Here is a 57,671-nt window from a genome sequence, read left to right as displayed (position 1 = left end):
TAGCCGTTCTTGCGCGGTAACCTAGATATCAGCTTGCTAACGTCACATTTCTGATATTTCTACATGTCCAGCCGCTGATCCAGAGTGCTTTTCGACCGGACGGAATCGCCTGGCCGATAAGAAATCGCTGCAGATTCAATGCTCTAGCACAGTGGTAAAAGCCTTTATCGCGCGCGGAATTACAAAAATGACGACGACTTATCCAGCCGACGCCAGATCGGCGGCCCAGCCCGGTTTCGTGGCGAAGCTGATCTTTTACGCAATCGTGCCGACGGCGGTCCTTGTCGCGCTTTTGTATATCGCCCATGTGAGCCCTGCTGCATATGACGCCAATTTCGGCGGCGAGACAGGCTACCTCGAGATATCGCACATCGTCCTCCCGCTTATCGCGGCCTTCATGGCTGCGCGGCTGATCTTCGCCTTCCATCGCGACCGCAACCTGCCGATGACCCTGTTCAGCGTGCTGGCTGTCGCCGCAAGCGTTTTCGCGGCCGGCGAGGAGGCAAGCTACGGACAGCACTTCTTCGGCTGGGAGGCGGAGGGCGTATTCCGCGAACTCAACGACCAGCAGGAAACGAACCTGCACAATATCGGCTCCTGGTTCGACCAGAAGCCGCGGGCGATCCTGGAAGCCATCACCATTCTGGCCGGCCTTGTCGTGCCCTTCATGCAGGAACGGGTGAGGAGCTGGCTGCCGACGTTCATGAAGCCCTATGTGACGGGCTTCTGGTTCATGCCGATCGCGATCCTGATCCAGCTTTCCGAACTGCCGAAGCGCCTCGGACTCGGAGGTGTGGGCATCATTCCCGACATTCGCTACAGCGAAGTCCAGGAATTCTTCATTTTCTATTTCCTCGTGCTGGCGGTCTGGCACATTTCCGAATGCCGCAGACGCGATATCGCGGGGCGGGCCCAGGCCTGACGCCCGCCCGCGCGAGTTCGAACGTCATCACTTGCGAGAATTGGTGATGATGTTGTGCTCCGGCCCGAAGGGAAAGCCGGTGATGTTTTCCGCACCGTCTTCCGTCACGATCAGGATGTCGTGCTCCCGGTAGCCGCCCGCACCCGGCATCCTTTCCGGGATCATGATCATCGGCTCCATGGAAACGACCATACCGGGCTCAAGCACCGTCTCGATATCCTCGCGCAGTTCCACCGACGCCTCGCGCCCGTAGTAATGACTGAGCACGCCAAAGGAGTGCCCGTAACCGAAGGAGCGGTATTTCAGGAGGTCGTGCCGGCGATAGATCTCATTGAGTTCGGCGGCGATATCGCAGCAGCGGGCGCCGGGGCGGATGAGCTTGAGCCCCGCCCGGTGAACGTCGCAGTTGATCTGCCAAAGGCGCAGGTGCTCGGCTGAGGCATATTCGCAAAAGAGCGTGCGCTCCAGCGCGGTGTAGTAACCGAAGATCATCGGAAAGCAGTTGAGCGAGAGGATATCGCCCGGCTGGATGACCTTGTTCGTGACAGGGTTGTGCGCACCGTCCGTGTTGATGCCCGACTGAAACCACGTCCAGGTGTCCATCAACTCCACGAAGGGAAAGGAACGCGCGATCTCGCGGATCATGGCGGTGGTGGAGGCTATCGCCACTTCGTGTTCGGGAACGCCTGCCGCGACCGCCTCCACGAGTGCCGCGCCGCCGACGTCGCAAATGCGCGCGCCCTCGCGAATGAGCTTGCGCTCTTCCGTGGACTTGATCGTGCGCTGTTTCATGACGTCGGAGGCAATGTCCACGAATTCGGCGCCAGGAAGGGCCTGCTCGAGCAGGCGGCGCGTGTCGAGAGAGACGTGGTCGAATTCGATGCCTATGCGCCGGGCACCCTTGGCCAGCGTCGCAACGGCATGGAAATAATTGTCCCTGCGCCAGTCCGTGTAGGTGAGGCAGTCGCCATGGGTGCGCCGCCAGGGTTGGCCGCCGTCGATAGCCGCGGCGATCGTCGTTGCGTCGGTCCGGTCGACGAGGAAGCCGTAGCGCCTGCCGAAAGAGCAATAGAGGAAGCCGGAGAAGTAGCAGACATTGTGGTAGGAGGTGAAAAGGCAGGCATCGATATCGCGCTCCGCCATCATCGCCCGAAGCTTCGCCTGCCTTCCATCCATCTCCGCGCCCGAAAAGGGCGTGTAGGCCTTCTCTCCATTGTGCCAGCGTACCAGACGGTCCATCTCGTTCGTCATTCCATCGCTCTCCTTCCTGTTCGTGGCCTAAACAAAAAACGGGCCGGCTCCGTCTGGAGCCGGCCCGCCAGGCCTGGTTGAAGTCGGTGCGTCGCGCGCCCGGATCAGATGTTTGAACCGACCATCGAGCGCGAAGCGCGGTGTTTGTGCATCAGCCCGGCGACAGGCCGCGCAACCTTTCCGACCGACGACGGAGCATTTCCAACGTGGTCAGCAGCAAAATCGACAGGAACACCATAACAGACGCTACGGCAAGAATGGTAGGCGAAATTTGCTCGCGCAAGCCGGTGAACATCTGCCAGGGCAGCGTCTTCTGGCTGGCCGAGCCAAGGAAGAGCACCACCACCACTTCGTCGAAAGAGGTGATGAAGGCGAACAGGGCGCCGGAGACCACGCCAGGGACGATGAGCGGCATCTGCACCCTGAAGAAGGTGGTGATGGGATCCGCCCCGAGGTTGGCCGATGCCCGCGTCAGGCTCCTGTCGAAGCCGACGAGGGTTGCCGTAACCGTCACGATGACGAAGGGCGTGCCGAGGGCCGCATGGGCAAGCACGACGCCCCAGTAGGTGCCCTGAAGCCCGATGCGGGAGTAGAAGAAATACATGCCGGCCGCGGAAATGATCAGCGGCACGATCATCGGCGAAATCAGGATCGCCATGATCGCAGAGCGGTAGGGCACGTGGCTTTGCGAAAGACCGATCGCGGCAAGCGTGCCGAGCGCGGTGGCAAGAAGCGTTGCGACGGGAGCGATCAGGAACGAATTCTTGAGCGCCCCCTGCCAGTCCGGATTGTAGAAGAAATCCTGATAGTGCTTCAGCGAATAGCCTGCGGGATCGAACGCCAGCATCTCCTTCGTGAAGGTGAAGAAGTCCTGAGCGTTGAAGCTGAGCGGGATGATCACCATGATCGGGAAGATGAGGAAGAAGAAGATCAGCGCGCAGATGACCCTGAAGCCGTAATGCCACGCGATCTGGCCCGCCGAGTAGTAAGGAGGAAGATTTCTCATTGCTGGTCCTCCTTAACCGAGCTTCACGTTATCGATGCCGACGATCTTGTCGTAGACGTAGAAGAGCAGCAGCACGAGCGACAGCAGGATGACGCCGAGCGCGGCCGCAAGCCCCCAGTTGAGCGACGACGAGATGTGGTAGGCGATACGGTTGGAGATGAAGATGCCGTCGGTGCCGCCGACAAGTTCCGGCGTGATGTAGTAACCGATCGACAGGATGAAGACCAGGATCGCGCCGGCGCCGATGCCGGGGATCGTCTGCGGGAAATAGACCCGCCAGAAAGCGGTCCAGTCCGTCGCGCCGAGGCTTCTGGCCGCGCGCATGTAGGACGGCGAGATCGTGCGCATGACCGAATAGAGCGGCAGGATCATGAACGGCAGCAGGATGTGCGTCATGGCGATGATCGTGCCGGTCTGATTGTTGATCATGACGATACGGTCGGTATTGGAAACGAGGCCGAGCCATACCAGCGTGTCGTTGATCACGCCTTGCTGCTGCAGCAGCACCTTCCAGGCGGACGTTCGCACGAGAAGCGACGTCCAGAAGGGCAGAAGCACCAGGATCATCAAGAGGTTCGAGTAGCGCAGCGGCAGGTTCGCCAGAAGGAAGGCGATCGGATATCCAAGCAGCAGGCATGAGCCGGTGATGACCATGCTGAGGAACATCGTGCGCCAGAAGAGGTAGAGATAGATGCGCTCATCCTCCGGCTTCATCTTGATGCCTTCGATGCCGTATTCGGCGTCGACCGCGTTCAGGAAGTAGCCGGGCGTATATTTCGGCGAATAGCGCTTGAGGAACAGCCAGGTCTCGACCTTGCCCCAGTCCTTGTCGACCTTGATGAACTGTTCCTTGTAATTGCCCTCGTCCATACGGTCGACACGCCGGCCCGTCTTGCGGAACAGGCTGGACATGCCCGAAAGCTCATAGTTGAGCCGGGAGCCAAGGCGCGTATGGGACTTTTCATCCACCGCAATCAAAAGGTCGTCGTGAAGGGCGGCATAGACATTCTCGTCGGGAAGTTCCCCGCTCGAGGCGTTCCATGCGCTCAACGCGGCCACCGTCTTCGGCAGCGTGTCGGCGACGATGCGGTTTTCAACCGAACGGAACAGCATGTCCGCGATCGGCAAGAGGAACGAGACCAGAATGAAGATGAGCAGCGGCGCGATGAGCACCAGCGAGCGCATCTTCTCGCGCCTGAGCGCTCTTGCGAGGCTGACCTTGAGAGGCGTTCCGTCCTGCGTTGTCAGGACCGGTCCACCGTTGGCCGTTGTATCCGTCATGGCGGTATTCGCGCTTTTTGTCGTTTGTACCGGAAGGATTTCTTGAGCAAAGACGGGGCCGCTGAGGCCCCGTCTTCATGACGTGATCTTACTGCGTCAGCCAAGCCTGGAACTTGGCGTCGAGATCGTCGCGATAGTCCGCCCACCACTCGTAGTTATACAGGAAGGTGTTCGTCGCGTTGGCCGGATCCGTCGGCATATGCGGCGCCATGTCGATGCCGAGCGTGGCGTGCTTGCCGACGAGCGGAGCCGAGGACTTGCGGGCCGGGCCGTAGGAGATGTACTTCGCCTGGTCGGCCAGACGCTGCGTATCGGTCGCGAAATACAGATAGTCCTTGACCATCTGCAGGCGGTCCTCGGGAAGGCCGGTCGGGATGATCCACCCGTCAAGGTCGAACACCTGGGCGTCCCAGAGCATCTTCACCGGCTGCTTCTGCTCTTCGATCAAGGAGAAGAGGCGGCCGTTGTAGGTGGAGCCGATGACGACTTCCTTGTCGGCCAGAAGCTGCGGCGTTTCTGCGCCCGCAGACCACCAGACAACCTGGTCCTTGATGGTGTCGAGCTTGGCAAGCGCGCGGTTCACGCCTTCCTCGGTCTCAAGCACGTCGTAGACTTCGTCCTTTGCCACGCCGTCGCACAGAAGAGCCCATTCCATGTTGTTGATGGGGCGCTTTTCGAGCGAACGCTTGCCGGGGAAGTTCTCCAGGTCGAACACGGCGCAAATGTCTTGCGGTTCCTTGCCGTTCCACTCGGCAACGTCCGACCGGTAACCGAAGGTGGTCGAATAGACGATCTGCGGGATGAAGCAATCGGAGACGATCAGGTCGCCAAAGTCTTCCGAGGCGGGTGTTCCGTCCGGAGCCGGGGCGAGCATCTCGTCAAAATTGATTTCCATCGCAAGGCCTTCGTCACAAAGGCGAATGGCATCGGAAGCGACGACGTCAACAAGATCCCAGGTGATGTTGCCCGCCTCGTTCATGGCGCGCAGCTTGGCGACGGCCTCGTTGGAGGATTCGTCGTTGATGATGTTGATGTCGGGATGCTGCTCCATGTAGGGCTTGTGGTAGGCGTTGTTCTGGCTTGCAGAATACGCACCGCCCCACGACACGATCGTCATGTCCTTGGCGACCGCGGCACCGGCGAACATCGCCGTGGCCGTGGTAGCCAGAATAAGCGTCTTGAGATTCATATTATCTCCCCTTTTCAGGTTGTCCTCTCGTTGGAGGCATTTACCGGATTGGTTCTTCACCCGGTATTTCGACGGGGCGGATAGGAAGCCTGCCGGCGGCAACGGCCTTCGTCGTGCCGGCCTGAAGAGGCGATCCCTGGCGTGCGTGCCGCCAGTTCAGGCCCGCATCAGGCGTTGCCGGAGGCTCCGGCGCCCCAATTCCTACTGCACAAAGTCGAGTGCCTTGCAGTCGTCCGCGGCCCATCCGATATCGACCATCTGGCCCACGGCGAGATCGCGTTTCTGGCCGCGGTTGCGGACCTTGACGACGAACTCCCGATTACCTGCGACATCCATTCGAACACGAATGTGGTCGCCGAGGTAGATCAGTTCCTCGACCTTGCCTTTCACGATATTTTCAAGACCTTGCGGTTCGAACTCGATTCGCTCCGGCCTGAGCGACAGGGTCGTCCGGTCACCGACGGCATTCACATTGACCTTGTCGGCCTTGAGCCTGGTGCCGTCGTCGAGTTCGACATCGCACAGGCTGCCGTTCACGTGCGTGACCTTGCCTTCCAGCTTGTTGTTCTCGCCGATGAACTGGGCGACGAAGGAATTCTGCGGATCTTCATAGAGATCGTCAGGACCCGAAAGCTGCTGGATGATCCCGTCGTTGAAGACGGCGATGCGGTCCGACATGGTCAGCGCTTCCGACTGGTCGTGCGTCACGTAGACGACCGACACGCCGAGATTCTCGTGAATGTGCTTGATCTCGAACTGCATCTGCTCGCGCAGCTGCTTGTCGAGAGCGCCGAGAGGCTCGTCCATCAGCACGAGTTCAGGCTCGAAAACAAGGGCGCGGGCAACCGCCACGCGCTGCTGCTGACCGCCTGAAAGCTGAGCCGGGCGGCGATTGCCGAAGGCGCCAAGCTCCACCATCTCCAGCGCGCGCTTGACCTTCTGTTCCTGCTCGGCCTTGCTCATCTTGCGAACCTGCAGAGGAAACGCGAGATTTTCCGCGACGGTCATATGCGGGAAAAGGGCATAGTTCTGGAAAACCATGCCGATGCCGCGCTTGTGCGGCGGCACATTGTTGATCGGGCGGCCGTTCAGATAAATCTCGCCATGGGTGGCGGATTCGAACCCTGCCAGCATCATGAGGCAGGTCGTCTTTCCGGAACCCGACGGGCCGAGCATCGTCAGGAACTCGCCGCGCTGGATATCAAGGTTGAGGTTTTTCACGACGAGCGATACGCCGTCGTACGATTTCTGCACCTCGCTGAACGAGACGATAATGTCTTTTTCGCTCACAGCCTGAAACTGCCCCCTTTTTCTTTGGTCTCAGCCGTTGGGTTGAACGGCGGGCCTGCTCTGGTTTTTCCGTCACAGTAACGCCAAAGTTTATGAAATCAAGGGCAACTTTCTAAAATCGGTGGAGTAAAGAAAATTGTGCAGTAATCGTATTAACAATGGGCAGTCAGCACGCAATTTATGCACGCTGACTGCCTTATTACCTATTGGTCAGTATTATTTACGGTCTTTCAGACGTTGCTGTCCGGGAATTCAGACTTTCTCCTTGTCATGAACGAGACGAGCTGTTCGTCGATAGCCGGATCGAGCTCGGGCGCCTCGTATTCGGAGAGCATCGCCTTCCAGCGCTGATTTGCGCGCTGTGCCGCGTCCCTGCTGCCGTCGGAGACCCATTGCTCGAACGAGTTGTTGTCCGCGATTTCGGAGCGAAAGAAAGCTGCCTCGAAATTGCGCTGCGTGTGCGAGGCACCCAGGAAGTGACCGCCGGGACCGACTTCGTTCAGCGCATCCATAGCCTGGGCTTCCTCCGAAAGATCGATGCCCTTCGCCAGCACATGCATCATGCCGAGCTGATCGGCATCCATGATGAACTTCTCGTAGGAAGAGCAAAGCCCACCCTCCAGCCAGCCGGCGGAATGCAGGGCGAAATTCACGCCGGAAAGCACGGTGGCATTGATCGTGTGCGCCGATTCCTGCGCGGACTGGGCGTCCGGCGTCTTTGAGGAGGTGAAGGAGCCGCCCGAGCGGAAGGGCAGGCCCAAACGGCGGGCGAGTTTCGCGGCGCCGTTCAAAAGCAGCGTGCCCTCCGGCGAGCCGAACGTGGGCGCGCCCGACTGCATGGAGATCGACGACACGAAGGCGCCGAAAACCACAGGCGCGCCGGGGCGGATGAGCTGCGTCAGGGCGCAGCCGGCAAGTGCTTCGGCGTAAAGCTGGGCAAGCGTGCCGGCGACGGTAACCGGGCTCATGGCGCCTGCGAGGATGAACGGCGAGACGATGCAGGCCTGGTTCGCCGCCGCATAGACCTTGAGGGCGCCGAGCATGGTGGAATCGAAAACGAGCGGCGAGTTCGCGTTGATGAGCTGGATCATCACGCAGTTGTTGTCGACGAACTCCTCGCCGAAGACGATCTTCGCCATCTCGACCGAATCGGCTGCGCGCTCGGCCGCCGTGACGGATCCCATGAATGGTTTGTCCGAATACTTGATATGGCTGTAGACCATATCGAAGTGGCGCTTGTTGACCGGAAGGTCGACCGGCTCGCACACCGTGCCGCCGGAATGGTGCATCCACGGCGAGGAATAGGCGAGCTTCACGAAATTCCGGAAATCCTCGATCGTGCCGTAACGGCGGCCGTTGTCGAGGTCGGTCACGAAGGGGGGGCCGTAGACGGGCGCGAAGACGGTATTGTTTCCGCCGATCTCGGCGTTGCGGGCAGGATTTCGCGCGTGCTGGGTGAACTGTGAAGGTGCGGTCTTTACGATTTCGCGCAGCATGCCCTTGTCAAAACGCACGCGTTCGCCGGAGACGTCGGCGCCGGCATCCTTCCAGATCTTGAGCGTATCCGGATCGTCGCGAAACTCGATGCCGATTTCCTGGAGGATCCTGTCGGCATTGGCCTCGACGATCTCGGCCCCCTCATCGGAAAGAAAATCGATCAGCGGGATGTTGCGGGAAATATAGGGGGTGGCGATGGCGGTCTGTCCGCCGCTCCGGCGATCGCGCCGCGCCGCCCGTCCCCGCCTTGCGCCACGCACGTCCAAATCAGTCATTCTTGTCGACCTTTTTTAAGGCATATGCAGATGGCCTACTGTGCGCCCGCCCGGCTCGCGCCTGCGGCGTCAAACCGTCGCCGCATTGGTCAAATCCGTCATGTCGACCCACAAGTGCGACCGCATGCCAGCATGGCGCGTTGACGACATTTCCTGTCGCGCCGGCACGTCCTGCGCCCACCCATGTTTCTTAGGGTGAATTCAAATCGAAACGATATTTTCCGGCGATCAGGCATCTGGCCGGACGGGCAAGGAAGACGAGGATGAAAAGTCACGCGCGTGTTGTGGTAATCGGCGGCGGCGTCGTCGGCGTGTCGACGCTATACCATCTGGTGAAGAAGGGATGGTCCGATGTTGTGCTGATCGAGCGCAAGGAACTGACCTCCGGCTCCACATGGCACGCCGCCGGCCTCCTGCCGCTGTTCAACATGAGCTACTCGGTCGGCCAGATCCACAAGTATTCGGTCAAGCTTTACGAGAGCCTGGAAGCGGAAACGGGCCAGCACGTCGGCCTGCGCCAGTGCTCCAACATTCGCCTCGCGCGCACCAAGGACCGCTGGGACGAATACATGTATTACGCCGGTGTGGCGGAGACGATCGGCGTCAACGTGAAGATCCTCACGCCCGAGCAGGTGAAGGAGATCTGGCCGCTTTGCGAGACGGACGATCTTCTGGGTGCGATCCAGCACGTCGACGACGGCTATGTGCAGCCGGCGGACCTGACGCAAGCCCTGGCAAAGGGCGCACGCGCGGGCGGGGCCGAGATCTACCGCTATACGACCGTTACCGGCATCGAGCAGAAGCCGGGCGGGGAATGGGTCGTCTCCACCGACAAGGGCGATATCACCTGCGAGCACATCGTTACCGCAACGGGCAATTTCGCGCGCAAGACCGGCGAGATGGTCGGCATCGATGTGCCGGTGATCCCGGTGGAACACCAGTATATCGTCACCGAACCGCACCCTGCGATCGTGGAGCGCCAGAAGGCGGGTCTGCCGGAAATGGGCGTGCTGCGCGAGAGCGATTCATCCTGGTACATGCGCGAGGAAAACGGCGGGTTGCTGCTTGGTCCCTATGAGGTCGGCGCGCCGTGCTGCTATGTCGACGGGCCGTCGGACGACAGCGAGTACGAGCTTTTCCAGGAAGACCTGGAGCGCCTGGAGCCGCATATCGAAACCGCGATCGCGCGCGTTCCGGCCTTCGGCGAAGTGGGCGTTAAGCAGGTCTACAACGGCGCAATCGCCTATACGCCCGACGGCTCGCCGATCATCGGCCCGGCGTGGGACCTCAAGAATTTCTGGCTGAACGAAGGCCATTCCTTCGGCGTGACGGCAGCAGGCGGTGCCGGCTGGCAGCTTGCCGAATGGATCGTGGAAGGGGAGCCCTCCATCGACATGATGGGCGTCGATCCGCGCCGCTTCGGCCCCTATGCCTCGCGCGGCTACCTGAAGCAGAAGAACGAGGAAGCCTACGCCAACGTCTTCACCACGCACTTCCCGGACGAGGAACGCGCGGCGGCCCGCCCGCTGAAACGCGCACCCTGCTACGACCGGATGAAGGCGCTCGGCGCCGTCTTCGGCTCCGTCTACGGCTGGGAACGGCCGAACTGGTTCGCCCCGCAAGGCTACCAACTCACCGAAGAAGACCTGAACCGGCCCGACGTTCTCCTCAACGAGAACCATTCGCCCGCGCTCGACGATGGGCGGATCGTGGAGAAATATTCCTTCCGCCGCTCGAACTACTTCGAGCATGTTGGCAATGAATGCCGGAACGTGCATGAAAACGTTGGCCTTCTCGATATGTCGGCCTTCGCCAAATGCACGATCAAGGGGCCGGGCGCTGAAAGCTGGCTTGAGCGCATTCTGGCCAACAAGATCCCGAAAAAGATCGGTCGCGTGGGCCTCTGTCACCTGCTGACGAAATACGGCGGCGTGAAGTCCGAGTTCACGGTCTACAAGACTGGCCCGCAAAGCTACTATCTCGTCTCGGCCGGCGCTTTCGAGCGCCACGACCACGACGTCCTCCAGAAGCTCCTGCCGACAGATGGTTCGGTTCGCTTCACCCCGGTGACGACGGCCTATGGCGTGCTGGTGCTGGCAGGGCCGAAGGCGCGCGACGTGCTTGCCAAGCTGACGGACGCCGATCTTTCCAACAAGGCGTTCCCGTGGCTGACGGGCAAGCGCATCAGCATCGGCCACGCGATGGCCGACGCGCTTCGCGTCAACTTCGTCGGCGAACTTGGCTGGGAGTTCCACCACCCGATCGAGATGCAGACCACGATATTCGACCTCCTGATGGAGGCAGGTGCGGAATTCGGCATCAAGCCGTTCGGCATCCGGGCGATGGATTCCATGCGGCTCGAAAAGTCCTACCGCCTGATCCCGCGCGAACTTTCGATCGAATATTCCGCGCTTGAAAGCGGTCTCGACCGGTTCGTGCGCCTCGACAAGGAAGATTTCCTCGGCAAGGCGGGGTTGGAGGCCTGGAAGGAACGCGGTTTCAAGTGGCAGTTCGTCACGATGGAAGTTCACGACGTCACGGACGCGGATGCGCGCGGCAACGAGGCGATCTACCGTGGCGGCGAGCTCGTCGGCCGGGCGACGTCTGGCGGATATGGCTGGCGCGTCGGCAAAAGCCTTGCCCTTGCCATGGTGCACCCGGATCTTGCCGAAGTCGGCACGGAGCTTGAGATCAAGATCCTGGGCCGAATGCACCGCGCGACGGTCGTCCCAGAAAGCCCGTTCGACCCGGAGAACGAAGCTCTCCGAGCCTGATAGGGTAGACGAAAAGCTTTCCGCCCCGGCTGTGAAGATCGCAACCGCAATGCTTTGCAGCCGGGGCCTTCCGTATTACGAGTCTCGGTAACCTCGCAGTCGCTCTCGGCTGCGGGGCGCTTTTGCAGGAGAACTCACTTGCCGAGCCTTCAGGACCTGATCCGGGAAAAGGGTGCGCTGCTCGCCGATGGCGCGACGGGCACGAACCTATTCGCCATGGGGCTGACCTCCGGCGATCCGCCTGAAGAGTGGAACGTCACCCAGCCCGACAAGGTGCGCGCGTTGCACGAAGGTTTCGTGAAGGCGGGATCGGACATCATCCTGACCAACACCTTCGGCGCGAACAGGCACCGCCTGAAGCTGCATAACTTTCAGGATCGGGTGGCCGAGTTCAACAAGGCAGGCGTGGCGATTGCCCGGAATGTGGCCGAAGCCGCCGATCACCCGGTGATCGTGGCGGGCTCCGTCGGCCCGACGGGCGAATTGCTGGCACCTCTCGGCGCGCTCACTTATGAAGACGCCGTCGAGGCCTTCGCCGAACAGATCGCGGCGCTCAAGGAAGAGGGTGCCGACGTCGCCTGGATCGAGACCATGTCCTCGCCGGACGAGATGAAGGCGGCGGCGGAAGCGGCTGCGAAATGCGACATGCCTTTCGTCGTGACGGCAAGCTTCGATACGGCGGGCAAGACGATGATGGGCCTTTCGCCCAAGGGCATGGGCGAGCTTGCCGGCCAATTCGCTTGCGAACCGGTCGCCTACGGCTCCAACTGCGGTGTCGGCGCATCTGACCTGCTGGCGGCGATGCTCGAAATCACCGAGGTGAACCCGGATGCCATCGTCATCGCCAAGGCGAACTGCGGCATTCCCGAAATCCGGGGCGACGAGGTGGTCTATACCGGCACGCCGGACCTGATGGCTCGCTATGTCGAGCTGGCGATGGATGCGGGCGTGAAGATCATCGGCGGCTGCTGCGGCACATCAGCCGAGCATATCGCCGCAATGCGCAAGGCCATGGATACGCACAAGGCAGAGACCCGCCCGGATCTTGAGCGTATCACCAGCGATATCGGTCCGCTTGTCGCTCCGCCTTCGGCCGGGAACGGCGGCGAGGGCAGGCGGTCGCGGCGGAGAAGGGGATGACAGGTTGCTGGCGACACAGCGCTTGGAGGGAGATCCCGGCTCTGCGAAGCATCACTTCGTGCTGCACCGCGTCCGGGATGACAAGAGAGATGCGTTGGAGCTAGAGCATATCCCGCGAAATCTGAGCCGAATTTCGCGATCAGGATGTGCTCAAAATATTGATATTGGAGCCGATTTCTTATCACGAAAGCGTTCGCGCTTTCGTGGAAAGCCGCTTTTCGAAGAAAGCCAGGATTTCGTCTCTTGCCTGCAAAGTGGGTTCGCCCGCCACGTCGATGAGATGCTGCGTAAATACGGAGTGCGGGAAAGGGACGTGTTTTTCGAAGAACGGATCGACGCTGGCATTCGCCGCGCTGTCCGGCAGCGTGCGGGGCATGAAATTCGGCCCCAACGCCTTGGAATAGGCCGCGAACCGCTGCGCCTTGCAAATCTGGTCTCCCTCGAAGCGATAGGCGAGAACGGTCAGGTCTTCATTTTCCAGACGCTGGCGTACGGCAGCCAGTTCCTCAGGTGAACTTTCAATGCCTTCCGGATCGTCAAGCGGAAGCGATGGCTGCGCGACGACCGGGGCAAGCACTTTCGGCTCCAGCATCATCGAAAGGGCGAAGTTGCCGGTAAAGCACATGCCGATTGCGCCAACACCTTCCCCGCCGCATTCCTCGTGAGCGTGCCTCGCGAGAGCGCGCAGCCATTCAGTGACAGGGCTTGCGCCTTTCCCTGCTAGCGCATGAAATTCAAAGCTGATGCAGGCGCGCCTGAAAACAGCGGCCCCTTCATCCGCGCTCGGGACCGCGCCATCCGGCCCGAACAATGAGGGCATGAAAACGGTAAAACCAGCGTCACGAACCCAGCGCGCGAAACGGGCGATGCGGGGGCTGATTCCGGGCATTTCCGCCATGACGATCACGGCCGGTCCTTTTCCCGAGACGTAGACACGTTTGGTGGTGCCGTCCAAGGTGATCTGCCGAACTTCGAAATCGGTCAGCGGATCCGCTTCGATCCGGTTGTTTTCCATGATGACGCTATCCCATATAAGTCTGTATTTTGAACTCAGCTCGTTTTCAGCTATCTGGTTCCAAATGTCAAACTCAGATAATCGGACGGACATCAGGCATCGAGCGGCGGTTCCGAAAGAGGCCTGCCCAATGGCACTGGCAACTGAAGTTGTCGGAGACCGTTGGACGCTTCTTGTCCTTCGAGAGGCTTTTTACGGTGTGCGGCGTTTTGACGATATGCGCGCCGATCTCGACGTAACGCGCTCCATGCTGTCGGACCGGCTTCGCAAGCTCGTCGAGAACGGATTGATGACGCGCCAGCCCTATCAGGAGCCGGGCGAACGGGTGCGCTATAGCTACGTGCTTACGGAAGCCGGCAGGGAGCTGGCGCTGACGATGCTTGCCTTGACGCAGTGGGGCGAAAAACACGTCAGCCGGAGTGAAGCGCCGGTGCAGGTTGTCAGCGGCAAGAGCGGCCGGCGACTACATGTGACATTAGTGGATGAGGCGGGGGAGATCGTTCCCCTGGAAGAAGCCAGACTGGCGCTCAGGACGGATACGGCGCCTTAGACAAGCAGTCCTACCCCCGCCGCCGTCTTCGACGACGTCCGCCGTCATCCGGTGCATCCGCTTCGTCCATCACCCTTGGCGCGGGCAGGGTCACGGCGGCGCGAAGCTTCTCGAAGGGATCGACCTTGTTCGGGATCGCCATCGCGTTGACGAAATGCTCCTGGAATTTCGGCTCAAGCGCCGTTTCGATCTTCTCGATGTCGCGTACCACACGCTCGATCTCGCGCCGCTTGGCACGGTTGACGAGAGCGATACGCGCGCCCGTGCCCGCCGCGTTGCCGATGCCTGAGACATTCTCAAGCTCGCAATCGGGAATAAGGCCGAGGATCATCGCGTATTTGGTATCGATGTAGCTGCCGAAGGCGCCGGCAAGGCGGATACGCTCGATCGGCGCGCCGCCGAGCTTATCCTGCAACAGCTTCACGCCGGCATAGAGCGCCGCCTTGGCAAGCTGGATGGCGCGAATATCCGTCTGGCGGATCGAGATCGGCGTCGTGAAATCGGTGATGTGATACTCGAACGTGCGCCCGTTCTGGACAATGCGCGGGCTTTTCGCGGCAAGAGAGCCGTCTATCAAGCCGTCGGTCGTGATAACGCCCGCCATGTAAAGCTCGGCTACGGCCTCGATGATGCCGGAGCCGCAAATGCCGGTTACGCCGACGAATTCGGCAGCTTCCGCGAAATTCTCCTCGTCCGACCAGGGATCTGCGCCGATAACCTTGAAGCGCGGTTCAAGCGTCTCGGGGTCGATGCGGATGCGCTCTATCGCACCGGGAGCCGCACGCTGGCCGCAGGAGATCTCCGCCCCTTCGAAGGCAGGCCCTGTCGGCGAACTGGCCGCAAGGACACGCTCACGGTTGCCGAGGACGATTTCGGCGTTCGTGCCGACATCGACCAGAAGCGTGATCGGGTCGCTGTCATAAGGCGCGGTGGAAAGGGTTGCGGCTGCCGCATCCGCGCCGACGTGTCCGGCGATGCAGGGCAGGGTGTAGACCCTTGCGCCGAGGTTCAGGTCGAGATCGATATCGATTGCGCGGGTATGAACCGCATCGGAAACCGCAAGCGCGAACGGCGCACCGCCCAGTTCCGTCGGGTCGATGCCGAGGAAAAGGTGATGCATGATCGGATTGCCGACGAAGACGGCATCCAGAATGTCGCTGCGTTTCGCCCCGATGTCATCCACCAGCTTCTGAACGAGCGAGTTGATCGCGTCGCGTACGGCTTTAGTGAGGTCCGGCTGACGGTCCGGGTTCATCTGCAGGTAGGAGACCCGAGACATCAGATCTTCGCCGAAGCGTATCTGCGGGTTCGACGTGCCGGCGGAGGCGACGGTGCGCCCATTCGTCAGGTCGCAAAGGTGAGCGGCGATCGTGGTGGAGCCGATGTCGACGGCCATGCCGTAGACCGTGCGCTTTTCACCGGGCCAGAGCGCGATGACAGTGGGCCGCGCCTTGTCGTCCTGCCAGATTGCGGCCGTGACGGTCCAGTGACCAGCGCGAAGCGTGCCCTGAACGGAGCGCAGGAGCGTGAAATCGAGCGAGAGATCCTGAATTCCGGTTTCGCTCTTCAGCGCATCCAAAAGACGGTCGGCATCGCCGCGCGGAACTTCCATATCCGGTTCGGCGATGGTGACGGTGACCAGCGAAACGGTGCTGTCGACCGGCACGCGAACGTTTTCGGCACGCTTGCGCACGATCTGCCGGTTGGTTTGAGCTTCCGAGGGCACATCGATGACCATGTCGCCCTGGACCGTCGCCTGGCAGGAGAGACGGCGATCGGGCGCAAGGCCGCGAATTTCCTTGTAACGGGCTTCGGCGCTTGTCACTTCGCCCAGATTGTCGCGCGAGGAGACTATACCTTCCTTGGCGAAGGTGCCTTCCGAACAGCTTACCTGGCAGCGACCGCAAGTGGCGCGACCGCCACAAACGGACTCAACGTAAACGCCCAGCGAGCGGGCAGCATCGAGCACAGGCGTGCCGACGGGGAATTGACCCCGCCGGCCGCTCGGCTGAAATACGACTTTCGCGAGTTTTTGCGTCACCGTCATAGTGTACAGGCTTACGCTTGCGCGCGGCGCCTAGATTCACGGCCGCCACGGCGGCGTCCGGCACCCGCATCCGCGGATGCTCCCGGCGCACCGGTGGAAGCGGCGGCGCCGGCGCCATGGTCGCGATAGGTCATGATCCAGTTGGTGCAGTTCGCATCCGTGCCGTTCAGCACGTTGGCGGCATGCACCATTTCCATCTCCTGCGGGCGGCAGGGGTTCATGATGGCGCTGGTCATGCCGGAGGCGATCACCATGGGGATGAAGGCCGCGTTGATGCCATGGCGATGCGGCAGGCCGAAGGAAATGTTCGACAGGCCGCAGGTGGTGTTGACCTTCAACTCCTCACGCAGGCGGCGCAGCAGGCGGAAGACCTGCTGACCGGCGGTGCCCATGGCGCCAATTGGCATGACGAGCGGATCGACCACGATGTCATGCGCCGGGATGCCGTAATCCGCCGCGCGCTGGACGATCTTTCTCGCCACCTCGAAACGCACGTCCGGATCTTCGGAGATGCCCGTCTCGTCGTTGGAGATCGCGACGACCGGCACGTTGTACTTCTTGATGAGCGGCAGGATCGCCTCGAGCTTTTCCTCCTCGCCCGTCACCGAATTCACGAGCGGACGGCCCTTGGCGACCTTGAGGCCGGCCTCGATCGCCGCCGTCACCGAACTGTCGATCGACAGCGGAACGTCGACAAGGTCCTGCACGATCTCCAGCGTCTTGACGAGGAGCGGCGGCTCCGTCTCGTTCGGGTTCACCGCCGTCACGCCCGCGTTGACGTCGAGCATGGTCGCGCCCGCGGCAACCTGATCCAGCGCGTCCTTGACCACCGTCTCGAAGTTGCCCTCGGCCATTTCTGCGGCAAGCTTCTTGCGTCCGGTCGGGTTGATGCGTTCGCCGATCACGCAGAACGGCTGGTCGAAGCCGATTGCGATTTCCTTCTTGGCGGACGCGACGATGGTACGGGTCATTGAGCTACCTCGTAGGCCTTGGGTAGAGGGGCATGGGTCTGAAAGGACCAGCTACCACGCGACACCAGCCATTCGGACGTCTTCTGGATGCCGCCGAAGGGATAGACGTGGATCTGTTCGAGCTGGGTGTCGGGACGCGCCTCGATGCGAGCTTCGAGCGGACGGACCATCGTTTCCGGATCGTAGCCCGAGAGCATTGAAACAACGGCGCCGCCACGCTTCTTCAGGAAGTCGATGGAATTGCCGATGCCGGCGAATGCTGCGTATTTCATCAGCGTCGTCAGTTTGGCGGGACCGGCCACGCCCACGTGCACCGGGAACTTGTTGCCCCAGGCCTGCAACTGGTCAAGCCAGACGCTGACGGCATGCGGATCGAAGCCGAACTGGGTGACGATATGGAAATGCGCGTCGCTTTCGGCGGCAAGCTCATGCTTGCGGGCGAGGAACGCGCGGATCGTGTCCTGCGGGATCGCGGGCGCGCCTTCCGGATGACCGGCAACGCCGATGCTCTCGATGCCGAGCTCGTCGAAAAGTCCGGTCTCGATCAGCGCGACGGAAGAGGTGAGAGGGCCGCTCTTTTCCGCTTCACCGGCAATCGTCAGCACTTCGCGCACGCCCGCTTCAGCCACGAGACGGCGGATGCGCCGGTCGAAAGCCTGAACGCTCGGATAGCGGCGCGCAGCCAAATGCGGCACCGGAACGAGACCGGCTTCATGAACCCGCCGGGCGGCCAGCACGATATCATCCTCGCTCGCGTTGCCCAGGTCGGTGATGTAGGCTCGCGTCAGCTTCGGCAGATAGGTCAGGTTTTCAGGCTTTTCCAGAACCTGGCGCGGTGAGACTTCCGTGGAAGCCGCGATAAGCCCCTGGGCGTTGAGGCGGGTGTCAGGCATGTTCGAACCCTCCGTTTTCGACGAGCGTCTTCAAACGCTCGGTCGGGAACGCGGCTTCAAGCTCCGCCAGGGCCGCGTCGGCTTCCATCTCAAGATCGTCGCTTACGGAATGAGGCTCGCCGCGCCGCCACTCGGCCAGATAGGCGTCGGTATCCCGCGCACCCACCTTCATCGCGCAGCGATCGATCGCCTGGATGAAACGCTCCGGCAGTTCGCGGCGCGCGGACTTGCGGCCCGCCTTCACCAGAACCTGTGCCGGGATGTCCCGCCAGAAGACGACGATTCTGTCTGCCATTCCTTCGCTCCGAATTGTCGGGCCATCATGCCTGCGCATGCATTTCGGGTCGGCTTTCACACGACATCCGCAATCGAAAATGCGACGTGGCGATTTCAGGTTTTACTCAAGGTGCCAGTATTTCCGCGCAGATAGTCTGCCTTGGCGTCGAGACGCCAAGTCGTATTCGCGATATTTTCGAGAATTGGGATCAGGACCGACGCAGGAATTCGTCCAGCAGGCCGTATCCCGTGAAGCGTTTTTCAAAACGAAGGCCGAGGCGGGAGGCGGCGTGGCGCGCCCGTTCCTCAAGCTCGTCATCCTCGGTTTGCGCGATATAGAGCAGGCGGGTGTAATGCTCGAAATATAGATCGCGGAGTTCCGGGTTGGAATCGAGGCCGAGCGGGCGGATAACCAGCGTTTCGAAATGACGGGCCAGAAAGTCCGTCAGATAGAAGGTGCCAAGCTCGCGTTCGGCTTCTTCGTCGAAAGCTTCCAGACCGGTAAAGAACGCGTAGCAATGCGCACCCGCAATGCGCTCCACACCTTCTTCCTCGATCAGGCGGTCGATCTCGCCGCCTGTTCCGCAGTCGCCATAGCCGACGAGGATCTTGCCGTAGCTCTGCTTAGCGGTGTGGATCGCGTTGCGCAGGGCGGACGGGATCTTCTGCGGGCGATTGTGCAACTGCGCCGGAAGGCACTGAAGATCGACATGCTTCAGCCCGTGCTGCTCGATCACCGCAAGCACTTCTCGCGCAAGCGCGCCGCATGCAATGATCAGCACGCGCGTGGCCGCATCGCCAACGATCGGGACATTGCCGCCCGGGGTCGATGCGGTCCACGCTTCAGCCGTCATGCGGTCAGGCCCCCTTGGCCAGCTGGTTGTGCTTGCGCATCATCAGGTCCTTGGCGATTTCCACCGTAACGGCGGCATCGCGGCAATAGGCGTCCGCGCCGATCGCCTTGCCGAACTCCTCGTTAAGCGGCGCGCCGCCGACGAGAACGACGTAATCGTCGCGCATGCCCTTCTCGATCAAGGTGTCGATCACGACCTTCATGTAGGGCATGGTCGTTGTCAGTAGGGCCGACATGCCGAGGATGTCGGGCTGGTGCTCCTCGATCGCGGCGAGGTAGTTCTCCACCGGATTGTTGATGCCGATGTCGATCACCTCGAAGCCGGCGCCTTCCATCATCATCGAGACGAGGTTCTTGCCGATGTCGTGAATGTCGCCCTTGACCGTGCCGATGACCATCTTGCCGACCTTCGGCGCACCGGTTTCGGCAAGCAGCGGGCGAAGAAGGCCCATGCCCGCCTTCATGGCATTGGCGGAAAGAAGCACTTCGGGCACGAACAGGATGCCGTCGCGGAAATCGATGCCGACGATGCGCATTCCCTCAACGAGGGCGTCCGTCAGGATCCTGTAGGGCGTCCAGCCCCGCTCGAGCAGTATCTCCACGCCTTCTACGATCTCATCCTTGAGGCCGTCGTAAAGGTCGTCATGCATCTGCTCGACGAGTTCTTCGTCGGAAAGGGACCGGAGGTCGAGTTCTTCGTCGGACATCAATCACTCCATGCACGCCAAAAGGCTTGCTCTCCACCGTACCACGGCGGCGGCAAGTCCGGCCGCTTGACAACATCCCGGCGTTTCCGGCGAGGGCGGAAAAATTGGCCGCTCGGCGAAAGAATCCGGTTTTCTGCTTATTACTTTGAGGTCAGCCGCCCATTCGTAATATCTTCAAAGCGACATACCGGGTCGCTACAGCGACAACCTAGCGAAGCTTAAGTAAAAACATGCAAATTGCGCCGTTACGTCAATACGCGCGGCACTCCTCCCGCCCGGGGCGGGCGGGAGGGAAGTTTCCGGGAGCTGCCCTTAAAACAGACCTTCGATCAACCCGGCCTCGTCCAGGCGGATGTGGTTGGCCGAAGGCACCCTCGGCAGGCCCGGCATGGTCATGATCTCACCGCAGATGACGACGATGAAACCGGCACCCGCCGAAAGCCTGACCTCACGGATCGGCACGATATGGCCGGTCGGCGCGCCGCGCAGGTTCGGGTCGGTCGAGAACGAATACTGCGTTTTCGCCATGCAGATCGGCAGATTGCCGAATCCGTCTTCCGTCCACTTCTTCAACTGGTCGCGCACGGCCTTGTCTGCGGCGGCGTCGTCCGCACGGTAGATGCGGCGGCAGATGGTCTGGATCTTTTCGAACAGCGGCATGTCGTCCGAATAGAGCGGGCCGAACTGGGCGCCGCCGTTTTCGACAAGCTGAACGACCTTCCTTGCCAGTTCTTCAGTCCCGGCGGAGCCATCGGCCCAGTGGCGGCACAAGACCGCCTCCACGCCATGTTCGGTGGCATAGGCTTTCACCGCCGCGATCTCGGCTTCCGTGTCGCCGCTGAAATGGTTGATCGCGACGACGACCGGAACGCCGAACTGCTTCACGTTGTCGATGTGGCGGCCGAGGTTTGCGCAGCCCTGCTTGACGGCCGCCACATTTTCCGCGCCAAGTTCGTCCTTCTTCACACCGCCGTTCATCTTCAGCGCGCGGATCGTGGCGACGATGACCGCCGCCGACGGTTCCAGCCCGGCTTTGCGGCATTTGATGTCGAAGAACTTCTCCGCACCCAGATCCGCGCCGAAGCCGGCTTCCGTCACGACGTAATCCGCAAGCTTCAGCGCCGTTTGGGTCGCGATAACGGAGTTGCAACCGTGGGCAATATTGGCGAACGGCCCGCCGTGGATAAAGGCCGGATTGTTCTCAAGCGTCTGCACGAGGTTCGGCTGCATGGCTTCCTTGAGAAGCACCGTCATCGCGCCATCCGCGTTGAGGTCCCGCGCGGTCACGGCGGTCTTGTCGCGGCGGTAGCCTATGATGATGTCGCCGAGGCGGCGCTGCAGGTCGTCAAGGTCCGTGGCAAGGCAGAGGATCGCCATGATTTCCGAAGCGACTGTGATGTCGAAACCTGCCTCGCGCGGGAAGCCGTTCGCCACTCCGCCAAGCGAGCAGACTATCTGGCGAAGCGCACGATCGTTCATGTCCATGACACGGCGCCAGACCACGCGGCGCGGGTCGATCTCCAGTTCGTTGCCCCAGTAGATGTGATTGTCGATGAGGGCGGACAGAAGATTGTGCGCCGAAGTGATGGCGTGAAAATCGCCCGTGAAATGGAGGTTGATATCCTCCATGGGCACCACCTGGGCATGGCCGCCGCCCGCAGCACCCCCCTTCATGCCGAAGCAGGGGCCGAGCGAAGGTTCGCGCAGGCAGATCGCCGCCTTCTTGCCGATGCGGTTAAGCCCGTCGCCCAGCCCGACGGTGGTCGTCGTCTTGCCTTCACCCGCCGGCGTCGGGTTGATCGCGGTCACCAGGATCAGCTTGCCGTCCGGCCTGTCCTTGAGCGTTTCGATGAAATCGGCCCGGACCTTCGCCTTCGTCTTTCCGTAGTTTTCAAGCGCGGAAGGGGGGATGCCCAGTTTCTCGCCCACTTCGTTGATGGGCTGCATGGATGCCGCCCGTGCGATTTCGATGTCGCTCGCCATAACCAGTCTCTCCCGAAAAACTCTGCCGCTGCGCCCGGCTTTTTGCCGCGATCGCCTGTGACCAGGAATTGTTTGGGAGGCTAGGGGAGGTAATGCAAGTCGACTGTTGAAAATCCGACGTCTGCTGACACGCATTCGACCCATGCTGGGTGCTTTGCGAAAAGGGGACCGGAAAATAAAAAAGGCGCGTGAAATTCACGCGCCTTTTTCCGTCGATTGCGGAACCGCGGCAGTCGGTCAGCGCGACGCGATGCGCGCCGTCGAGTTGGAATTGCGCCGGCTTCCTTGAGCCCAGAAGTAGTTCTGGCGCTCTTCCGTCGGCGTGCAGCCATAACGCTCGCGATAGCATTTCGTGAAATGCGAGGTGGAGGCAAAGCCGCAGGCAATCGCCACGTCGAGCACCGCACGGTTGGTTCGCCGCAGCAGGTCGCGTGCGGTTTCGAGGCGAAGCTTGAGGTAATATTGACCCGGCGTGCAGTCGAAATGACGGCGGAACAGGCGCTCGAGCTGGCGCGGGCTCAGGTTTACCGTCATGGCGAGTTGCTGGCAGGACAGCGGATCCTCGATGTGCAGGTCCATGATGCGGATCGCATCGAGAATCTTGGTGTTGGAAATGCCCGTGCGGGTTTCCAGGTCGTGGCGCTGCGCCGATTCGCCGGAGCGGATGTTGTGGTACAGCGCCATCTCGGCAATTTCATGGGCGAGATAGGCGCCATGCTGGATCGCGATCACGCGCAGCATCATGTCGAGCGCGGCCATGCCGCCGGCGCAGGTAATGCAGTTACGGTCGATCGCGAAGATGTCGGCGGAAACCTCCACATCCGGGAATTCCTCGCGGAAGGAGCGGAGGTTTTCCCAATGGATCGTGCAGCGGCGGCCTTCGAGAAGGTTGTAGCGCGCAAGTACGTATGAGGCGGTGCAGACGGCGCCGTAAGTCCGCCCGCGTGCGTTCAGCCGGCGAAGGCGGATACCAAGCTCACGGCTGAGGGGGATGCGCTCGACATCGACGCCCGCGCAAAGCAGCGTAATGTCGGCGTCATCGAGCTCCGTTATCGAGCCGTCGACGGAAACGCGACAGCCATTGCTGGCCGCTACTTCGCTGCCTTCGAGCGAATAGGTCTTCCATTCATAGAAGTCGTCGCCGATCAGCCGATTGGCAAGGCGAAGAGGTTCTATGATCGACGAAAACGCGATCATCGAGAAATTGTCGAGAAGTACCAGAGCGATACGCTGCCGCTCGGATGTCCGCACGCTACCAGCCATATTCCGCACCCGCATTTCGAAACGCCGGAAGATCTTATTGTTTATTATCCATCAATGCGGGTTATACACCCATTTGTCAAATAAAATTCATGGATTTGTAAGTTGCCATACTTAAAACGCAATTTCAACAACTCGAAAATAAAAGAAAAAAATCGCTATATGCTTGTATTTCGTGTGACTGCGTCAGTTTATCGGTGGCAGCTCAGGGAAATCACGCACGCCAATCGGATCGCGTATCAAATCCGTTTTTACTGCGTTGAAGTTTTGCGGATTACGGAGGCCAACCAGAGCTTTTGAGGCATAAGGCGAAATTTTTCGACCGTTATTCGAAAGCTTCTTAAGATATGCGCCTATATTCAGCAAGAATGAGGAAATTGTTTTGCCGGTTTCCGGCTCCCGGTGCAATCACGAAACGCTGATCAAGAACAATAGGAGAGGGCGCACCAATGGCGGTCCCCATTACATATCCCGCAAGACCCGATTCGGGCTTTGCTGGATATGCCCTCGAAGCGGATGTCAGCCGGACGTTTCAGGCAATAAACGACTTGATATAGCGAAGCTTCAGCACGGCATCAGGATAAAGCCGCGAGCAGATTTGCCCGTAAAGCGGCTGGACAACCCCGTTGAAACGACGCTTGAAGGCGTCGGACGGCGTCTCCTCGCGCGTGCCGCTGACGTTTGCTTTCGGGTAGGCGGCTTGTGTCGGTTCGACGCCTATGAAGCTGCAAAGTGCATCGATATCGAAGTCCGATCCCGTTTTCATGATCATGAAGTTCGCTGGAGACCGCTTTTCGAAAAACTCGGCCACGGCTTCATTGTGGCGCTCATAAAAATCGGTATATGCGCCCTTGAAGCCGTGCGGAAAACGCGTGCCAAAGAAACGCTTCTGCTTGTGTTTGACCGGATGCGCATAAATGTTGTGGCGCAGCATGCTTGCGTACCACGTTTCGGCGTCTTGCCTCGTGCTCAAGATGTATTTCGCATTGGAGCCGTAGCGCTCGAACAAGGCTTCATAGGCAAATGGCGTCGGGACATCGCAGTGATATTCGCCCTGATCGTAAAAGCGAGCCATATCCGCCAGGCGGTGGGCATAATAGTATTTGCTGAGGGTGTGGCTTTTTCCGTAAGCCGCAACGCCATTGTCGAACATGAACGACAAAAGGCTCGACAGCCCTGTTTTTGGCAACCCCAGGCAAAAAATCTTCATGGCACAGAGTGTCCGCTCGCACATCAGTTGAAGCGTGCATATACACCTATGCGCCGGTTGGCAATTTCTTGCCAATCGGATTGCAGAAACGGGTGCCCGGTTGTCGGCCTGAAGCGCGCCGATCATGGTGGACGGACGGGGAAATTGGCACGATGTACCATCCGTGAACGCCATGGCGCTCGTTCGCGAGACCTTGCCAGACGGCAAAAACCTCGCGGCGGGCTGCGCCGTTCACTCGCAATTCAAGGCAGGAAATCGGTGGGCGAATTCGGCATGGCGCGGCTTCTCATAGTCTATCATTCAAGAACCGGCGGCAGCCGGCAGATGGCCGAAGCGGCGGCCGCTGCAGCAAGGCAAGAAGCCCGGACAATTCTAAAATCCGCAGACAAGGCCGGGCCCGACGATCTCCTGCAGGCCGACGGCTACATTTTCTGTGCTCCGGAAAACCTGGCAGCGATTTCGGGTGTGATGAAGGATTTCTTCGACAGATGCTACTACCCGGTTTTGGGGCGACTGGAGGGACGCCCCTACGCCCAAATGATTTGCGCGGGCTCTGACGGTGAGAATGCGGCTCGCCAGATTGCCCGCATTGCAAAGGGATGGCGTCTGAAGGAAGTCCAGCCGCCCCTGATCGTTTGCACCCACGCCCAGACACCCGAGGAGATCCTTGCCGAAAAGACGATTGGCGAGGAGCAACTCGGCCTTTGCCGCGACCTCGGGGCAGCTATGGGGGCAGGGCTCGCAATGGGCATGTTTTGAGCAGGTTATGTGGCGTTGTCGAGGAGAACCTGCTCCACGCTGCATCCTTCCGTTCCCGGGATAAGATGCGCCGTCAAATCCCGGGATCATACAGTTAGCTTCCACTGCGCAATAATGTGAGCCTTGAAGCGATATTAATGAATTCTCCACGGGCTATTGCATAGCGTCGATTTTCGGAAAAGGCAGATACTTCATAATGTTTTTTGCGCATTCGACGGGCGATCCATCGAAATCCGATTGGCAGGGTCTCTCAGATCATCTGACTGGCGTCGCGGAACTCGCCGCTTCGTTCGGGCGGTCCTTAGGGCTCGAAAAGCCCGCTCGGCTGGCGGGGCTCCTGCACGATCTTGGCAAATATACTAATGGCTTCCAGGCAAGGCTTGAAGGGGCCGGAGCGCGGATCGACCACTCCACGGCCGGCGCCATCCTCGCGCGGCAACTCGGCGAAAGTGCGGGCGATCGGGCTGTCGCCGAGTTGGTTTCTTATGCGGTGGCCGGCCATCACGGCGGTCTGCCCGACATGCGCGGTGAGGCGGGAACGCTTGCCGAGCGGTTGAAGAAAGACATGCTGGAGTCGCTCGATCCAGCCTGGGCCAGAGAGATCGAGCCGGACGGCATGAGCCTGATGCCGGCGCTAAAGCTTGCCGGCACGAGGGAAAAAGCCGCGTTTCAGTTCTCCTTTCTCGGGCGGATGATCTTTTCCTGCCTGGTGGATGCGGACTTCCTCGATACCGAGCGGTTTTACGCGTCGATAGAGGGGCAGGAACCGGATCGAGACTGGCCGGAACTACCGGATATCGTCGACGGGCTGATCGCGCGATTCGACGGTTATATGGCAGGCTTGCGCGAGCAAGGCGAGAAAACGCCCCTCAATGGGCTTCGCACGGAAATCCTCGATCACGCACGCCACCGGGCGGGCGAGCCGCCAGGGCTTTTCACGCTGAATGTGCCGACTGGCGGAGGCAAGACGCTGGCTTCGCTCGGCTTCGCGCTCGACCATGCGAAGCGGCACGGGCTCAGGCGTATCATCTACGCCATCCCCTTCACCTCGATCGTCGATCAGACAGCGCGGATCTTCCAGCAGGTGCTGGGCCCGGACATGGTGCTGGTGCATCATTCGACGATTGAGGAAGACGGGACGCTAAAAGAAAGGTGCAGAGAGGGCCGGGGAAAACTCAGGCTCGCCATGGAGGACTGGGCGCCGCCGGTTGTGGTGACGACCAATGTGCAGTTCTTCGAAAGCCTGTTCGCAGCAAAGCCCTCCCGTTGCCGCAAGCTCCATAACATTGCCGGAAGCGTTATCGTGCTTGACGAAGCGCAGGTCCTGCCGCGCGCGCTGCTCGCGCCGACAGTGCGGGCAATCGAGGAATTGGCACGTAATTACGGCTGTTCCGTCGTGCTTTGCACGGCGACGCAGCCCGCTTTCGATGCACGAAACTTTCCCGAAGGCCACCCGCTCGCCCTGCCGCTTGAGGGTCGTGAGCTCGCACCGGATCCGCAGCGCCTGGCGAAAGAACTGAAGCGGGCGACCATCCGCCACACGGGCGAGATGGCCGACACCGCGCTGATCGATGCGCTTGGCGCGCGCGCGCAGGGGCTCGTCATCGTCAACAGCCGCAAGCACGCCTACGAGCTTTTCACGGCGGCCGGATCGGCGGGGCTCGACGGCCTGATTCACCTGACGACGCGCCAGTTCGCGGCCCACAGGCGCGAAATCCTGTCGCGCATCCGCGAAAGGCTGAAGGAGGGGCGGACATGCCGGGTGATCGCGACCTCGCTGGTGGAAGCGGGCGTGGATGTGGATTTCCCGAATGTCTGGCGCGCGGAAGCGGGGCTTGACCAGATCGTCCAGGCGGCGGGGCGCTGCAACCGCGAGGGGATTAATCGGGCGGAAGACAGCATCGTGACGGTCTTCGCCTGCCCGGATTATCCGCCACCGGCGGAAATCCGGCAGTTGGCCGGCGATCTCTCCCACGTGCGGCGCGAGCATGACGACCTGTCTTCTCCCGAGGCGGTCGAGGCGTTTTTCCGTCAGGTCTACTGGCGTCTCGATGACGGGCTGGACAAGCACCGCATCCTCAAGCGCTTCAGGATGGACAGAACGGGCACCGATTTCGCCTACCGCACTGTGGCGGAAAATTACCGGATGATCGAAAGCGGCCTGGCGCCGGTGATCGTGGCGCGCGACGAGGCCGCGCGCAACATTCTCGAAGCCCTGAAATCCGGGCGCATGTCCGCCGGCGCGGCGGCACGGGGGCTTCAGCCCTGGACCGTGCAGGTGCCGCCGGCTGCGCGGAAGAAGCTTCGGGCCAAGGAACACATCGGTTATGTGCGCGCCGATCTTTACGGCGACCAGTTCGCGGTGCTTCGCGGCGAAAAGCTCTATAGGCAGGAGGCGGGGCTTATCTGGGAGGATGCGGACTATCTGGCTCTTGAAGGGCCTGTGATCTAATTGTTGTTTACGGCAAAATGATAGCTATCCACCGATTGAAGTGAAGGCGTTGAATCTGAATTGATTTCATGATACAACCCCAACTTGAATATTGGTGGAGGTATTCAATGCGCATTCCTTCGTGGGGCGAGCATGATTTTTGGAGCTCGATCGTGGCTATCGTGGTGCTCGCTTTCATCAAAATATTGGTATGGACAGTAAGTGAATAGGGCTCACTCCTTGTCGCTCATCAACTTATGGGCGTGGATAGAAACAATCGTTGGATCGCTGCGACTGAAAATTTGAAAAGCAATTAATGGAGTGAGCCCGTATGTCCTATGGGATCAGATTAAGGGTTTCCGGCCCGCGCGCGTTGTTTACTCGCCCGGAGACCAAGGTTGAGAGAGTTTCCTACGATGTGATGACGCCGTCCGCGGCGCGCGGCATTCTCGAGGCGATCCACTGGAAACCGGCGATCCGCTGGGTGGTCGACGCGATCCACGTTCTTGAGCCCATCCGTTTTCAGTCGATCCGCCGCAACGAGGTCGGCCACAAAGCCTCGTCGCAGAAGATCAAGACGGCGATGAAGCGCGAAAGCCTGGAAGGGCTTGGGCTTATTGTCGACGAAGACCGGCAGCAGCGGGCTTCAATGGTGCTCGTGGATGTCGCTTACGTCATCGAAGCGCATTTCGAGATGACGGCGAAGGCCGGGCCGAACGACAGCGAAGGCAAACACCTCGACATGTTCAACCGGCGCGCGGGCAAAGGGCAGTGCTTTCACCAGCCCTGTCTCGGCACGCGCGAGTTCGCGGCCGATTTCGAACTTTTAGCAATCGATGCCCCGCCTCCTGAGCGGAAGGAAAAGCCGCCGTCTCTCGGTTTCGGGATGCCGCGCGACCTCGGCATCATGCTTTGGGACATCGACCACACAGCACCCGGAAGGCCTTCGCTCTTCTTCCGCGCGAAACTGGAAAACGGGGTCATGCGGGTGCCCGCGCCCGGATCGGCGGAGATCCTTCGATGAGCATTCTGACATCGCTTGCCAGTGCCTACGACCGGCTGGAAGATGCGCCGCCGGTTGGCTATTCGCTGGAGAAAATTTCCTTCCTCATCGCCTTGAACGATGCTGGAGAGCCCGTCGGCCTACCTCACGATTTGCGCGATGTGTCGGGAAAGAAGCCGCTGCCGCGTCCGATGGCCGTTCCTCAGGGAGCGAAGCGGTCTTCCGGGATTGCGCCGAACTTCCTTTGGGACAAGACATCCTACGTACTCGGCGTGACGGGTGGGATGGGGAAACGCGTGCTGGGTGAGCACGCCGCCTTCGTGGATTTTCACCGCGAAGCGCTTGCCGGTATCGGCGATCCGGGCCTCATCGCCCTGCTGCGTTTTCTGGACGGATGGTCGCCTGAGGATTTCGACAGGCTCGGCTGGCCGGAGGAGATGAAGGACCAGAACGTCATCTTCGCGCTTGAGTCCGAACGGCTTCAGAATATCCACCTGCACGATCGCCAGGCGGCGCGCGATGTCTGGGCGAAACTTCAGGGCGGGAAGAAGGGGGCGGAACAGCTCTGCCTTGTAACCGGCGTTCGCGCGCCCGTTGCCCGGCTCCACCCGTCGATCAAGGGCGTTTGGGGCGCGCAAACCGCAGGCGCTTCGATCGTTTCGTTCAACCTCGACGCCTTCACCTCCTACGGACATGAGCAGGGCGACAACGCGCCGGTATCGGAAGATGCGGCGTTCAAATACACCACCGTTCTGAACCGGTATCTCTCCACAGACAGCGGCCATCGCGTGCAGATCGGCGATACGTCGACGGTTTTCTGGGCCGACGCCTCGCATGCGCCAAGCGCCGAAGAGGCCGAAGAGACCTTCATGGCGATGTTCGCCGAGGTGGATGAGGAGATGCAGGCCGGCGGCGTCGGCGAGATCCTGGAAAAGATCCGCAAGGGCAGGCCGCTGAAGGATTTCGCGCCCGAACTTGCCGAAGGCGTGCGCTTTTGCGTGCTCGGCCTCGCGCCCAACGCGGCACGCCTTTCCGTGCGCTTCTGGTTCGACGACGATTTCGGCGTGCTTGCGCGAAACTATCAGCGGTACGTCGCGGATATGCGCATCGAACCGGCGCCGAAAGCGGAAAATCCGCCGATCTGGCGGTATCTCGTTGAAACCGCCGTGCTCGGCAAGCGCGACAATATCCAGCCCAATCTGGCCGGCGACTGGATGCGCTCGATCCTGAGCGGCACGAATTATCCGCTCACCCTTATGTCGACGGTCCTGATGCGCATTCGCGCCGACGGGCACATCAATGGTTTTCGCGCCGGCCTGCTAAAGGCGGTGCTTGTTCGAAATTTCAAGAAGGAGGTTCCCGTGGCGCTAGACACCGCGAACGACGACACGGCCTATGTTCTCGGCCGTCTTTTCGCAATCATGGAAAAGATGCAGAACCTTGCGCTTGGAAAGGTGAACGCCTCGATCCGCGACCGCTACTTCGGCACGGCATCCTCCGCGCCCCGCTCGGTCTTTCCAATCCTGCTGCGTCTCAATCTCCACCATCGCTCGAAAGCGGAAAAAGACGGCGCGAGCGCTCGTCTGGCGGGCTATTTCGCCGGCCAGATGGGGGAGGTCATGAACCTTCTGCCCGCGCGGCTTCCGGCGACGCTCAGCTTGCAGGCGCAAGGCACCTTTGCCATCGGATACTACCACCAGATGCATTTCCGCAATTCCGAAAAGACTGATTCAAAGGACAAATCCGAATGAACGCCATTGCCAACCGCTATGAATTCATCCTGCTTTTCGACGTGACGAACGGCAATCCGAACGGCGATCCCGATGCCGGCAACCTGCCGCGTATCGACCCGGAGACCAATCGCGGCCTCGTCAGCGACGTCAGCCTGAAGCGCAAGATCCGCAACTACGTGGAACTCGCTCACGAGGGCGAGGAGGGGCGCCACATCTATGTGCGCGAAGGCGCGATCCTGAACAATCAGCACCGAAAGGCTTACAAGGCGCTGCGCCCGGACGACAGCAAGGTGGACAGTGCCGCGAAACTGGAACCCAAGGGCGACGAGGAAGCCAAAAAACTTCGCGATTTCATGTGCGCGAACTTCTTCGACGTGCGCACCTTCGGCGCGGTCATGTCGACGGGCATCAACTGCGGCCAGGTGCGCGGCCCCGTGCAGATGACCTTCGCGCAATCGGAAGAAACGATCATGCCGCTGGAGGTTTCCATCACCCGCATGGCGGCGACCAACGAGAAGGAAAAGGCCGAGCGTCAGGCTGGTGACGACAGCCCGGAGCGCACCGACAACCGCACCATGGGCCGCAAGCACATCGTCCCCTACGGTCTTTACCGCGCGCATGGATACGTGTCGGCGAAGCTTGCCGAACGCAGCGGCTTTTCGGATGCCGATCTCGATCTGCTGTGGCAGGCGCTTGAAAACATGTTCGAGCATGATCGTTCCGCGGCACGCGGCGAGATGGCGGCGCGCCGGCTGATCGTCTTCAAGCATGCTTCCCAGCTCGGCAATGCGCATGCGCACAAGCTGTTCAGCCGGGTGAAGGTGGGACGCGACATCGACGGCGAATTCCACGAGATCGATGAGCGCGTTTACGACTACCCGCCCGCGCGAAAGTTCTCCGACTACAGGATCGTGGTCGACGAAAATGACCTGCCCGATGGTGTCGAGATCATCGACCGGCTTTAAGGTGATGGCTGCAGAGCCGGAGCCAACGGAAGCGGACGGAGAGCGGGCGGGAGAGCCGATCCCGCTGTCCGCCTTGCAACACGCGGTCTATTGCCTGCGTCAGGCCGCCCTTATCCATCTGGAGCGGCTTTGGGCTGAAAACCGGTTCACCGCGGAAGGGCAGATCCTGCACGTCAACGCCGACAAGGCGGCAAGCCGCAAGACACGTGGCGTGCGCCGGGAAACGGCGTTGCAGATCGCGTCGAAACGCCTGGGGGTCGCCGGCGTGGCCGATCTCGTGGAGTTCCACAAGGCGGGCGAAGAGGAGGTGCCGTTCCCGGTGGAGTTCAAGCGGGGCAAGCCCAAGCCGCACCGCGCGGATGAAGTGCAGCTTTGCGCCCAGGCGCTTTGCCTGGAAGAGACGACAGGCAGACCGGTGCCGGAAGGTGCGTTGTTCTACGGCGAAACGAAACGCCGCGTGACCGTGCCCTTCGACGAAGAATTGCGGCGGCTGACCGAAGCAACGATCGCCGAGTTGCGCGAAGTCTTCGCAATCCTTCGAACGCCGGTACCTGTCTATCGTGCGGCGCGCTGCCGGGCTTGTTCGCTCAAGGATATCTGCCGTCCGCAGGCGGTGACGCGCAGCGCCGCATCATGGCGCAAGCGCATGCTGGACGAGCACCTCACGGAAAATGAAGCAGGGCGATGAAAAAACTTCTCAACACCCTCTACGTGACGACGGAGAGCGCCGGCCTTCGCAAGGACGGCGAAAACCTGGTTGCCGAAGTCGAGGGAGGCGAGCGTGCCCGCGTTCCTCTGCACATGCTTGCCTCCGTCGTCGTTTTCGGCGGCATATTCGTGTCTCCGGCGCTCATGCAGACCTGCGCGGCGAACGGCGTCACGATCGTCCTTCTCGACCGGGTCGGTCGGTTTCAGGCGCGGATCGAAGGTCCTGTATCGGGCAACGTGTTACTCCGCCGCGCGCAATACAGGCAGTCGGACGCCCCTGACGAGATCGTGCGGGGCATGGTTATGGGAAAGCTCGCGAACCAACGCAGCGTTCTGATGCGTGCGTTACGGGACTATGGAAAAGAATTCGAAGAGGACGCGAAGAGCCGGATCGAAGATGCCGTGGCACGCATGGCGCGAATATTGCGCCGCGTGGAACGCGCCGGTGAGGGGGCTGAGGTCTTGCGCGGGGCGGAAGGCGAAGCCGCGAACCTCTATTTCGGCGTCTTCGACCATTTGTTGCGCTCTCCCGACCCTGAAATTCGCTTCAACGGGCGTTCGCGCAGACCGCCGCTCGACCCGGTGAATGCCGTGCTGTCGTTCCTCTACACTTTGCTGACGCATGATTGCCGTTCGGCGGCAGAAAGCGTCGGACTGGATCCGGCGGTTGGCTTCCTGCACCGCGACCGACCCGGGCGGCCGAGTCTGGCGCTCGACCTGATGGAGGAATTTCGCCCGATCCTCGCCGACAGGCTCGCCCTTTCGCTTTTCAACCGCCGGCAACTGCGGGCTCGCGACTTCGAGAGGCGTGACGGTGGAGCTGTCTTGTTGAGCGAAGATGCGCGGCGCACCGTGCTTTCCGCCTGGCAAGAGCGCAAGCGTGAAGAGCGGATGCACCCCTTCCTTGGCGAAAAGGCGCCGCTCGGCCTCATGCCCTACCTTCAGGCACAAATGCTGTCACGCCATCTGCGTGGCGACCTTGATGCGTATCCGCCCTGGTTCTGGAAATAGGAGGTGGCATGCTTGTCCTCGTGACCTATGACGTCAGCACGTCCACACCCGGTGGAGCCGGGCGCCTGCGCGGCGTGGCAAAAGCCTGCCGTGATTTCGGCCAGCGGGTGCAATATTCCGTTTTCGAGATCGAGGTCGAGCCTGCGCAATGGACGAAGCTGAAGGCGCGGCTGGAAGGGATCATTGACGCGGATACCGACAGCTTGCGCTATTACTACCTCGGCTCGAACTGGCAGCGCCGCGTGGAACATGTCGGCGCGAAGCCGGCTGCGGACCTCGGCGGCACGTTGATTGTGTGAGCGCGGCTAACTTTGCCAGAGCATATTCCGTTCGGATTGAACCGATCTGAATGACAGGAATATGCTCATTGAATCCGGCTCCGTAAGCCGACCGCAAAATATTGATTCTGGAGCGATTTCTTATCCTTCAGGTGATCTCACTTGAAGGGAAAGCGCTCTAGGCCGCTGCGCGAACCGAGAGCGTGCCGTAATTTCCGGGCAGGTTCGCGCTTGGGCCAGATCTTTGAAATCGTGAGGGAATTGCAGATGCGCTGCGGGTGCACGCCAGCCTTTCACCGCCTGAGGGGCTGAGTTCGCGCGCTCTTCCTGCTTTTTTATGCTTTCTCAGCATGTTAGCGCAGAACGGTCGCCCCCCACGCGGGGGCGTGGATCGAAACTTCTACGCCGACGATGCCGGGCGCGCGGCGCAGGGTCGCCCCCCACGCGGGGGCGTGGATCGAAACCGTCGCCCGAAAGGCTGATAGGCGCGATCTTCAGAGTCGCCCCCCACGCGGGGGCGTGGATCGAAACATCAAGGTCAATATCTTCTCGGTTGCCGCGACCGTGTCGCCCCCCACGCGGGGGCGTGGATCGAAACACGTCATCCTTGCTGACGCGCTCGCCCCGCCATGTCGCCCCCCACGCGGGGGCGTGGATCGAAACGCGTCATCGACGGCGGATTGCCGGAAGAAACGCATGTCGCCCCCCACGCGGGGGCGTGGATCGAAACGAAGATCTCGGCTCATTCGACGCGATCCTCAAGCGTCGCCCCCCACGCGGGGGCGTGGATCGAAACCAGCGACACGATGCGCAAGCAGCTCCGAGAGCATCCGTCGCCCCCCACGCGGGGGCGTGGATCGAAACAGGGCAGACAATGTAGCTGGTCTCCCCCCTGAACTGTCGCCCCCCACGCGGGGGCGTGGATCGAAACATGTTTTCCCGGCTCCCTTCCCTTGAGGAGGCGGAGTCGCCCCCCACGCGGGGGCGTGGATCGAAACTTCATTGTCGAGGCGGTTCTGAACGACAACCAGTGTCGCCCCCCACGCGGGGGCGTGGATCGAAACGCCGCTAGAGAGATCCCGGTTTCGGCCAGGCCGAGCGTCGCCCCCCCACGCGGGGGCGTGGATCGAAGGCAGGTTTTCGCGATTAGCGGTAAATACTCACCGTTGATTATTGGAAGAAATGTACAAAGCGCGCCAATGATTGCCTATTGCCCGGTTGCCTTGGACGACAATGCGTGATGGATGCCTGCCCCCCGTCCCGAACCTGCTGCTCTTCAACGGCATCTCCGGACGTCAAACTCGTTTCATATCGTAGCAAATTTCCGGACAGGTAATTTTGTTAAGCCGATCCGGTAATGCCGGGAACCTGATTGACGGGCTGGTGGATGGGGGGTGGGTTTGCCTTCCGCCGAGACGCGCGCTCGAAAGTTCGAAGCTTCGCAACGAGCCTCCAATGGTACCCGTCGCCGAGTGACGCTTTGAACGGAAAATGACGCCCAGCATGATACCCAAAAGCTGAGAATGCCACGCCGACATAAGTCGCCGCCAATTTAACTATCTGAAAAATCTAGGGAAAATGGTGGGCGATACTGGGATTGAACCAGTGACCTTTCCGGTGTGAACGGAACGCTCTCCCGCTGAGCTAATCGCCCGATGCCAATCAGGATGTGGCGGGTATCTAAATGAGTTCCCGGACGGAGGCAAGGGTCCTCATGAAATTTCCCTTACATTCTTCAGCTTCCGTTGAAATCAGTACGTTGCAACCGACATCGGGAGCCGATTTTGCCATCAGATCAGGCCAACGAAGGGGCTGGAAAAGGTTGTTGAGGCGAAGCATCCTCACAGCGCTATCGCCTTTTCAGTCGCGGTCAGGCGCTTTTCAAGTTCCGCCTCTTCGCGATCGAATTCGACATCGGGCACTTGCGCGCCACGACCTTTTCTGTGGTTGTAAAGTTGCCCGACAGCCCTTGAAAGGCGCTTTGTGTCCGGCGTTATGGCGCCCTCCGTCAATTCCTCGATCATCTCCACGACGCGATCAATATCGTTCAACTCGCCGGTGCGGATTGAGAAATTTTTAAGTCCTTTTTGCGGAAGCAGTTCTTCATAAGCGGCCTGGCGCTTCTGGATTTCGAGCGCATACCAGTAGCAGAGCTGATAGTCCGAAAGCTGCTCCCAGTCCTGCGCGGACAGGAAGACGTCATCCTGAGGGGATAGACAATAGGCAAGTCCGCCCCAGGTTCGCCCGGGAATCGTACGAAGCATCAGGTGCGATGTGGCGATCGCGCGCGGATCCCTTCGCAAGGTAATGAATGAGGGTCGCAAGCCGAACTGCAACGCAGGCTCAATGAAGGCCTTGCAGAAGAGGTGCGATGTCTCGACATAGGCCTTGGCGCGAGAGCGCAGCATGGCCGGAAACTTCTCCCAGCGCAGGAAATCCCTTGCCCATTCGGGATTTGTCTGGGCACTGCGCATGACCTTGTGGAATTTGGGCTTCGGTTCATGGAACGCATCGACATCCCGAAGGCTGTCCCAGATCCGATACATGGTGCCGGAGCCGGACCTGCCTGACGTAATACAAAAAATATTTATGCGATCATTGAGTTTGGAGATTTCATTCTCCAATTTCGTGTCGGTTTCAAGGTATTTAAAAGTTTTGAACTTCGCATGATAGTAGTATCTCCGTCGTTTATTCATCATGGCGAGATTCTCGCTTTTGGGGTCGTTTCTGCGTCAGTTCGGGCGAGTTCTTCTCCGGGCATCACTCTCCGCTTCGCGTCCACCGGAAGCGGATTTTCCAGCCACCGATATTCTTCCCGACGTTGCAACGCTGAAGCCATTCCAAGATCAATAGGCATCCTGTCGACGGTCTCCATAGCTAACGTCAAGACAAGCCATTCGAGGCGGTGGAAATTTGCGGCTGTCGGAAATGAACGAAAGCTGCCGATAATCCCGCCTCTTTCGGCAACCTCCGTCCCGCTGGCACCTGTGCGGTTTCCTTGTGCGCCAATATTTGTGGTCGTTCCAGCGTCACGGTGATAATACTCATCAAGAATTGTATCATGTCAGACGTGTGCTGGAATGTGTCATCAGGTCAAGTGACGCGGATGCCGTATAGTCTTATACGCTGATTCGCATTGCGTAAGTTGCGAGTTCATGCCGAGCGAATTTTTAAACGTGAATGTATTTTCGAATGTGGCTTCGAGGAACCTGGATCGTTGCCTCGCGCCATTGGCGGTCCGTTCTTGCCTGGACACATTCGCCCTGGGTGGTCGCGATGGAGTGATCGTCAGGGCTTTCGTCGACCCAAACCCGAATCCCTCGCATTTTGAGGCCTGGGCTGACACGATTTGCGAAGGCCTGTCGGAGCTGAATGTCGAGGTTGTGAAGACCAGCGGGTTGGCAAGCGGCTTCATCAAATCGATCGAAATGTCAAAAGCGCCTTACGCGATCCAGCTTGAGCACGATTTTGTATTCGTGAAGCGCCGGATCGACCATTCGATCGATGAAATTCTCTCCGGGATGGAGCGCCTCGGTATCAACTATCTGAAGTTCAACAAGCGGGCGAACCGGGTTCGAGGCTATGATCATTTCATGATCCCGGCCGGCGACGAACGCTTGCCCGTTTGCAGGATCAATGGACGCTCCAACAACCCGCAGGTCATCGAGATAGACTATTACCGGAGGATGGTGGCGCCTTTGCTCGATCCCGCACGAAAGGGGGCAAGCGGTATCGAGGGGTGGATCTGCCGGCAGATCGGCGGTGGTTACGTTTATGGCGAATTGGGACACCCCGCCACGACGGCGCATCTCGATGGCCGTGACATCCGCTGGAAAGACCGGATCAGGAGGGTGCTCTACAAGGCGGCATCCGCCGAAAGGCGTGCCTCGTGACCGCTGGTTTCAGGTCGCGCCGAAAGCCAGGGGATTACGCGTCGACCGCGGCCATTTCGCCAATGGAGCCGACGGCGTCGTAAAGCTCGTCGAAGTGTGAGATCACCTTGTCCGGGCCAAGCTCGCTCACGTGCACCGGAGTATAGCCGAAAGTGACTGCTACGACCGGAATGCCGGCAGCGCGCGCGGCATCTATGTCGGTGCGCGAATCGCCGACCATGACGGCCCGTGCCGGATCGCCGCCAGCGCGCTCAATCGCGCCGAGGACAGGCATGGCGTCCGGCTTCGGCTTGTCGAAAGTGTCGCCGCCGACGATCGCCTCGAAATATTTCGTCATGTCGAGAGCATCGAGGAGTGGGCGGGACAAGCCTTCAAGCTTGTTCGTGCAGACCGCGCAGGCCCATCCTTCTTCGCGAAACCGCGCAATTGCCTCGAGAATTCCAGGAAACGGCTGGCTGTGTACCGCGATATTCGCCGAATAATACTCGATAAACCTGTCGAACAGCGGATCGATCGTGGCATCGTCCGCGTTCACGCCGTTCGCTTCCAGGCCACGCTCGATAAGCTTGCGCGCGCCGTGGCCGACCATCGACCTGATGCGCTCGGGATCGATCGCCTTGTGGCCGGCATCCTCCAGAGCGAAGTTCAGTGCCGCGGCCAGATCGCCCATCGTTTCGATGAGGGTTCCGTCAAGGTCGAATACAAGCACAGGCTGCGGCACGGCGTTTCTCCGTCGGTTCGGGACGTCGTGGGATTACCTCCCTTCGCGCGACACCGCAAGCGGTCGTTCGGTCGCAACAACGTGAAGGCGGGTGGAATTCAGAGCTTGTAGGCCGTGCGGAAACCGCCCCAGTGCCGCCCCTCGATGATGATCGGAGCGTCGACTTCGCTCATCCAGATGATGTTTCCGTTGCCCATGTCGCGCGGATAAGTCTGAAGAAGGAAGGGCCGGGTGTTCCGCGCCGCACACAGGCCCGCACGGTCGTCGAATATGCGGCGGTTGCGGCAGTTGGCGGCATTCCATGCCGGATCATCGGGTTTTTGCGGCCTGGAATAGATCTTGTTGTGAACCGGCAGATAGCCGTTTCGGTCCACCGCTGCGCAAAACGCCATGCCGGACTGGGCCGAGTTGGCGAAAAGCTCTTCCTGGATCGGCGGCAGGATCTCGTCAAGGACCTTGAGTGCGCGCGTTTCGAACTGTACCGGATCGGTGCCTTCTATCTTACGATACTCGGTGTCGAAAAGAGCATCGACGGTCAGGCGCCGTTGTTCTATCGCACGCTCCATCGCCTGCGTCACGCGAGCGGCGAAGCCTTGCGCGAGATCGATCTTGGCCCTGGCTTCCCTTGCAATCCCTTCGATAACGCTTCGAATGGCGGACTGCGCCGCCGCTTCCGGGTTCTCGAAGGCGCAGTGAAGCCCGTTTTCCGACTGCCCGACAATGCGAACCCCGATACGGCCGACGCCCGAAATCTCTACCGTTCCCGATGCCGGTAATTGAAATTTCGTCTCGGCCTCGGGCAGAAGCAGGACGCCCCCTTCGGAAATGTCACGCGTTTTGGCTGAAATAGTTTGGCCATGCAGGACGAGAACGGCCTTGCGCTCGACCGGATAACGGTCATGCCGGCGCCGGTCGCCCATCGCGCTTTGGCGCACCATCATCGTGAAGCGCCGGTTGAGCGCGGCGCTTAGGGCCGTCATGTCCTGGCTTGCGGTTTCGGCGGCGGATCCCGATTGTTCGGCCTGATCGGTGGCACTGACGATGGCATCGACCTTTTCGGCGACGGCATGAACGAACTCCGCCGTCTGGCGGGCGGTCATGCCGATTTCCTGTGTGGTCGAAACCTGCTGCTGGACGCTGCCGGCAACAGCGGAGAAATTCGGCCTGATATCGCCGATCACCTCGATGATCCGGTCGACTGCCTGAATGCTCGTTTCGGCCGATTTCTGAAGCCGTTCGATATTGGCGACGATGACGTCCGTTGCCTTTTGCGTTTCGACCGAAAGCGATTTCACCTCGCTGGCGACGACTGCAAAACCCTTGCCGGCTTCGCCTGCGCGTGCGGCTTCGATCGTCGCATTGAGCGCAAGCAGGTTGGTCTGCTTGGCGACATCCGAGATCAGCTTTACGACATTGGCAATATCGTCGATCGCGGTCTTGAGGTCCTGAACGCCGGAATTCGCGGTATCGGCGACGGTACGCGCCTCCTCTGCAAGCGCACTCGACTGCTTCACCTGCGTGTCGATTTCCGCACTTGCCGCCGCAAGTTCCTCGATAGCGTCGGCAAGACAGCGGGCATTCTCGTTCGCGGCATCGGACTCTGTGCGCAGAAGTTGCGAATCATTGCGGATTTCCGACAACTTTTCGAGTTGTTCGGCGATACGTCCGCGCAATCCACCGGCGCCCGCCTCTATATTTCCTGCGGCGGCTCGAAGATCCGCCTCTATCAGGTCCAGGGTCAGGGAAAATTGCTCGGAATGAGCCGCGCCGAGGGTGTCGGGACTGATACCTGACTTAGGGTCATTATGTGTCGATTCAGCCGTTGAATTGTCCGCATTCTGTGTGATTTTATCATTTCTTCTTGCGAACAAACGCATTTCGAGCCTCAACTTTCGCTTATCTACGCGGATGCTGCCGAAAACCTAGATAAATATGCTGAATCGCTGGTTAACAGCGTCCCGTAACTCCGCCAGGCGGCGATCCTTTCGAAGAAGCGCAAAGCCGTGCTTTGCCCTGTGCCGTTGCCATGCTAAACCCCCGCTCGCGGATGCGGTGCGGTATCCCCTCTTGTAACAATTGTCGGGCGGTCGAATGAGCGACGAACTGAAGCGCAAGGCGGCTGCGGCCGCGTTGGAGGAAGTCGGGGGCGGGATGCGCATCGGCATCGGTACCGGATCGACGGCCGAGCATTTCATCCGGCTTCTGGGCGAAAGAGTGAGAGGCGGCCTCGATATTGTCGGCGTGCCGACTTCCGAGCGCTCGGCGGCACTTTCGCGCGAAGAGGGGATAAGGCTGTCGACGCTGGAGGAGTTGCCGGAACTCGACCTGACGATAGATGGCGCCGATGAACTCGACGACGCCCTCAACCTGATAAAGGGCGGTGGCGGCGCCCTTCTCAGGGAGAAGATCGTCGCGACGGCTTCAAAACGAATGATCGTGATTGCCGACAGCTCCAAGCACGTTCGGCACCTTGGCGCTTTCCCGCTTCCGATCGAGGTGGTGCCTTTCGGTCTTGGCTCCACGGAGCGGGCAGTGGCGCGTGTGCTTGAAACCTGCGGCTATGAGCCGCGGCTTTCCATGCGCGAGGGCAGGCAAGATCCGTTCATCACGGATGGGGGCCACCATATTCTTGACGCGGATTTGCGACAGATAGCCGACCCGAACGCACTTTCCGACGCATTGTTGCGGATTCCGGGTGTGGTCGATCACGGACTTTTCCTCGGCATAGCGGCTTGCGCCTATATTGCGGGGGGCGACGGTGTCAGGCGGATTGAGGCAGCGCGTTGAGGCAGCGCGAATGCCTCACGTAATCGGAAATTCAAAACGTTAGCGAAAGGCGGGGCCGGCGAATGATCGCGCGCCCCGGTAAATTGAGGGAGATCGGTATGGTCAACCGGACTGTCAAAGCCTTGAAGGCAGCACTAGCCGCAACGGCGTACCTTGCATTCGTCAGCACCGCTGCCTACGCCCAACAGGCGCAGAAGCCGCAGCAAGAGCAGCAGCAGCAGGAAAAAGTCGCGCCTGAGCATCTGGAAGCGGCAAAAAACGCGGTTCAGGCGGCGAAAGTGCTGGATACCTACGACAACATGCTGCCGCTGATCGCAGATCAGACGAGAACGCTTTTCGTCCGCAGCAATCCGAGCGCCGCGGCTGAGATTGACGAAGTCGTGAACACTATTGCGCTTGAGATGGTTGATAAGCGTGCCCAGTTGAACAACACGATCTACCGTGTCTGGGCACGCCGGTTCAGCATCGAGGAACTCAATCAAATCGCGGAGTTCTACAATTCTCCCGTCGGGCAGAAGTTTTCGAGGCTCGGTCAGGAGCTTACGGCTCTTTCTGTTGGCGCCGGCAAGCAGTGGAGCGACCGTATCTCGACGCAGATGGTGTCCCAGGCGCGTGAGCAGCTGAAAGAGCGCGGCTATATCGACTGATCCCCGAGCGGGGGCCGCGGCATTCGACGGATGAACGAGGCTTATATGGCGGATTTCGACTACGATCTCTTTGTGATCGGAGGGGGCTCGGGCGGCGTGCGCGCTGCGCGTATCGCAGCCGGCTACGGAGCGCGCGTGGCGGTGGCGGAGGAATACCGCTATGGCGGGACCTGCGTCATTCGGGGTTGCGTGCCCAAGAAACTGTTCGTCTATGCTTCGCATTTTTCCGAGACCTTCGAGGATGCGGAAGGCTTCGGCTGGTCGGTGGGAGAGAGATCCTTCGACTGGGAAAAGCTCATCGATGCCAAGGACCGCGAGATCACCCGTCTCGAGGGCATTTATCGGCGCAACCTGGAACGTTCGGGCGTCGAGCTGCACGACACTCGTGCCGTGATCGAGGATGCGCATACCGTCAGGCTGATGGCCGATAATCGCAGGATCACCGCACGCTACATCCTGGTTGCCGTCGGCGGCACGCCGAACGTTGACCCGGACATGCCCGGCGGCGAGCATGTGATCACTTCGAACGAGGCGTTCCACCTCGCCGATTTCCCGAAGAAGATCGTAGTCGCGGGCGGCGGCTACATCGCGGTCGAATTCGCCGGTATTTTCAATGGTCTGGGCGCGGAAACCACGCTGATCTATCGCGGCGAGGAAATCCTGCGCGGCTTCGATATGGACCTGCGCAAGACGCTGCATGAAGAAATGGAAAAGAAAGGCATCCGCGTCATTTGCGGGGATGTCTTCACATCCATCGAAAAAACCGCCGAAGGGCTCATCGGGTCGACAAAGCTCGGCGAGACGATTACCGCCGACAAGATCATGTTCGCGATCGGCCGCCGTCCGAATACGGCTGGTCTGGGCCTTGAAACCGCGGGCGTCGAAACCAATCGGAACGGCGCAATCATCGTCGACGAACAATCTCGCACGAACGTTCCGTCGATCTATGCCGTCGGCGACGTGACCGACCGGGTGAACCTGACGCCGGTGGCGATCCGCGAGGGCCATGCCTTCGCCGATACGGTTTTCGGCGATAAAGCGTGGTCGACGGACCATGAACTCATTCCGACCGCGGTATTCTCGCAGCCGGAGATCGGCACCGTGGGCATGACGCAGGAAGAGGCGGAGGCGAAATTCGCCAACCTCGACATCTACCGCGCTTCGTTCCGGCCGATGAAGCATACGCTTTCCGGCCGCGACGAGAAGATGTTGATGAAGGTCATCGTCGACGCCGACAGCGACCGGGTGCTCGGCGTTCACATTCTCGGGCCGGATGCGGGCGAGCTTTCGCAGGTCCTGGGCATCGCGCTGAAGATGGGCGCGAAAAAGGCCGACTTCGATGCGACGATGGCGGTTCACCCGACGGCGGCGGAAGAGCTTGTCACCATGCGCGAACCGGCGGAACGCATTCGCGCCTGATTTACAATTCGGCATTCAAGTTGCGGCACCCGCCAGTCAGACCGACCGGCGGGTGCCTGTCGTTTCATCCGTGAAGAGCTGCGAGAAGGCGGGCGATTTCCTCTTCCGTGTTATAGGCGTGAAGCGAAGCGCGAACGAGGGAACTGAGACCGCGCGCCGGCAGGTCGATCTGTGATGACGTCGCGCTGGTGACGGATGTATTGATCGATTGACGGGAAAGACGTTCCTTCGTTTCCTGCGGATCCTCGCCTTCGACATTGAAGGTGACGATACCGCATTTGCGAAGGCCCTTGTCGTGAACGCTGACGCCGGGGAGTGCGGCGAGCTCCTGCCGGAGCTGCGCGGCGAGACCCGATATGCGCGCTTCCAGGCGGGGAAGGCCAAGGTCGAGCGCGTACCGGATGGCGACGCCAAGGCCGATCTGGCCTGCCACGAACCGCTCCCAGGATTCGAAACGCTTCGCTCCGGGCACCCAGGAAAAGCGTTCAGCATCATTCCAAACCGACGACCCAAGTTCCACAAAGGGTGGATCAAGGTTATCGAGAATTCCATCGGCGACATAAAGGAAGCCGGTGCCGCGCGGGCCGCGAAGGTACTTGCGGCCCGTGCCCGAGAGCATGTGACAGCCGAGACGGGTGACGTCGAGCGCAATCTGGCCTGCCGACTGGCAAGCATCCAGCAGGTAAAGCAGACCGTGACGGCGGGCGATATCCCCGACCTCCTCGGCCGGATTGACGAGGCCGCCGAAGGTCGGGACGTGGGTGAGGGCGATCAGCCGGGTTTTCTGGCCGATCGCGGCTTCAAGGGCCTTCAGGTCGATCTGGCCGTTCTCGTCATCGTCGATCAGATCGATCTCGATGCCCTTGCGTTCCTTCAACTGCAGGAAAGCGACGAAGTTCGAGACGTATTCGGCCCGGCCGGTGATAACCCGGTCACCCGGTTTGAAGGGAATGGAATAAAACGCCATATCCCAGGCGCGGGTCGCGTTTTCGATGTAGGCGATTTCGCCGGGCGTCGCGCCGATAAGTTCGGCGACTGCCGGATAGAAATCTTCGATCCTGGCTTTTGCTGTCGCCGCGGCTTCGTACCCGCCGATCGTCGCTTCCAGATCGATATGCGCCTTTACCGCCGCGACAACCGGGCGAGGGGGCAGCGAAGCGCCGGCATTGTTGAAATGGGTGACCGTTTCGCAGCCGGGAGTGTCGGCGCGAAGGCCGGCAATATCGGCGGACGTGAAGAACGGCTGTTCGCAGTAGTTTGCTGGCATTTGACGGCTCGCTTGATGGGGGTATGGTCGCGGGCATCGAATGGACACCCTCGATTCATCGATCAGGATAAAGCGTTGACGATCACTTATTTCGGCTATGGTTCGCTCGTCAATCGGCAAACCCTTTCGCCCGAAAGCACGGCCGTGCCGGGCGAGCTGCAGGGCTGGGTGCGCGAATGGCGGGTGACGGGCAAAGTTGCGGGCATCGGAACGGGCGCTTGCGCGCTGACAGTGCGCAGGCAAACGGGGTCCGCGATCCGTGGCGTGATGGTCAAAGAACCGGCAAGCGGGCTGGCGGCGCTGACGAAACGCGAAATCCGGTATGACCGCATCGACGGCATCGCGCCGGAATTTCGCCCAGAACGCCCGGAAGACGGTGTGTCGGGCGACGCCTTCCTCTACCAGGCGAAATCACGCCACTACGATTGGGGGAGCGAGGACCATCCGATCCTGCAAAGCTATGTCGATTGCGTGCTTGCCGGCTTCTTCGATCTCTGGGGCGAAAGCGGGATCGACCACTTTCTGGCGACGACCGACGGCTGGCATGCGCCGATCCTTGCCGACCGCGCCGACCCGCGCTACGCGAGGTCGGTTTCGCTGGACAGAAATCTTGCCGCGCTGATCGACGAGAAGCTTGCGCAAATTGGCGTGGGCTACGTGGGGGCCTGATCGGCCCAAGCGCCAGATCGCGGCCCGCCTGCCGGACAAGGCAATGTGAACGCGGCCTTCCCGAAAAAATAGTAAGAGCAGCTCGATTTCGCGGACCGAATCCGTCCGGCCGGCAAACGAAAATACCGATTGGTTTTCCCGTAGTTCAAGAATTAGCCTGAAGGAACAACGATGGAATTTTCTCTCTGGATCGCATTCGCGACCATTTGCGCAGCAAATATCGTGACGCCCGGCCCGGCGATATTGAACACGATCAACCGTTCGATTTCCCTCGGTTTCAACGCGACGCGGCCCACCGTATTCGGCAATGCGCTGGGACTTGCCGCAGGCGCGATCCTTTGTGGCGCCGGCGTCGCATCTTTCGTCCTGGCTTCGGAAGTGTTGTGGGCGATCTTTCGATGGGCCGGTATCGGCTACCTTGCCTATCTGGGCCTCAAGTTGCTTTTCAAGCGGGAGAAAATCGACCTTTCAATGGCTGCGCCTGATTCAAGCGCGTCGCCCTTGCGCCTCTTCGTCGAAGCGTTTCTTCTCGCCGTCATGAACCCGAAGGCGGTGCTTTTCTTTGTGGCCGTGTTTCCGCAATTCATGCGGCCCGATCAAGCGTTTCTGCCGCAGATTTCCGTTTTCGTCCTGACGTATTGCGCCTTGTCGATCTGTTCCTTGACGACATACGCATTCGCGGCTTCGGCGCTTCGAACACGCTTCCTTACGCAGGCGCGCTACGACGTATTCAGGAAGCTTTCCGGACTGTTGCTTCTTGGAATTGCCGGGCGGCTGGCGGTTTCTCCAAGGTAGCCAACATCTTGGCTGCCGCCGGAAGGCGGGATAACGTCCTGCTCGAGCATAAGACCATAAACGGGAGGGTGCGTCCGTGAAGACCGAGCGCTATGAAATCCGCGACGAGCGTTTCAGGAGAAGTATCAAGCTTGCCGAGCCTGTCGAGCAGATCTGGTCTGACGGACAATGGACGGAAGGCCCGGTCTATTCGCCTGCCTTTCGCTCGCTGATCTGGAGCGACATCCCCAACGACCGGCGCCTCCGGTGGGACGAACTGACGGGAGCCGTCGGCGATCTTCGAAGCGGGCTCGGCTGCTATACGAACGGAAGCACCCTCGACCGGCAGGGGCGCATCGTCGCCTGCGAGCACGGCACGCGCACGGTAACGCGTATCGAGCACGACGGTACGGTGACGACGCTTGCAAGCCGTTACCAGGGAAAGCGCTTCAACAGCCCGAACGACGTGGTCGTGAAATCCGACGGTTCGATCTGGTTCACAGACCCGGCCTATGGCATCGAATCCGACTATGAAGGCTTCCAGGCGGAGCCGGAACAGGACGGCGAGCATGTCTACCGTATCGACCCGGCAAGCGGTGAGATAACGCGGGTTACCCACGATTTCGCCTGCCCGAACGGACTTGCCTTTTCCTTGGATGAAAAGACGCTCTACATCGCGGATTCCGGAGGGACGCGCTACGCAAGCGGCGAGCACCACATCCGCAAGTTCGCCGTCGGCGACGACGGCAAGCTTTCGGGCGGAGAGGTTTTCGCCGAGTGCGAGGAGGGCGTCTTCGACGGCTTCCGCCTCGACAACCAGGGCCGCATCTGGACGAGCGCGGCAAACGGGGTGCACTGCATCCACCCCGACGGGACGCTAATCGGCAAGATATTCGTACCCGAAATCGTCTCCAACGTCTGCTTCGGCGGGCCGAAGGGGAACCGGCTTTTCATCACAGCATCGAAGAGCGTCTATACCGTGCGGCTTTGCACGACCGGCGCGAAGACCTTCTGACGTTCGAGAAAACGCGGGTGAGGCGGCACTGCATCGTCATCGGCGGCGGGATCATGGGCGCAAGTGCCGCCTATCATCTGGCCCGAGCCGGCGCCCGCGTCACTGTGCTTGAAAAAGGCGAAGAACCGGCGCCCGGCGTGACCCGGCACGCTTTCGGCTGGATCAACCTGATCAATCTGCCACCCGATGCGACGCTGGAGCTTTACCGTTTTCGAAATGAAGCGGTCCAGGGATACAGGGGGCTTGATGGGGAACTCGGCGGCAAGCTGGGCCTGCGGTGGTGCGGATCGCTCGTCTGGAAAGATACGGCGGAGAAAACCGAGCGCTTGTTCCGGGAGCACATGACGGCGGGCAACAGGGTCGAGCTTGCAGGGCCTGAACGCATCGTCGAACTCGAGCCGGGACTTGAGGCCATACCCGATTGTGCGGTCCATTCTCCCGACGAGGCGGTGGCCGATCCGCTGCACGTCACGAAAACGCTTCTAGACGCCGCGCGGGAGCGCGGAGCGGAAATCCGCTTTTGCACCGAGGTGGAAGCGATTGAAACCCTGGGCGGCAGCGTATCCGGAGTGAGAGCGGGCGAAGGTTTTATCGAGACCGATGCAGTGATCGTGACCGCAGGAGCGAGGGCGAAGGCGCTTCTTCAGCCGCTCGGCATCGATCCCGGCTTAAGCACATCGCCTGCCGTACTGCTGCGGTTCAAGGCGGAAAACGCATTCGTGCGCGGCGTCGTGTCCAACCCGGATCTCGAGGTGCGCCAAGGCGCGGGAAACGAGGTTCTCGTCGCCGAAGATTATTCGGAGGCCGAAGACCAGGCGGAAGTGCGGAATAAGGTGCTGGCAAGCATTCGGGACCGATTTTCAGGAACGGGAGCTATCCAATCCGTTTCACTGACGGTCGGCCAGCGTCCGATGCCTGACGACGGAATGCCGATCGTTGGACGGGCGTGGGAGATCGATGGCCTCTTTTTGGCCGTCGCGCACGCAGGGTTGATCCTGGGCCCGTTGGCCGGGAAGCTGCTGACGCGTGAAATAATGGAAGATGCAGCGGCTGCGATACCGACATCGATTTCGGCGAAGCGACGAATGCGCTTCCAGGGTGAAGGTTGAAGACCTTGCCGGCGGTTTGGGGCGAGGGGCGCTGCGTGTTAAAACTCTGTCCTCCATCCGATGGGCACTCATGGGAATGCCGATTGGATGACAAGTATTTGTTGCGAATGCCGTATGGGTTGCCGGGTCAAGCCCGGCAATGACGAACGGAAGGGAGAAAGCGCCAATCTCCAATCCATCGGCATGAACGCACGACCATGCCGCACAGGAGGGGGTAACGATGCCGGCCAATCCCGTTTTCCGACGTATCGCCGGAAGCTGCGTCATGGCCGGCTTTATCTGCGGAACTGTCTTCATCGCCGATGCGAATGCCGCTGACCTGACCGTGGTGACATGGGGCGGGACCTACGCCAGAAGCCAACAGGAAGCCTATGGCAAGCCTTTCGAGGAAAAGACCGGCAAGACGATCCGCTGGGTGAACTACAATGGGGGGCTTGCCGATATCCGTGCGCAGGTGAAGAGCGGCGACGTGATATGGGACGTTGTCGATGTTTTCCCGAGCGATGCCCGCAAGGGATGCGCCGAAGGTCTGTTCGAGAAGCTGCCGGAAGAAGTGGTAACGGCGCCGGATGAGAGTGGGACCGCCGAAGGCGACCTGATCGTACCGCGTCCGAACGATTGCGTTTCTCCGAACATCATCTGGTCATGGGTGACGTTCTACGAAAGGGGCAAATTTGGAGATGAAGGCCCGAAGACCATTTCCGATTTCTTCGATCTGGAGCGCTTCCCCGGCAAACGGGGCCTAAGCGTTTTCGCGCAATCGAACCTGGAAATGGCGCTCGTAGCCGACGGCGTGGCGCCGGGTGACGTCTATGACGTGCTGTCCACCGACGAAGGGCTGGACCGCGCGTTTGCCAAGCTCGAGAGCCTTGGCGACCAGGTCGTTTTCTGGTCGGCTGGGACGGAACCGCTGGAACTGGTCAATTCTGGCAAGGCCGCGGTCTCGACCGGCTACAATGGACGGGTGAGCGAGGCTATCCTGGCGCATGGCGCGGACTACGAGATCGTCTGGGACGGCCAACTGCTGGAAGAGGAATGGTTCGCGATCGTCAAGGGCGCCCCGAACAGGGAGGCCGCATTCGAGTTCCTGAAAATCAGCACCACACCGCAAGCACAGGCCGAACAGGCCCGGTGGATCCCGTACGGTCCGATGCGCCGGTCGGCATTGAAGATTATTCGCGAGAACGAGCCCTGGTTCCACTCTGGCCAGACCGTCATGGAACACATGCCGGACCGCGAGGAGGTTATGGCGCGCACCATTATCGCCAATCCGGACTGGTGGGCGGAAAACGGGACCGACGCTTCCGAGCGCTACAAGGCATGGATGGAAAGCCGCTGACGGGCTGTTGCGTACTTTAACAAATTCCCCAAGGTTAAGTCGGATGGATTTTTCCTCGGGGTTTCATGGACGAGGCAAATACTCAACGCCGGCTTTCCGCAATCGTGGTCATGGACGTGGCCGGATACAGCCGGCTTATGGCCCGGGACGAGGCCGGAACATTCAAGCGCCTCACCGACACGCATGACAAGACCATTCGGCCGCTGACCGGAAAGCACCATGGCCGTGTCGTCAAGCGCATGGGCGATGGATTTCTGCTCGAGTTTGCCAGCATCGTCGATGCGGTGGCGTTCGCGCTGGCCGTTCAGGAAAAACTGGCGCAAGCCAACGGGCAGCGGGCGGACGGCGAGAAGCTCGTATTCCGGGTCGGAATCAACTTCGGAGACGTGATCGGCGAGGGGTCGGACATCTATGGCGACGGCGTGAACATCGCCGCGCGCCTGGAGCCGCTGGCACCGCCGGGCGGCATCTGCATATCGGCCAAGGTCGAGGAGGAAATCCGGGGCAAGATCGACACTTCCTTCGAGCCGATGGGCGCACAGACGCTCAAGAACATTCCCGTTCCGGTCGAAACCTATGCCATGCGTATCGACCCTTCGGCTCCACCCGTTGCAAAGCCGCGAAAGAGGTGGCTTTCGGTTGCCGGAGCGTCGGTTGCTCTGCTTTTGGCTGCTGCAGGTGGCGCATACATCTATCGGTCGGCCGGCACGCAAGTCGCCGAGCCGGCAAGGGAAGAGCGCATGGCGCATCCCTTGCCCGACAAACCGTCGATCGCCGTGCTTCCCTTCAAGAACATGAGTGCGCAAGAAGAGGCCGGATGGTTCGCCGACGGCGTTACCGAAGACCTGATCACCGATCTTTCCAAGGTCAGCGGGCTTTTCGTGATCTCGCGAAATTCTTCCTTCACCTTCAAGGGCAAGGAAACTTCCACCAGGCAAGCGGCGGAAGCGCTTGGCGTCAGATATGTTCTTGAAGGAAGCGTGCGACGGGCCGGAAGCGAGGTGCGTATCAACGCGCAACTCGTGGAGGCGACGACGGGGGGCGCGGTCTGGGCCGAACGCTACGACGGCGAGGCCGATGCCGTTTTCGACCTGCAGGACGAGATAACCTCACGCATCATCGCCGAGCTTACGAACCGCCTTCTGCCGGGCGAAGGCGAGGTTTCGCCGCGCGAGGAAACGGAAAATCCAGCCGCGTATGATGCCTATCTCCGGGGTCTTGCGCTTTACCGCAGGGGCGGGCCGCAGGACTACGCGGCCGCGGCCAGGGCGTTTACGCGTGCAATGGACCTCGACCCCGGCTATGAGCGCCCGCGCACGGCACTTGCCAAGACATATGCTCAGGCTGCCTTTGGCGTGCAGGCCTATGCCGACGCCCTCGACCTGCACTGGTCGGATGCGCTTGCCCGTTCCTGGGCGCTTTTGACGCGAGAAGGCGCAACGGCGAATGAAGATGCTCACGTAATACGGTCCTGGCTTGCGCTCAGGAAACATCAGCATGACCGCGCGATCGCCGAGGCAAGCGAGGCGCTGAAGCAAAGTCCCAACGACAGCGACGCCATGGAGGCGCTGGCGGAGGCCGAAATCTACGCCGGACAGGCGGAAACAGGGCATGCCACAGCAGAGGAGGCGTTGCGGCAGAACCCCGCGGCACCTGCCAAGGCGCATTTCCTGACCGGGCTGGCCGAATATGCGCTCGGCAATGCGGAAGCTTCTCTCAAGGCGCTGGACCGGGCAATTTCAACCGCGCCGGAGCGGCGTTCGGAGTTCGATGGTATCCGCGCAGCCGCGCTTGCGGAACTTGGGCGAACGAAGGATGCGCAAGAAGCTTTCGAGACGTTTTCGCGTGGTTATCTCGACCGGCCGGCGATGTCGTGGACCGTGCGCCCGCAAGCCTTTCGCAATCCGCGATTCCACACATGGCGGAACATTGATCTGGCCTGGGCCGTCTTTACCCATCCCTTCCGCGACCCGCTCGTGCAGGAGCGTTTCGCCGCTTCATTGCGGGCCGCAGGCGCGCCGGCTGGCCTAGGGGGCTATCTTTCGCTCAATCGCGGTAACAGGCTCAAAGGCGTGGAGATCAGGGACGTCCTGTTCGGGAAGGAGATTTCCGGCAGCGATTTCTGGCTCGCCGAGAACGAATGGCGCCAGAAAAGGACGGAAGGCGGGCAAGTAACGCACTACGGCGTGCCGATCCACGTCGGGCCGCCAACGGCGGATACGGGCGAGGGGGCGATACGCGACGACCTTCTTTGCGAAAGCTGGCAGCTTGAAGAACAGCGGGTGGAAATCTGCTCGACCGTTTACCGGATGTTCGACGCGCGCTCGCGCGCCCGCTGGGGCGACTACGTGATGGTGACGGACATCGGCCCGTTTCCGTTTTCCGTGGTCGAATGAAAACGCTCGGGAAAGCGCTCTATTGCTTCTTTCCGCCGACGCTGTCCCACCAGACCAGGATCAGGTTGACCGCGCCGAAGACAAGGATAATGCCGAAGGACACAGCGCCGAAGGCTTTTGCGCTCAGGCCCGTCGGATTGCCGAACAGCAGGAAGGGAATGCTGATCAAGGCGATCAACATGATTGCGGCGGTCAGCTTGTCTTTCAGGGACATGGCCCATACCTCCACAACCGTGCTTCGTCTTACGGCGTTGCCATAATGTGCCCAGAGTATATTACGTAGAGTTTTTTAAAGAAGAAGCATCTTTCCGGATATTCATGAATTCCGGGGCAAATAATTCAAAATTTCCAATGTTCTGATATGATGTTGTTTTCCGCCGTCGCGCAGTTCGCGCGGCAAAGAACAGCCGGGATGGGAAATGTGTCAGCGTAGACCATTATCCCGAGAGACAGTATTCAACCGATGGGCATGCGCCTCTCGATATGGTCTTGTCTGGCTTGCCGCCATCGCGTGGCTTGTCTTATCCGCCGATAACGCCCTTGCGAAGCGCGTCGCGCTCGTCATCGGCAACTCCGCATACACCAACGTCGCAACGCTGAAGAACCCGGCGAACGACGCGCGCCTGATTTCGGACAAGCTGGGGGAGGCGGGCTTCGAGGTGACGACCGTCATCGATGCCGACCTCAGGTCGATGAAGCGGGCGATGATCCAGTTCGGGCGGGACATCCGCGCGCAAACGGAGGCAAGCGTCTTCTACTACGCGGGCCACGGCGTGCAGGTGCGCGGCGAAAACTACCTGCTGCCGGTTACCGCGAACATCAGCGCGCAAGACGAGATCGACCTTGAGGCAATCAACATCAACCTGTTCCTGCGGCTGATGGAATCCTCCCAAAGCGGGGTGAATATCGTCATCCTCGATTCCTGCCGCAACAACCCGTTCGCGAGCCTTTCGCGTTCGGTTTCGCGCGGTCTGGCCCCGGTGCTCGCGCCAAGGGGAACCTACATCGCCTATTCCACCGCGCCGGGCGATATCGCCCTCGACGGGGAGGGCCAAAACAGCCACTACACGAAGGCTCTTGCCGAAACGATCACGACGCCGGGCCTCGAAATCGCCCGCGTTTTCCGCGATGTGCGCCGCAAGGTCGTGGAGGCGACCGGCGAACGGCAAGTGCCGTGGGAAAGCAGCTCGATCATCGGCGAGTTCTATTTCATGCCGCCGCAACCGGCGCCTGCGCCGGAGGTTTCTTCCGGCGACAACCAGCCGGGCGTTGCAGACCCTTACGTGAAGGCGGCCAGGGAATGGCAGGCACTGGAGGCTTCAGGCGACCGCGCCGCCCTTCGCGCCTTCGTGGAGCAATATAAAGGCAATCCCTTCGCATCGCTCGCCGCCGCACGGCTGAAGGAACTTGGTCCGGGAAGCGTGGATACCCAGCCTCAAGTGAAGGCGTCCGCTTCGCAAAGCCAAGTCCCGCAACCGCGAAAGGAAGAAATGAAGGTAGCCGCGCTGCCCAAAGAGACGATAGCCTCTCGGTTGCTTGAGGATATGCCGGACGAAAGCGAGCCGAGCGAACCGTCCACGGAACCAGCCGAGCGAGCCTATAAAATCGCCAAACGGATCGACACGCCGCGAAGCTGGCAGCTTTTCTACCGCAAATACGGTGCGCACAGGAAATACGGTCCGCTGGCGCTGGCCACAATCAAGACGGGCGACCAAGCGCGATCGATCGCCACCGATGAAGAGGCGGTGGAGGCAATACTTGCCCTGGACCGGACGCAGCGCCTCAATGTGCAAAAACGCCTTGCGGCGCGCGGTCACCCCGTGGGCGCGCTGGACGGTATCATCGGGCCGAATACCCGACGGGCGATCGCGCGCTACCAGCGCGACCTCGGGATCAAGCAGACCGGCTTTTTGAGCCTGTCTTTCCTGAGGCGGCTGGGGGCTTCTCCTTCGCCGGATGGGGGCGAAGACTTCGTCAGTTCGCAAAAGGCGAAAATAATTTCCTCGAATGACCTTGAGGCACTGGGGGAAGATAAAAAGATTGTCGATGCCATCCGGTGTCTTGGCCTGAACTATGTGATCTACGGGAGATATCAGAACAAGCTTTATATTGCCGTCATTCGCGGGATGAACGGCGGTTACATCAAGATGTTGGCGGAAAAATGCGGCGGGTATCTGGTGGCGATCAATTCGCGGGCCGAAAGCCGCTTCGTCTACGATCTCGTCGCGAACGAAGACAGGTTTTTCACCTATCAATACTTCGACGGACAATCCTTCAAGCACGGACCGATGATCGGCCTCGTCCAGGATCCGAAGGCGAAGGAGCCTCGTGGCGGATGGCGATGGGCGAACGGCGACAAGATCACATATTCCAACTGGTCGCCCGGCAATCCTGACGATTTCCGGTCGCGGCAGGATTATTCCAGCTTCTTCCTGGTGGTCCGCGGCAAGAAGGATCTACGAAAGGCGCGGGCCGACAGATGGGACGACACCAGCGGCACCGGCAGCGGTTTCATCATGGAGTTGGATTGAGCGTTTCCCTGCCGCCGAAATCGCTTCGGCTTCGCCAGGAAATGCTCAGGAACGGGAGCGCGCGATTGCGGCATCAAGGCGTCTTGCGAACGGCGGGGAGTATCTTGATGGCGGCGCTTGCCTGCCTGATCGCAGCCGAGGCATTCGCCGCCGAGTTCGTCGTCACCCGGACGAAGGGCACGGGCCTTCCCGAGCGGGGCGCTATAGTGGAGGAAACACGGGAAATCGATCTCTTTCCAGGCGAATATATCGCTCTACTGTCGCAAGGCGGGAAGACGATCCAAATCGAGGGGCCGTTCAGCGGGCGTATCGAGGATCACGCAGGCGGAGGGAAGGATGAGGCAACGGGCGAAGGAACGTCCGCGCTCAAGGAAATATCCGCCTTCCTCAAGAGCGACAGGCTCGACACGCAGATCCTCGGTTCGTCGCGGGCGTTCGGCGGTATTGCCGGGCAAGCGGATCCGCGAACCGTCTGGGAACCGAGCGTATCAAAGCCCGGAACATACTGCGTGAAGCGCGAGAACCCGCAGGTGCGCCTGCCGGCGTTCAACGGCAGGGTGCGTATCACGCTCGTCGGCCAGGGCGGTGCGTTATATGAAATCGACCCGCCAGCAGGAGATGAGGTGGTCAGCCTGCCGGAAGAGGCGCTCGAAAACGGGGAACTTTTAACGCTCGTCTTCAGCGATCGTCCCGGGCGCTTCGAAATCAAGGTCGTCGAAGAGACGTTCCGCAACCGCACGGAGGAAATTGCCCGGCTTATCGCAGGGCGGTGCCATGCGCAGGCCGCCCGCTTCTTTTGACACGCCGCATTCAACCGCCGTTCACGAAACGCTCAAGCAGGAAGCCGACGCACCAGGCTATGCCGGCCGCGGTCATGCCTATGACGAAGGTCTCAACGGCGGATGTTAGCCAGTGTTGCGTTGACCAGACGGACTTTGCGGCCCCGATCATGAGGAATACGAGACCGGTGAGAAGGGTTGCGATCATGGCCGTATCGACAACGCCGAATGCGAAAGGAAGAAGCGGTACGCATCCGCAGATGACGAAAGCCGAAAAGGTGGCAAGGGCAGCCTTGACTGGATGGCGCAGCACGGGCGAAACGCCATGCTCTTCCTCCAGCATGGTATCGAGCCAGACCTGACGCCTGGAGGTGATCAAGGAGACGATGCGGCTCAGGTCACCCGCCGAATAACCCTTTCGGGAGTATATCTGGCGGACCTCCTCGCGCTCGCCCTCCGGCACCGTATCGATATGGCGCTCCTCCATCCTGCGCAGGCGGCGATAATCATCCCGCTCCGCCTTGGTGCCCGAATAATTGGCGGCTGCCATCGAAAAACCGTCGGCCAGAAGATTGGCGACGCCGAGCACGATGGCGACACCAGAGGAAAGATCGGCCCCGACCACGCCGGCGACAATCGCGAAGGTGGTGACCGCACCGTCGATGCCGCCGTAGATCCAGTCGCGCAGGTAGTTGACCCTCGGGCCGCCCTCAAGCCTTCTGGCGATCGCCTCCGGGTCGTGCTCGTGTTCAAGGCGCATGGAAGAATCGTCCTAACGCAGAGAAATAAATAATCGCAGCGTAGACGAAGAAATGCCAACCCGGCTTATGGCCACAGGGGGCCCATGCGTGTATAACCCCGCGCACGCTTGTTGCGGGCAATATTCCGAAAGCGTGCTGACCATGCGAGAAAGGGTCGAGAAAGCGGCGGTCGTTACGCGCAACGAACGACCGCGCGACATGACTTAGGAGTTGGAAAAATGGCGGAGAAATGGACACCGGAATCCTGGCGGTCGAAGACGATCGTGCAGGTGCCGGAGTATCCGGATCAAGAGGCTCTGGCGGATGTTGAACATCGCCTGTCGACCTATCCGCCCCTCGTTTTTGCAGGCGAGGCGAGGAAGCTGAAAGCACAGCTCGCCGAAGTCGCGGAAGGACGCGGTTTTCTGCTCCAGGGCGGCGACTGCGCCGAAAGCTTCGCAGAACACCACGCCGACCATATTCGCGACTTTTTCCGCGTCTTCCTGCAGATGGCGGTGGTTCTGACTTATGCCGCCTCGCAGCCGGTGGTGAAGGTCGGGCGCATTGCCGGACAGTTCGCCAAGCCACGATCCTCCAACATCGAAAAGCAGGGCGATCTGGAACTGCCGAGCTACCGTGGCGACATCATCAACGACATCGCCTTTACGCCGGAAAGCCGGATTCCCGATCCGAACCGGCAGGTGATGGCCTATCGCCAATCGGCGGCGACGCTGAACCTCTTGCGCGCTTTCGCGCAAGGCGGGTTCGCGAACCTCGACCACGTGCACCGCTGGATGCTCGGTTTCGTCAAGGACAGCCCGCAGAACCACCGCTATCAGGTGCTCGCCGACCGCATATCCGAGGCGCTTTCCTTCATGCGTGCGTGCGGTATCGACCCCGACAGCGCGCCGCAGCTGCGGTCCACCGATTTCTTCACGAGCCATGAGGCACTGCTGCTCGGCTACGAGCAGGCCCTGACGCGCGTGGATTCCACCTCCGGCGACTGGTACGCGACCTCGGGCCATATGATCTGGATCGGCGACCGCACCCGCCAGCCGGACCATGCCCATGTGGAGTTCTTCCGCGGCATCAAGAACCCGATTGGCCTGAAGTGCGGCCCTTCACTCAAGCCCGACGGACTGCTTGAGCTTATCGACATCCTGAACCCGGACAATGAGGCCGGCCGGCTGACGCTGATCTGCCGTTTCGGCGCGGACAAGGTGTTCGAGCACCTGCCGGGCCTTGTGCGGGCCGTGGAACGCGAGGGCAAGAAGGTCGTGTGGTCGTGCGACCCGATGCACGGCAACACGATCACCGCGAATGCCTACAAGACGCGGCCATTCGAGCGCATCCTAAAGGAGGTCGAGGCCTTCTTCGCCGTTCACCGTGCGGAGGGAACGCATGCCGGCGGCATCCACGTCGAGATGACCGGCAAGAACGTGACCGAATGCACGGGTGGTGCGCGCGCGCTGACGGCGGACGACCTTGCGGACCGCTACCACACGCATTGCGACCCGCGCCTCAACGCGGAACAAGCGCTGGAACTCGCCTTCCTGATCGCCGAAAACCTGAAGAAGGAACGCGACGAGCGCGGCGCGGAGCGGGAAGCGGCAAGCGCCTGATAAAAGACGCGATTTGACGGAGAAATCCGGATTGGCCTGCGCCCTGGCGAAAACGCCGGGGCGCAGGTTTTTTTTATTGTCTGTGCAAGGCGGAGGTGATCAAGCGAGACCGCGTAAGGGGGGCGTTCGGGAAGCCGTCAACTCTGTGTTTTTCCAGATGGTAATTTTGCCGAGTCAATTTAACCGCCCATACATCTCTGCCTGAATATAAACCTGTACTTGCATAAAAATTCTTGCACTTTTGACGGGAAAAGATTCATGAAAACCATTGGCTTGCGGATGAAACTCGCACTCCTCGCCGGGGTCGGTCTGTTGGGACTGGTAATTGTAGGCCTGATCGGCTGGGTTACGATCCAAAACTTCAGCGACACGGCGCGTGCGGCGCTCAAGGCGGAAAAAGCAAGCGAAACACTTCTGTCGCTGGACAAGCATGTAGCCGGGAGTGCATCGCTGCTCGAAAAGTTCCTTCTGGCGCCCAGCGAGGAAGCCGTAACCCGCATCGAAGCCCGTCTGTCGCTTGCGGAACGCGAACTTGGCAAGCTGATGGGTGCGGATTACGAGCTCGATGGCGGTGTGATGGCGGACATTGAGAACGCCTTGCGTGTTCTTTCGTCGAACGCTTTCGCGACAATCAACCTGCAGAAGGAACTTGGTTTCGACGAGAATGCCGGCCTGCAGGGCGCGC

The 57,671-nt window shown here is 60.5% G+C and carries 48 protein-coding genes, 1 tRNA gene and 1 CRISPR repeat array (1 of these 50 cut by a window edge); of the genes, 26 read left to right on the top strand and 23 right to left on the bottom strand.

The genetic code is table 11. The features are described from left to right. Positions 1-187: 187 nt before the first annotated feature. Positions 188-922 (top strand): hypothetical protein, encoded by a 735-nt coding sequence (locus GR183_RS19740; protein ID WP_160777385.1) that lies wholly within the window; start codon positions 188-190, stop codon positions 920-922. A 27-nt stretch (positions 923-949) separates the two neighbouring features. Here GR183_RS19740 and GR183_RS19735 read toward each other — a convergent pair whose 3' ends face one another. The 6 genes from GR183_RS19735 to GR183_RS19710 form a co-directional block, all read right to left on the bottom strand. Next, positions 950-2,173 carry a M24 family metallopeptidase gene (locus GR183_RS19735; RefSeq protein WP_160777384.1) on the bottom strand — a complete coding sequence of 408 codons (1,224 nt, stop codon included), beginning with the start codon at positions 2,171-2,173 and terminating at the stop codon, positions 950-952. 151 nt (positions 2,174-2,324) lie between these two features. Further along, entirely contained in the window at positions 2,325-3,179 is an 855-nt protein-coding gene (locus tag GR183_RS19730) for an ABC transporter permease (RefSeq protein ID WP_160777383.1), read from the bottom strand. Positions 3,180-3,191: 12 nt separating this feature from the next. Continuing rightward, positions 3,192-4,460, bottom strand: a complete 1,269-nt coding sequence (locus GR183_RS19725) for an ABC transporter permease (protein ID WP_160777382.1) — start codon at positions 4,458-4,460, stop codon at positions 3,192-3,194. Between the two features lie 88 nt (positions 4,461-4,548). Beyond that, the gene (locus GR183_RS19720; protein ID WP_160777381.1) at positions 4,549-5,649 is read right to left on the bottom strand and encodes an extracellular solute-binding protein; all 1,101 of its coding nucleotides are present in this window, start codon (positions 5,647-5,649) and stop codon (positions 4,549-4,551) included. A gap of 201 nt (positions 5,650-5,850) precedes the next feature. Then, complete coding sequence (locus GR183_RS19715) at positions 5,851-6,939, bottom strand: ABC transporter ATP-binding protein (RefSeq protein ID WP_160777380.1); 1,089 nt, start codon at positions 6,937-6,939, stop codon at positions 5,851-5,853. Between the two features lie 230 nt (positions 6,940-7,169). After that, positions 7,170-8,711 (bottom strand): trimethylamine methyltransferase family protein, encoded by a 1,542-nt coding sequence (locus GR183_RS19710; protein ID WP_160777379.1) that lies wholly within the window; start codon positions 8,709-8,711, stop codon positions 7,170-7,172. A 263-nt stretch (positions 8,712-8,974) separates the two neighbouring features. Here GR183_RS19710 and GR183_RS19705 point away from each other — a divergent pair, with 263 nt between their 5' ends. Together GR183_RS19705 and bmt are read left to right on the top strand one after the other, a co-directional pair. Further along, the gene (locus tag GR183_RS19705; RefSeq protein WP_160777378.1) at positions 8,975-11,485 is read left to right on the top strand and encodes a GcvT family protein; all 2,511 of its coding nucleotides are present in this window, start codon (positions 8,975-8,977) and stop codon (positions 11,483-11,485) included. Between the two features lie 138 nt (positions 11,486-11,623). After that, entirely contained in the window at positions 11,624-12,625 is a 1,002-nt protein-coding gene (bmt, locus tag GR183_RS19700; RefSeq protein WP_160777377.1) for a betaine--homocysteine S-methyltransferase, read from the top strand. A 181-nt stretch (positions 12,626-12,806) separates the two neighbouring features. On the opposite strand, the gene GR183_RS19695 is transcribed toward bmt, so the two are convergent. After that, complete coding sequence (locus tag GR183_RS19695; RefSeq protein WP_160777376.1) at positions 12,807-13,640, bottom strand: dienelactone hydrolase family protein; 834 nt, start codon at positions 13,638-13,640, stop codon at positions 12,807-12,809. A 130-nt stretch (positions 13,641-13,770) separates the two neighbouring features. Between GR183_RS19695 and GR183_RS19690 the strand changes: the two genes are divergently transcribed. Beyond that, a complete protein-coding gene (locus GR183_RS19690) occupies positions 13,771-14,190 on the top strand; it encodes a winged helix-turn-helix transcriptional regulator (RefSeq protein WP_160777375.1) in 420 nt (139 codons plus the stop codon). 10 nt (positions 14,191-14,200) lie between these two features. On the opposite strand, the gene GR183_RS19685 is transcribed toward GR183_RS19690, so the two are convergent. From GR183_RS19685 to GR183_RS19645, 9 genes are all read right to left on the bottom strand, one after another. After that, on the bottom strand, positions 14,201-16,237 hold the full coding sequence (locus GR183_RS19685; RefSeq protein ID WP_160777374.1) for an ASKHA domain-containing protein: 2,037 nt from the start codon (positions 16,235-16,237) through the stop codon (positions 14,201-14,203). An 11-nt stretch (positions 16,238-16,248) separates the two neighbouring features. After that, positions 16,249-17,208 (bottom strand): methyltetrahydrofolate cobalamin methyltransferase, encoded by a 960-nt coding sequence (locus GR183_RS19680; protein WP_160777373.1) that lies wholly within the window; start codon positions 17,206-17,208, stop codon positions 16,249-16,251. After that, positions 17,205-18,101: a methylenetetrahydrofolate reductase gene (locus GR183_RS19675; RefSeq protein ID WP_160777372.1), complete on the bottom strand. Its 897-nt coding sequence runs from the start codon at positions 18,099-18,101 to the stop codon at positions 17,205-17,207. The genes GR183_RS19680 and GR183_RS19675 overlap by 4 nt, the downstream gene beginning before the upstream one ends. Beyond that, a complete protein-coding gene (locus GR183_RS19670; protein WP_160777371.1) occupies positions 18,094-18,396 on the bottom strand; it encodes a virulence factor in 303 nt (100 codons plus the stop codon). Before GR183_RS19670 ends, GR183_RS19675 begins: the two co-directional genes overlap by 8 nt. 190 nt (positions 18,397-18,586) lie before the next feature. Next, positions 18,587-19,231, bottom strand: coding sequence for a DUF1638 domain-containing protein (locus tag GR183_RS19665; protein ID WP_160777370.1), 645 nt, complete (start codon positions 19,229-19,231; stop codon positions 18,587-18,589). Positions 19,232-19,235: 4 nt separating this feature from the next. Further along, on the bottom strand, positions 19,236-19,937 hold the full coding sequence (locus GR183_RS19660) for a cobalamin B12-binding domain-containing protein (protein ID WP_160777369.1): 702 nt from the start codon (positions 19,935-19,937) through the stop codon (positions 19,236-19,238). Between the two features lie 312 nt (positions 19,938-20,249). Further along, positions 20,250-21,920, bottom strand: coding sequence for a formate--tetrahydrofolate ligase (locus GR183_RS19655; protein WP_160777368.1), 1,671 nt, complete (start codon positions 21,918-21,920; stop codon positions 20,250-20,252). A gap of 237 nt (positions 21,921-22,157) precedes the next feature. After that, positions 22,158-23,183 (bottom strand): GlxA family transcriptional regulator, encoded by a 1,026-nt coding sequence (locus tag GR183_RS19650; RefSeq protein WP_160777367.1) that lies wholly within the window; start codon positions 23,181-23,183, stop codon positions 22,158-22,160. 529 nt (positions 23,184-23,712) lie between these two features. Next, positions 23,713-24,564 (bottom strand): sulfotransferase, encoded by an 852-nt coding sequence (locus GR183_RS19645; RefSeq protein WP_208999924.1) that lies wholly within the window; start codon positions 24,562-24,564, stop codon positions 23,713-23,715. Positions 24,565-24,663: 99 nt separating this feature from the next. On the opposite strand from GR183_RS19645, the gene GR183_RS19640 reads away from it, so the two are divergent. The 8 genes from GR183_RS19640 to cas2 all read left to right on the top strand — a co-directional run bounded on the left by GR183_RS19640 (position 24,664) and on the right by cas2 (position 33,299). Continuing rightward, positions 24,664-25,149: a flavodoxin family protein gene (locus tag GR183_RS19640; RefSeq protein ID WP_160777365.1), complete on the top strand. Its 486-nt coding sequence runs from the start codon at positions 24,664-24,666 to the stop codon at positions 25,147-25,149. A 196-nt stretch (positions 25,150-25,345) separates the two neighbouring features. Next, a complete protein-coding gene (locus GR183_RS19635) occupies positions 25,346-27,601 on the top strand; it encodes a CRISPR-associated endonuclease Cas3'' (protein WP_160777364.1) in 2,256 nt (751 codons plus the stop codon). Between the two features lie 310 nt (positions 27,602-27,911). Beyond that, positions 27,912-28,604 (top strand): type I-C CRISPR-associated protein Cas5c, encoded by a 693-nt coding sequence (gene cas5c / locus GR183_RS19630; RefSeq protein WP_160777363.1) that lies wholly within the window; start codon positions 27,912-27,914, stop codon positions 28,602-28,604. Next, positions 28,601-30,334 carry a type I-C CRISPR-associated protein Cas8c/Csd1 gene (cas8c, locus tag GR183_RS19625; RefSeq protein ID WP_160777362.1) on the top strand — a complete coding sequence of 578 codons (1,734 nt, stop codon included), beginning with the start codon at positions 28,601-28,603 and terminating at the stop codon, positions 30,332-30,334. Before cas5c ends, cas8c begins: the two co-directional genes overlap by 4 nt. Further along, complete coding sequence (cas7c, locus tag GR183_RS19620; RefSeq protein WP_160777361.1) at positions 30,331-31,281, top strand: type I-C CRISPR-associated protein Cas7/Csd2; 951 nt, start codon at positions 30,331-30,333, stop codon at positions 31,279-31,281. The genes cas8c and cas7c overlap by 4 nt, the downstream gene beginning before the upstream one ends. A gap of 4 nt (positions 31,282-31,285) precedes the next feature. Further along, positions 31,286-31,969, top strand: coding sequence for a CRISPR-associated protein Cas4 (cas4, locus tag GR183_RS19615; protein ID WP_160777360.1), 684 nt, complete (start codon positions 31,286-31,288; stop codon positions 31,967-31,969). Further along, positions 31,966-33,000, top strand: a complete 1,035-nt coding sequence (gene cas1c / locus GR183_RS19610) for a type I-C CRISPR-associated endonuclease Cas1c (protein ID WP_160777359.1) — start codon at positions 31,966-31,968, stop codon at positions 32,998-33,000. Before cas4 ends, cas1c begins: the two co-directional genes overlap by 4 nt. An 8-nt stretch (positions 33,001-33,008) precedes the next feature. Beyond that, positions 33,009-33,299, top strand: coding sequence for a CRISPR-associated endonuclease Cas2 (gene cas2 / locus GR183_RS19605; protein WP_160777358.1), 291 nt, complete (start codon positions 33,009-33,011; stop codon positions 33,297-33,299). Between the two features lie 345 nt (positions 33,300-33,644). Continuing rightward, positions 33,645-34,411: a CRISPR direct-repeat array (repeat unit 32 nt; unit sequence GTCGCCCCCCACGCGGGGGCGTGGATCGAAAC). A gap of 446 nt (positions 34,412-34,857) precedes the next feature. Here the strand turns inward: cas2 and GR183_RS19600 are convergent. Both GR183_RS19600 and GR183_RS19595 read right to left on the bottom strand, forming a co-directional pair. Next, positions 34,858-34,932 (bottom strand) — tRNA-Val (locus tag GR183_RS19600). 187 nt (positions 34,933-35,119) lie between these two features. Further along, a complete protein-coding gene (locus GR183_RS19595; RefSeq protein ID WP_160777357.1) occupies positions 35,120-35,824 on the bottom strand; it encodes a hypothetical protein in 705 nt (234 codons plus the stop codon). A 735-nt stretch (positions 35,825-36,559) separates the two neighbouring features. Between GR183_RS19595 and GR183_RS19590 the strand changes: the two genes are divergently transcribed. Continuing rightward, complete coding sequence (locus GR183_RS19590) at positions 36,560-37,171, top strand: hypothetical protein (protein WP_160777356.1); 612 nt, start codon at positions 36,560-36,562, stop codon at positions 37,169-37,171. Positions 37,172-37,205: 34 nt separating this feature from the next. Here the strand turns inward: GR183_RS19590 and gph are convergent, their stop codons facing one another. Both gph and GR183_RS19580 read right to left on the bottom strand, forming a co-directional pair. Beyond that, on the bottom strand, positions 37,206-37,892 hold the full coding sequence (gph, locus tag GR183_RS19585) for a phosphoglycolate phosphatase (RefSeq protein WP_160777355.1): 687 nt from the start codon (positions 37,890-37,892) through the stop codon (positions 37,206-37,208). 98 nt (positions 37,893-37,990) lie between these two features. Next, positions 37,991-39,565, bottom strand: a complete 1,575-nt coding sequence (locus GR183_RS19580; protein ID WP_160777354.1) for a methyl-accepting chemotaxis protein — start codon at positions 39,563-39,565, stop codon at positions 37,991-37,993. Between the two features lie 418 nt (positions 39,566-39,983). Between GR183_RS19580 and rpiA the strand changes: the two genes are divergently transcribed. The 3 genes from rpiA to gor all read left to right on the top strand — a co-directional run bounded on the left by rpiA (position 39,984) and on the right by gor (position 42,745). After that, the gene (gene rpiA, locus GR183_RS19575) at positions 39,984-40,679 is read left to right on the top strand and encodes a ribose-5-phosphate isomerase RpiA (protein ID WP_160777353.1); all 696 of its coding nucleotides are present in this window, start codon (positions 39,984-39,986) and stop codon (positions 40,677-40,679) included. Between the two features lie 62 nt (positions 40,680-40,741). Beyond that, positions 40,742-41,326 (top strand): DUF2059 domain-containing protein, encoded by a 585-nt coding sequence (locus tag GR183_RS19570; RefSeq protein WP_160777352.1) that lies wholly within the window; start codon positions 40,742-40,744, stop codon positions 41,324-41,326. A 45-nt stretch (positions 41,327-41,371) separates the two neighbouring features. Then, complete coding sequence (gene gor, locus GR183_RS19565; RefSeq protein ID WP_160777496.1) at positions 41,372-42,745, top strand: glutathione-disulfide reductase; 1,374 nt, start codon at positions 41,372-41,374, stop codon at positions 42,743-42,745. 64 nt (positions 42,746-42,809) lie between these two features. On the opposite strand, the gene GR183_RS19560 is transcribed toward gor, so the two are convergent. After that, a complete protein-coding gene (locus GR183_RS19560) occupies positions 42,810-44,012 on the bottom strand; it encodes an aminotransferase class V-fold PLP-dependent enzyme (protein WP_160777351.1) in 1,203 nt (400 codons plus the stop codon). Positions 44,013-44,087: 75 nt separating this feature from the next. Between GR183_RS19560 and GR183_RS19555 the strand changes: the two genes are divergently transcribed. From GR183_RS19555 to GR183_RS19530, 6 genes are all read left to right on the top strand, one after another. Further along, positions 44,088-44,681: a gamma-glutamylcyclotransferase family protein gene (locus GR183_RS19555; RefSeq protein ID WP_208999923.1), complete on the top strand. Its 594-nt coding sequence runs from the start codon at positions 44,088-44,090 to the stop codon at positions 44,679-44,681. A 171-nt stretch (positions 44,682-44,852) separates the two neighbouring features. Continuing rightward, on the top strand, positions 44,853-45,476 hold the full coding sequence (locus GR183_RS19550; RefSeq protein ID WP_160777349.1) for a LysE family translocator: 624 nt from the start codon (positions 44,853-44,855) through the stop codon (positions 45,474-45,476). Positions 45,477-45,552: 76 nt separating this feature from the next. After that, the gene (locus GR183_RS19545) at positions 45,553-46,470 is read left to right on the top strand and encodes an SMP-30/gluconolactonase/LRE family protein (RefSeq protein WP_160777348.1); all 918 of its coding nucleotides are present in this window, start codon (positions 45,553-45,555) and stop codon (positions 46,468-46,470) included. 17 nt (positions 46,471-46,487) lie between these two features. Then, entirely contained in the window at positions 46,488-47,579 is a 1,092-nt protein-coding gene (locus tag GR183_RS19540; RefSeq protein WP_160777347.1) for an NAD(P)/FAD-dependent oxidoreductase, read from the top strand. A gap of 220 nt (positions 47,580-47,799) precedes the next feature. Continuing rightward, positions 47,800-48,918, top strand: a complete 1,119-nt coding sequence (locus GR183_RS19535; RefSeq protein WP_202396203.1) for an ABC transporter substrate-binding protein — start codon at positions 47,800-47,802, stop codon at positions 48,916-48,918. Between the two features lie 65 nt (positions 48,919-48,983). Then, positions 48,984-51,314 (top strand): adenylate/guanylate cyclase domain-containing protein, encoded by a 2,331-nt coding sequence (locus GR183_RS19530; protein ID WP_160777346.1) that lies wholly within the window; start codon positions 48,984-48,986, stop codon positions 51,312-51,314. Between the two features lie 19 nt (positions 51,315-51,333). Here GR183_RS19530 and GR183_RS19525 read toward each other — a convergent pair whose 3' ends face one another. Further along, on the bottom strand, positions 51,334-51,528 hold the full coding sequence (locus GR183_RS19525) for a hypothetical protein (RefSeq protein WP_160777345.1): 195 nt from the start codon (positions 51,526-51,528) through the stop codon (positions 51,334-51,336). A gap of 205 nt (positions 51,529-51,733) precedes the next feature. On the opposite strand from GR183_RS19525, the gene GR183_RS19520 reads away from it, so the two are divergent. Next, entirely contained in the window at positions 51,734-53,845 is a 2,112-nt protein-coding gene (locus GR183_RS19520; RefSeq protein WP_160777344.1) for a caspase family protein, read from the top strand. A gap of 107 nt (positions 53,846-53,952) precedes the next feature. Continuing rightward, positions 53,953-54,645 (top strand): hypothetical protein, encoded by a 693-nt coding sequence (locus tag GR183_RS19515; RefSeq protein ID WP_160777343.1) that lies wholly within the window; start codon positions 53,953-53,955, stop codon positions 54,643-54,645. Positions 54,646-54,655: 10 nt separating this feature from the next. Here GR183_RS19515 and GR183_RS19510 read toward each other — a convergent pair whose 3' ends face one another. After that, positions 54,656-55,384, bottom strand: coding sequence for a VIT1/CCC1 transporter family protein (locus GR183_RS19510; protein WP_160777342.1), 729 nt, complete (start codon positions 55,382-55,384; stop codon positions 54,656-54,658). 219 nt (positions 55,385-55,603) lie between these two features. Here GR183_RS19510 and GR183_RS19505 point away from each other — a divergent pair, with 219 nt between their 5' ends. Together GR183_RS19505 and GR183_RS19500 are read left to right on the top strand one after the other, a co-directional pair. After that, on the top strand, positions 55,604-56,986 hold the full coding sequence (locus GR183_RS19505) for a class II 3-deoxy-7-phosphoheptulonate synthase (protein WP_160777341.1): 1,383 nt from the start codon (positions 55,604-55,606) through the stop codon (positions 56,984-56,986). A 258-nt stretch (positions 56,987-57,244) separates the two neighbouring features. Further along, positions 57,245-57,671, top strand: partial view of a methyl-accepting chemotaxis protein gene (locus GR183_RS19500; protein ID WP_160777340.1) — the 5' portion only. The gene runs 1,559 nt beyond the window's last position; only the first 427 of its 1,986 coding nucleotides appear in the window; its start codon is at positions 57,245-57,247; its stop codon lies off the right edge, out of view.

It is taken from the genome of Stappia sediminis (assembly GCF_009826895.1).
Lineage (GTDB): Bacteria > Pseudomonadota > Alphaproteobacteria > Rhizobiales > Stappiaceae > Hongsoonwoonella > Hongsoonwoonella sediminis.
The sequence above is the reverse complement of the archived record's forward strand: the minus strand, read 5'-3'. Positions and strand labels throughout refer to the sequence as shown.

What these genes read in the sequence shown, in the direction of transcription:
- GR183_RS19635 (WP_160777364.1), top strand. Translation starts at nt 25,346, where the DNA reads ATGTTTTTTGCGCATTCGACGGGCGATCCATCGAAATCCGATTGGCAG.
- GR183_RS19515 (WP_160777343.1), top strand. Translation starts at nt 53,953, where the DNA reads ATGGCGGCGCTTGCCTGCCTGATCGCAGCCGAGGCATTCGCCGCCGAG.
- GR183_RS19650 (WP_160777367.1), bottom strand. Translation starts at nt 23,183, where the DNA reads ATGGCTGGTAGCGTGCGGACATCCGAGCGGCAGCGTATCGCTCTGGTA.
- GR183_RS19690 (WP_160777375.1), top strand. Translation starts at nt 13,771, where the DNA reads ATGGCACTGGCAACTGAAGTTGTCGGAGACCGTTGGACGCTTCTTGTC.
- GR183_RS19720 (WP_160777381.1), bottom strand. Translation starts at nt 5,649, where the DNA reads ATGAATCTCAAGACGCTTATTCTGGCTACCACGGCCACGGCGATGTTC.
- GR183_RS19660 (WP_160777369.1), bottom strand. Translation starts at nt 19,937, where the DNA reads ATGTCCGACGAAGAACTCGACCTCCGGTCCCTTTCCGACGAAGAACTC.
- GR183_RS19695 (WP_160777376.1), bottom strand. Translation starts at nt 13,640, where the DNA reads ATGGAAAACAACCGGATCGAAGCGGATCCGCTGACCGATTTCGAAGTT.
- GR183_RS19680 (WP_160777373.1), bottom strand. Translation starts at nt 17,208, where the DNA reads ATGACCCGTACCATCGTCGCGTCCGCCAAGAAGGAAATCGCAATCGGC.
- GR183_RS19530 (WP_160777346.1), top strand. Translation starts at nt 48,984, where the DNA reads ATGGACGAGGCAAATACTCAACGCCGGCTTTCCGCAATCGTGGTCATG.
- GR183_RS19710 (WP_160777379.1), bottom strand. Translation starts at nt 8,711, where the DNA reads ATGACTGATTTGGACGTGCGTGGCGCAAGGCGGGGACGGGCGGCGCGG.
- GR183_RS19560 (WP_160777351.1), bottom strand. Translation starts at nt 44,012, where the DNA reads ATGCCAGCAAACTACTGCGAACAGCCGTTCTTCACGTCCGCCGATATT.
- GR183_RS19595 (WP_160777357.1), bottom strand. Translation starts at nt 35,824, where the DNA reads ATGTATCGGATCTGGGACAGCCTTCGGGATGTCGATGCGTTCCATGAA.
- cas1c (WP_160777359.1), top strand. Translation starts at nt 31,966, where the DNA reads ATGAAAAAACTTCTCAACACCCTCTACGTGACGACGGAGAGCGCCGGC.
- GR183_RS19685 (WP_160777374.1), bottom strand. Translation starts at nt 16,237, where the DNA reads ATGACGGTGACGCAAAAACTCGCGAAAGTCGTATTTCAGCCGAGCGGC.
- cas5c (WP_160777363.1), top strand. Translation starts at nt 27,912, where the DNA reads ATGTCCTATGGGATCAGATTAAGGGTTTCCGGCCCGCGCGCGTTGTTT.
- GR183_RS19510 (WP_160777342.1), bottom strand. Translation starts at nt 55,384, where the DNA reads ATGCGCCTTGAACACGAGCACGACCCGGAGGCGATCGCCAGAAGGCTT.
- GR183_RS19735 (WP_160777384.1), bottom strand. Translation starts at nt 2,173, where the DNA reads ATGACGAACGAGATGGACCGTCTGGTACGCTGGCACAATGGAGAGAAG.
- GR183_RS19640 (WP_160777365.1), top strand. Translation starts at nt 24,664, where the DNA reads ATGGCGCGGCTTCTCATAGTCTATCATTCAAGAACCGGCGGCAGCCGG.
- GR183_RS19705 (WP_160777378.1), top strand. Translation starts at nt 8,975, where the DNA reads ATGAAAAGTCACGCGCGTGTTGTGGTAATCGGCGGCGGCGTCGTCGGC.
- GR183_RS19505 (WP_160777341.1), top strand. Translation starts at nt 55,604, where the DNA reads ATGGCGGAGAAATGGACACCGGAATCCTGGCGGTCGAAGACGATCGTG.
- gor (WP_160777496.1), top strand. Translation starts at nt 41,372, where the DNA reads ATGGCGGATTTCGACTACGATCTCTTTGTGATCGGAGGGGGCTCGGGC.
- GR183_RS19665 (WP_160777370.1), bottom strand. Translation starts at nt 19,231, where the DNA reads ATGACGGCTGAAGCGTGGACCGCATCGACCCCGGGCGGCAATGTCCCG.
- cas2 (WP_160777358.1), top strand. Translation starts at nt 33,009, where the DNA reads ATGCTTGTCCTCGTGACCTATGACGTCAGCACGTCCACACCCGGTGGA.
- GR183_RS19645 (WP_208999924.1), bottom strand. Translation starts at nt 24,564, where the DNA reads ATGGCGTTCACGGATGGTACATCGTGCCAATTTCCCCGTCCGTCCACC.
- GR183_RS19655 (WP_160777368.1), bottom strand. Translation starts at nt 21,920, where the DNA reads ATGGCGAGCGACATCGAAATCGCACGGGCGGCATCCATGCAGCCCATC.
- GR183_RS19525 (WP_160777345.1), bottom strand. Translation starts at nt 51,528, where the DNA reads ATGTCCCTGAAAGACAAGCTGACCGCCGCAATCATGTTGATCGCCTTG.
- GR183_RS19570 (WP_160777352.1), top strand. Translation starts at nt 40,742, where the DNA reads ATGATCGCGCGCCCCGGTAAATTGAGGGAGATCGGTATGGTCAACCGG.
- GR183_RS19550 (WP_160777349.1), top strand. Translation starts at nt 44,853, where the DNA reads ATGGAATTTTCTCTCTGGATCGCATTCGCGACCATTTGCGCAGCAAAT.
- GR183_RS19725 (WP_160777382.1), bottom strand. Translation starts at nt 4,460, where the DNA reads ATGACGGATACAACGGCCAACGGTGGACCGGTCCTGACAACGCAGGAC.
- rpiA (WP_160777353.1), top strand. Translation starts at nt 39,984, where the DNA reads ATGAGCGACGAACTGAAGCGCAAGGCGGCTGCGGCCGCGTTGGAGGAA.
- GR183_RS19535 (WP_202396203.1), top strand. Translation starts at nt 47,800, where the DNA reads ATGCCGGCCAATCCCGTTTTCCGACGTATCGCCGGAAGCTGCGTCATG.
- GR183_RS19670 (WP_160777371.1), bottom strand. Translation starts at nt 18,396, where the DNA reads ATGGCAGACAGAATCGTCGTCTTCTGGCGGGACATCCCGGCACAGGTT.
- GR183_RS19740 (WP_160777385.1), top strand. Translation starts at nt 188, where the DNA reads ATGACGACGACTTATCCAGCCGACGCCAGATCGGCGGCCCAGCCCGGT.
- cas7c (WP_160777361.1), top strand. Translation starts at nt 30,331, where the DNA reads ATGAACGCCATTGCCAACCGCTATGAATTCATCCTGCTTTTCGACGTG.
- cas4 (WP_160777360.1), top strand. Translation starts at nt 31,286, where the DNA reads ATGGCTGCAGAGCCGGAGCCAACGGAAGCGGACGGAGAGCGGGCGGGA.
- GR183_RS19730 (WP_160777383.1), bottom strand. Translation starts at nt 3,179, where the DNA reads ATGAGAAATCTTCCTCCTTACTACTCGGCGGGCCAGATCGCGTGGCAT.
- GR183_RS19675 (WP_160777372.1), bottom strand. Translation starts at nt 18,101, where the DNA reads ATGCCTGACACCCGCCTCAACGCCCAGGGGCTTATCGCGGCTTCCACG.
- GR183_RS19520 (WP_160777344.1), top strand. Translation starts at nt 51,734, where the DNA reads ATGTGTCAGCGTAGACCATTATCCCGAGAGACAGTATTCAACCGATGG.
- cas8c (WP_160777362.1), top strand. Translation starts at nt 28,601, where the DNA reads ATGAGCATTCTGACATCGCTTGCCAGTGCCTACGACCGGCTGGAAGAT.